General features: G+C 48.4%; 58 protein-coding genes and 1 pseudogene (2 of these 59 cut by a window edge). 1 reads left to right on the top strand and 58 read right to left on the bottom strand.

The window, feature by feature from the left end:
* The 55 genes and pseudogenes from J7E85_RS07460 to sucC all read right to left on the bottom strand — a co-directional run.
* Positions 1-2344, bottom strand: the 5' portion of a protein-coding gene (locus J7E85_RS07460; RefSeq protein WP_215156496.1) for a PolC-type DNA polymerase III. 1973 nt of this gene lie to the left of the window's left edge; only the first 2344 of its 4317 coding nucleotides appear in the window; it begins with the start codon at positions 2342-2344; its stop codon lies off the left edge, out of view.
* Between the two features lie 43 nt (positions 2345-2387).
* The gene (locus J7E85_RS34510) at positions 2388-2510 is read right to left on the bottom strand and encodes a hypothetical protein (RefSeq protein ID WP_285228792.1); all 123 of its coding nucleotides are present in this window, start codon (positions 2508-2510) and stop codon (positions 2388-2390) included.
* Between the two features lie 90 nt (positions 2511-2600).
* Positions 2601-4058: a proline--tRNA ligase gene (gene proS, locus J7E85_RS07455; protein ID WP_213644186.1), complete on the bottom strand. Its 1458-nt coding sequence runs from the start codon at positions 4056-4058 to the stop codon at positions 2601-2603.
* Between the two features lie 219 nt (positions 4059-4277).
* Entirely contained in the window at positions 4278-5546 is a 1269-nt protein-coding gene (gene rseP / locus J7E85_RS07450) for an RIP metalloprotease RseP (protein WP_483311305.1), read from the bottom strand.
* A 137-nt stretch (positions 5547-5683) separates the two neighbouring features.
* Positions 5684-6823 (bottom strand): 1-deoxy-D-xylulose-5-phosphate reductoisomerase, encoded by a 1140-nt coding sequence (locus J7E85_RS07445; protein ID WP_215156493.1) that lies wholly within the window; start codon positions 6821-6823, stop codon positions 5684-5686.
* Positions 6824-6840: 17 nt separating this feature from the next.
* Positions 6841-7641, bottom strand: coding sequence for a phosphatidate cytidylyltransferase (locus tag J7E85_RS07440; RefSeq protein WP_098747006.1), 801 nt, complete (start codon positions 7639-7641; stop codon positions 6841-6843).
* Positions 7642-7661: 20 nt separating this feature from the next.
* Entirely contained in the window at positions 7662-8429 is a 768-nt protein-coding gene (locus tag J7E85_RS07435; protein ID WP_215156491.1) for an undecaprenyl pyrophosphate synthase, read from the bottom strand.
* Positions 8430-8502: 73 nt separating this feature from the next.
* A complete protein-coding gene (gene frr, locus J7E85_RS07430; protein ID WP_071220110.1) occupies positions 8503-9057 on the bottom strand; it encodes a ribosome recycling factor in 555 nt (184 codons plus the stop codon).
* Complete coding sequence (pyrH, locus tag J7E85_RS07425) at positions 9057-9785, bottom strand: UMP kinase (RefSeq protein ID WP_006211297.1); 729 nt, start codon at positions 9783-9785, stop codon at positions 9057-9059. Before pyrH ends, frr begins: the two co-directional genes overlap by 1 nt.
* A gap of 297 nt (positions 9786-10082) precedes the next feature.
* The gene (tsf, locus tag J7E85_RS07420; RefSeq protein WP_076325251.1) at positions 10083-10733 is read right to left on the bottom strand and encodes a translation elongation factor Ts; all 651 of its coding nucleotides are present in this window, start codon (positions 10731-10733) and stop codon (positions 10083-10085) included.
* A gap of 246 nt (positions 10734-10979) precedes the next feature.
* A complete protein-coding gene (gene rpsB, locus J7E85_RS07415; protein ID WP_036642081.1) occupies positions 10980-11678 on the bottom strand; it encodes a 30S ribosomal protein S2 in 699 nt (232 codons plus the stop codon).
* 239 nt (positions 11679-11917) lie between these two features.
* Positions 11918-12514, bottom strand: coding sequence for an endolytic transglycosylase MltG (locus J7E85_RS07410; protein WP_215156489.1), 597 nt, complete (start codon positions 12512-12514; stop codon positions 11918-11920).
* Positions 12511-13056: a DUF6115 domain-containing protein gene (locus J7E85_RS07405; protein WP_215156487.1), complete on the bottom strand. Its 546-nt coding sequence runs from the start codon at positions 13054-13056 to the stop codon at positions 12511-12513. The genes J7E85_RS07410 and J7E85_RS07405 overlap by 4 nt, the downstream gene beginning before the upstream one ends.
* Positions 13057-13081: 25 nt before the next feature.
* The gene (locus J7E85_RS07400; RefSeq protein ID WP_215156485.1) at positions 13082-13393 is read right to left on the bottom strand and encodes a hypothetical protein; all 312 of its coding nucleotides are present in this window, start codon (positions 13391-13393) and stop codon (positions 13082-13084) included.
* 58 nt (positions 13394-13451) lie between these two features.
* Entirely contained in the window at positions 13452-14861 is a 1410-nt protein-coding gene (locus tag J7E85_RS07395) for a flagellar assembly protein A (protein WP_076324972.1), read from the bottom strand.
* Positions 14862-14891: 30 nt separating this feature from the next.
* A complete protein-coding gene (locus tag J7E85_RS07390; protein WP_071220103.1) occupies positions 14892-15680 on the bottom strand; it encodes a FliA/WhiG family RNA polymerase sigma factor in 789 nt (262 codons plus the stop codon).
* A gap of 15 nt (positions 15681-15695) precedes the next feature.
* Positions 15696-16097: a hypothetical protein gene (locus J7E85_RS07385; protein WP_215156483.1), complete on the bottom strand. Its 402-nt coding sequence runs from the start codon at positions 16095-16097 to the stop codon at positions 15696-15698.
* A 3-nt stretch (positions 16098-16100) separates the two neighbouring features.
* Positions 16101-16598 (bottom strand): chemotaxis protein CheD, encoded by a 498-nt coding sequence (locus J7E85_RS07380; protein ID WP_215156481.1) that lies wholly within the window; start codon positions 16596-16598, stop codon positions 16101-16103.
* A complete protein-coding gene (locus J7E85_RS07375) occupies positions 16591-17184 on the bottom strand; it encodes a chemotaxis protein CheC (RefSeq protein WP_251035541.1) in 594 nt (197 codons plus the stop codon). The genes J7E85_RS07380 and J7E85_RS07375 overlap by 8 nt, the downstream gene beginning before the upstream one ends.
* 36 nt (positions 17185-17220) lie before the next feature.
* Positions 17221-17682 carry a chemotaxis protein CheW gene (locus tag J7E85_RS07370; RefSeq protein WP_098747019.1) on the bottom strand — a complete coding sequence of 154 codons (462 nt, stop codon included), beginning with the start codon at positions 17680-17682 and terminating at the stop codon, positions 17221-17223.
* Positions 17683-17734: 52 nt separating this feature from the next.
* Positions 17735-19804: a chemotaxis protein CheW gene (locus J7E85_RS07365; RefSeq protein WP_215156479.1), complete on the bottom strand. Its 2070-nt coding sequence runs from the start codon at positions 19802-19804 to the stop codon at positions 17735-17737.
* A 23-nt stretch (positions 19805-19827) separates the two neighbouring features.
* Positions 19828-21165, bottom strand: coding sequence for a protein-glutamate methylesterase/protein-glutamine glutaminase (locus J7E85_RS07360; RefSeq protein ID WP_215156477.1), 1338 nt, complete (start codon positions 21163-21165; stop codon positions 19828-19830).
* A 38-nt stretch (positions 21166-21203) separates the two neighbouring features.
* Positions 21204-22094 (bottom strand): MinD/ParA family protein, encoded by an 891-nt coding sequence (locus J7E85_RS07355; RefSeq protein WP_215156475.1) that lies wholly within the window; start codon positions 22092-22094, stop codon positions 21204-21206.
* The gene (gene flhF / locus J7E85_RS07350) at positions 22091-23539 is read right to left on the bottom strand and encodes a flagellar biosynthesis GTPase FlhF (RefSeq protein WP_215156473.1); all 1449 of its coding nucleotides are present in this window, start codon (positions 23537-23539) and stop codon (positions 22091-22093) included. The genes J7E85_RS07355 and flhF overlap by 4 nt, the downstream gene beginning before the upstream one ends.
* Positions 23536-25569, bottom strand: a complete 2034-nt coding sequence (gene flhA / locus J7E85_RS07345; RefSeq protein WP_215156471.1) for a flagellar biosynthesis protein FlhA — start codon at positions 25567-25569, stop codon at positions 23536-23538. The genes flhF and flhA overlap by 4 nt, the downstream gene beginning before the upstream one ends.
* A 24-nt stretch (positions 25570-25593) precedes the next feature.
* The gene (flhB, locus tag J7E85_RS07340) at positions 25594-26682 is read right to left on the bottom strand and encodes a flagellar biosynthesis protein FlhB (protein WP_215156569.1); all 1089 of its coding nucleotides are present in this window, start codon (positions 26680-26682) and stop codon (positions 25594-25596) included.
* 20 nt (positions 26683-26702) lie between these two features.
* Complete coding sequence (gene fliR / locus J7E85_RS07335; RefSeq protein WP_215156469.1) at positions 26703-27491, bottom strand: flagellar biosynthetic protein FliR; 789 nt, start codon at positions 27489-27491, stop codon at positions 26703-26705.
* An 11-nt stretch (positions 27492-27502) separates the two neighbouring features.
* A complete protein-coding gene (gene fliQ, locus J7E85_RS07330; protein WP_215156467.1) occupies positions 27503-27772 on the bottom strand; it encodes a flagellar biosynthesis protein FliQ in 270 nt (89 codons plus the stop codon).
* A 39-nt stretch (positions 27773-27811) separates the two neighbouring features.
* Positions 27812-28564, bottom strand: a complete 753-nt coding sequence (gene fliP / locus J7E85_RS07325) for a flagellar type III secretion system pore protein FliP (RefSeq protein WP_215156465.1) — start codon at positions 28562-28564, stop codon at positions 27812-27814.
* Positions 28561-29085, bottom strand: coding sequence for a FliO/MopB family protein (locus J7E85_RS07320; protein WP_215156463.1), 525 nt, complete (start codon positions 29083-29085; stop codon positions 28561-28563). The genes fliP and J7E85_RS07320 overlap by 4 nt, the downstream gene beginning before the upstream one ends.
* 11 nt (positions 29086-29096) lie before the next feature.
* Positions 29097-29462, bottom strand: coding sequence for a response regulator (locus J7E85_RS07315; protein WP_006211317.1), 366 nt, complete (start codon positions 29460-29462; stop codon positions 29097-29099).
* 29 nt (positions 29463-29491) lie between these two features.
* Complete coding sequence (gene fliY, locus J7E85_RS07310; RefSeq protein WP_215156568.1) at positions 29492-30751, bottom strand: flagellar motor switch phosphatase FliY; 1260 nt, start codon at positions 30749-30751, stop codon at positions 29492-29494.
* Positions 30741-31739 (bottom strand): flagellar motor switch protein FliM, encoded by a 999-nt coding sequence (gene fliM, locus J7E85_RS07305; RefSeq protein WP_215156461.1) that lies wholly within the window; start codon positions 31737-31739, stop codon positions 30741-30743. The genes fliY and fliM overlap by 11 nt, the downstream gene beginning before the upstream one ends.
* Before the next feature lie 35 nt (positions 31740-31774).
* The gene (locus tag J7E85_RS07300; RefSeq protein WP_215156459.1) at positions 31775-32239 is read right to left on the bottom strand and encodes a flagellar basal body-associated FliL family protein; all 465 of its coding nucleotides are present in this window, start codon (positions 32237-32239) and stop codon (positions 31775-31777) included.
* Positions 32236-32460 carry a flagellar FlbD family protein gene (locus J7E85_RS07295; protein WP_215156458.1) on the bottom strand — a complete coding sequence of 75 codons (225 nt, stop codon included), beginning with the start codon at positions 32458-32460 and terminating at the stop codon, positions 32236-32238. The genes J7E85_RS07300 and J7E85_RS07295 overlap by 4 nt, the downstream gene beginning before the upstream one ends.
* A 51-nt stretch (positions 32461-32511) precedes the next feature.
* Positions 32512-33336 carry a flagellar basal body rod protein FlgG gene (gene flgG, locus J7E85_RS07290; RefSeq protein ID WP_215156456.1) on the bottom strand — a complete coding sequence of 275 codons (825 nt, stop codon included), beginning with the start codon at positions 33334-33336 and terminating at the stop codon, positions 32512-32514.
* A 74-nt stretch (positions 33337-33410) separates the two neighbouring features.
* Complete coding sequence (locus J7E85_RS07285) at positions 33411-33800, bottom strand: TIGR02530 family flagellar biosynthesis protein (RefSeq protein WP_215156453.1); 390 nt, start codon at positions 33798-33800, stop codon at positions 33411-33413.
* Positions 33797-34450 (bottom strand): flagellar hook capping FlgD N-terminal domain-containing protein, encoded by a 654-nt coding sequence (locus tag J7E85_RS07280; protein ID WP_215156451.1) that lies wholly within the window; start codon positions 34448-34450, stop codon positions 33797-33799. The genes J7E85_RS07285 and J7E85_RS07280 overlap by 4 nt, the downstream gene beginning before the upstream one ends.
* 20 nt (positions 34451-34470) lie before the next feature.
* Positions 34471-35814 (bottom strand): flagellar hook-length control protein FliK, encoded by a 1344-nt coding sequence (locus J7E85_RS07275; RefSeq protein ID WP_215156449.1) that lies wholly within the window; start codon positions 35812-35814, stop codon positions 34471-34473.
* Between the two features lie 47 nt (positions 35815-35861).
* Positions 35862-36794 carry a MotE family protein gene (locus tag J7E85_RS07270; RefSeq protein WP_215156447.1) on the bottom strand — a complete coding sequence of 311 codons (933 nt, stop codon included), beginning with the start codon at positions 36792-36794 and terminating at the stop codon, positions 35862-35864.
* A 39-nt stretch (positions 36795-36833) separates the two neighbouring features.
* A complete protein-coding gene (gene fliJ, locus J7E85_RS07265) occupies positions 36834-37277 on the bottom strand; it encodes a flagellar export protein FliJ (protein WP_098747053.1) in 444 nt (147 codons plus the stop codon).
* 9 nt (positions 37278-37286) lie between these two features.
* The gene (gene fliI / locus J7E85_RS07260) at positions 37287-38606 is read right to left on the bottom strand and encodes a flagellar protein export ATPase FliI (protein ID WP_098747055.1); all 1320 of its coding nucleotides are present in this window, start codon (positions 38604-38606) and stop codon (positions 37287-37289) included.
* Entirely contained in the window at positions 38590-39444 is an 855-nt protein-coding gene (locus J7E85_RS07255) for a FliH/SctL family protein (protein WP_215156445.1), read from the bottom strand. The genes fliI and J7E85_RS07255 overlap by 17 nt, the downstream gene beginning before the upstream one ends.
* On the bottom strand, positions 39437-40453 hold the full coding sequence (fliG, locus tag J7E85_RS07250) for a flagellar motor switch protein FliG (RefSeq protein ID WP_071220479.1): 1017 nt from the start codon (positions 40451-40453) through the stop codon (positions 39437-39439). The genes J7E85_RS07255 and fliG overlap by 8 nt, the downstream gene beginning before the upstream one ends.
* Positions 40454-40464: 11 nt before the next feature.
* Positions 40465-42046: pseudogene (gene fliF, locus J7E85_RS07245) on the bottom strand (flagellar basal-body MS-ring/collar protein FliF).
* 34 nt (positions 42047-42080) lie between these two features.
* Positions 42081-42389 carry a flagellar hook-basal body complex protein FliE gene (gene fliE / locus J7E85_RS07240; RefSeq protein WP_076324995.1) on the bottom strand — a complete coding sequence of 103 codons (309 nt, stop codon included), beginning with the start codon at positions 42387-42389 and terminating at the stop codon, positions 42081-42083.
* Between the two features lie 45 nt (positions 42390-42434).
* Positions 42435-42884 carry a flagellar basal body rod protein FlgC gene (gene flgC, locus J7E85_RS07235; protein WP_076324996.1) on the bottom strand — a complete coding sequence of 150 codons (450 nt, stop codon included), beginning with the start codon at positions 42882-42884 and terminating at the stop codon, positions 42435-42437.
* Between the two features lie 5 nt (positions 42885-42889).
* On the bottom strand, positions 42890-43297 hold the full coding sequence (gene flgB / locus J7E85_RS07230; protein WP_076324997.1) for a flagellar basal body rod protein FlgB: 408 nt from the start codon (positions 43295-43297) through the stop codon (positions 42890-42892).
* Between the two features lie 457 nt (positions 43298-43754).
* Positions 43755-45161 carry an ATP-dependent protease ATPase subunit HslU gene (gene hslU / locus J7E85_RS07225; RefSeq protein ID WP_076324998.1) on the bottom strand — a complete coding sequence of 469 codons (1407 nt, stop codon included), beginning with the start codon at positions 45159-45161 and terminating at the stop codon, positions 43755-43757.
* Positions 45162-45210: 49 nt separating this feature from the next.
* On the bottom strand, positions 45211-45753 hold the full coding sequence (hslV, locus tag J7E85_RS07220; protein ID WP_006211334.1) for an ATP-dependent protease subunit HslV: 543 nt from the start codon (positions 45751-45753) through the stop codon (positions 45211-45213).
* Positions 45754-45782: 29 nt separating this feature from the next.
* Positions 45783-47117, bottom strand: a complete 1335-nt coding sequence (gene trmFO, locus J7E85_RS07215; RefSeq protein ID WP_483311304.1) for an FADH(2)-oxidizing methylenetetrahydrofolate--tRNA-(uracil(54)-C(5))-methyltransferase TrmFO — start codon at positions 47115-47117, stop codon at positions 45783-45785.
* Between the two features lie 15 nt (positions 47118-47132).
* Complete coding sequence (topA, locus tag J7E85_RS07210) at positions 47133-49232, bottom strand: type I DNA topoisomerase (protein WP_215156442.1); 2100 nt, start codon at positions 49230-49232, stop codon at positions 47133-47135.
* A 36-nt stretch (positions 49233-49268) separates the two neighbouring features.
* Complete coding sequence (dprA, locus tag J7E85_RS07205; protein WP_215156440.1) at positions 49269-50444, bottom strand: DNA-processing protein DprA; 1176 nt, start codon at positions 50442-50444, stop codon at positions 49269-49271.
* A gap of 130 nt (positions 50445-50574) precedes the next feature.
* Positions 50575-51504, bottom strand: coding sequence for a succinate--CoA ligase subunit alpha (sucD, locus tag J7E85_RS07200; protein WP_215156438.1), 930 nt, complete (start codon positions 51502-51504; stop codon positions 50575-50577).
* A gap of 97 nt (positions 51505-51601) precedes the next feature.
* Complete coding sequence (gene sucC / locus J7E85_RS07195; RefSeq protein ID WP_006211339.1) at positions 51602-52762, bottom strand: ADP-forming succinate--CoA ligase subunit beta; 1161 nt, start codon at positions 52760-52762, stop codon at positions 51602-51604.
* 487 nt (positions 52763-53249) lie between these two features.
* Between sucC and J7E85_RS07190 the strand changes: the two genes are divergently transcribed.
* Positions 53250-55490, top strand: coding sequence for a helix-turn-helix domain-containing protein (locus tag J7E85_RS07190; RefSeq protein WP_215156436.1), 2241 nt, complete (start codon positions 53250-53252; stop codon positions 55488-55490).
* A 38-nt stretch (positions 55491-55528) separates the two neighbouring features.
* Here J7E85_RS07190 and J7E85_RS07185 read toward each other — a convergent pair whose 3' ends face one another.
* The 3 genes from J7E85_RS07185 to J7E85_RS07175 form a co-directional block, all read right to left on the bottom strand.
* Positions 55529-56392, bottom strand: a complete 864-nt coding sequence (locus J7E85_RS07185; RefSeq protein WP_215156433.1) for a carbohydrate ABC transporter permease — start codon at positions 56390-56392, stop codon at positions 55529-55531.
* Positions 56393-56404: 12 nt separating this feature from the next.
* Positions 56405-57322: an ABC transporter permease gene (locus tag J7E85_RS07180; RefSeq protein WP_215156431.1), complete on the bottom strand. Its 918-nt coding sequence runs from the start codon at positions 57320-57322 to the stop codon at positions 56405-56407.
* A gap of 147 nt (positions 57323-57469) precedes the next feature.
* Positions 57470-57671 carry the 3' end of an ABC transporter substrate-binding protein gene (locus tag J7E85_RS07175; RefSeq protein ID WP_215156429.1) on the bottom strand. 1334 nt of this gene lie beyond the right edge of the window, so 202 of the gene's 1536 nt are visible here — the last part of the coding sequence; the start codon falls outside the window, past its right edge; its stop codon occupies positions 57470-57472.

The raw sequence follows: 57671 nt of genomic DNA, 5'->3' as shown, positions 1-57671 counted from the left end.
AAAACTCGAACTCTTCGAGCATTTCTTCCGTAGTCCGAAAATGCGCGTCAGGCTTGCGCATATCCTTGAGCGGGCTGAAACCGGTAATCCCATGGATGGTAATGTCTCGGAACAGCTTATCCCGCGGTTCAAGATAGTGCACGTTTCCTGTGGCGATGACTGGCTTGTTCAGCTTTTCCCCAATGCGCACGACTTTGGAAATTGCGGTTTTTATCTCTTCGGGACTGCCTACCAAGCCTTTGTCCACCAGATGCATATACATCGTCAACGGCTGAATCTCCAAAACATCGTAGAAGTCCGCAATCTCTTCGGCTTCCTCCTCCGTTTTGTTCAGCACCGTTTCGAAGAACTCCCCTTTTTCGCAGCCGGATAGCACCAGTAACCCATCTCGCATCTCTTGAAGCTTGGATTTAGGAATACACGGCACTCGCTTGAAATATTCGGTATGTGACATGGAGATCAGCTTGTACAAGTTTTTCTTGCCCGTCATATTCAAAGCATAAATACCGCAGTGGAAAGGACGGGTATTGGACAGATCCTTACCGACGTAATCATTGAGGCGGTCCAGCATCTTGACGCCTTTGGTTTTGTCCACATCGCTAAGGAGCCCGTTCAGGATTCCAGCCAACGCAATCGTATCGTCAATCGCGCGGTGATGGCTTTCGAGCAGTACCTTATACTTATCTGCTAATGTGTTAAGACGATGATTCTTAAGTCCCGGATGCACCAGACGTGCAAGCTCCAGCGTATCCAGGTAGGGATTGTCGAGCGTATCCATCCCGGCATTCTTGAGTGCTGCCTGAATGAACCCCATGTCAAATCGAGCGTTGTGAGCCACAAGTACGGCATCCCCAACGAATTCAACAAACTCTTTCAATACCGGCTCCAATTCAGGAGCATCCTTAACCATATCGTCATTGATATTGGTCAATTGCTGGATATGATATGGAATTCGCTCATGCGGGTTAACGAAGGTTGCGTATCGATCAATCTCCTTGCCATCGTTCATCTTCACGGCAGCAAGCTCGATGATTTTGTTCGCGGTAATGGACAAACCTGTTGTCTCAATATCAAATACAACATAAGTCGCACTGCTGAGCTCGATCGGCTGTGCTTGCTCCACAATATTAACGGCATCATTCACGACGTTGGCCTCAACGCCGTACATCATTTTAATGCCATGCTTCTTGGCGTTCTTGGCTGCATCAGGGTAACACTGTACGCCACCATGATCACTTACGGCGATGGCTTTATGTCCCCAGCTCGCCGCTGTTTTGACATAACGGTCAATCGGTGTGACCGCGTCCATCGTGCTCATGGTCGTGTGCAGATGGAATTCCACCCGCTTCTCGGCCGCGTTATCCTTGCGCGAAGGAGGCGACGGTACTTCGTTGAGATCAGACGGGATCATCACCAGCTCAGGCACCTGCATAAACCGGTCGTATTCAACCCGTCCGCGGGCCTTCACCCACTTGCCGTTTTCAAGCAGGCTCAATACCTTAAGATCGTCCTTCGTCTTGCCAAACATTTTCATTTGCAAGGAATCGCTGAAATCCGTCAGATAGAATGTGAATAACGTACTGCCGTTACGAAGCTCCTTACGATCCAATCCGAAGATGGTCCCCTGAATCGTAATTTTCTTCTCTTCGTCTTGGATCTCCTGGAGCGGAACCGGTTGATCCTTGATATCATACCCAACCTGCAGCCGAACCGCGCCCTCTTCCTCATCCTCCGCGTCCAGCTCAGCTTCCATGCTGCTCATGATCTGCTCGATCACTTCGCGCTCTTCTTCTCGCTTCCTCTGCTCGAACTCCTCATAAGCTGCCTGACCATTATCACCAACCTGCATCTTCACACGCAGCGTCAGATCAAAATATTGTCCGAAAAAACGGGTAATGGCGGCATCGATCTGTTTCTTTCGGGCAAGCTCAAGCGACATGCCATCCGACATGGAGAGAAGGACTTGCCCCTCTTCCACCTCGTATTTGGCCCTGGCCATCCATCCATTAACTGAAGGGATCTCCCGATGTGCCCACTCTAGAAACAAGCCCCAGTATTCTTGCACGATATCTGCTTCGAGAACGCCGCTTCCATATCGGAACACAAATTTGATCTTCGCGATATGCCCCATCTTCTCCTGAATTCTTAGACAAAATGTGCGATAGACCTCAGCTGGAACCAAGGTCTCCTTCAGGACGGTTATTCTCCAGTCCTTGCTGGCCCTGCTTGTCTCTACTTGCTCGATCACACCATCCAAAAAATAGGGTTCCACCAGATTGGCCGGAACATCTCCCTGCTTGACCAGCAGTTCAAATCGCTTCCTTTTATCTTCTGTTGTGCCCATGGTTCCCTCCCCCTGCATTGCACAAAGCTATAAGAAAAAAATTCTATCGACGTACATCCACAGAAGACAGACTGCGTTCAGTCGATGTGAAAAAATAGAATAAAGCCTCCGCTGGCAGCACCCATTCGTCCTGCCCCAAAAAGAAGAGCGTCCGCCATACTGCCATCCGGAAGCTTACTCCAGATGATGAATCCCGGTTTTGGACGAAGGTCTCCTCCCTCGTCCAAACTTGCCGGGAACTCATAATATCGATTTACTAGTACGCTCTCGCGAACAGCACCGTATGTTTCGCATCATCACCGCATACGAGACACTTGGTTTTCTTCTCAGACGGTTCAAACGGAATGTTTCTGCTCGTAGCACCGGTTTCTTGCTTGACAGTATCTTCACAAGCTTCCGAACCGCACCATCCTGCCAAGGTAAACCCGCGTTTTTCTTCCATGCTTTCCTTCATTTCATCCAGCGTTTCCACGGAATAGAAATGATCCTCACGGAACTGCTTCGCGCGCTCGAACATTTCCTGGTGCACCTGCTCCAGCATATTCTGTACTTCCTGTGTCAGATTAGCCTGTTCTACGATTTTCTTCTCACCTGTTATGCGGGAGACAAGCACGCACACGCCATTCTCCATGTCACGTGGCCCGATCTCCAGACGCACCGGAACTCCGCGCATTTCATACTCATTAAATTTCCAGCCTGGACGCACATCCGGATTATCGTCAACGCGTACGCGGATGCCTGCGGATTTCAGTTCACGGAACAGCTCGTCCGTACGACCCACAACCGCATCTCTCGTCTTCGGTGGACCGATTGGAATCATGATCACTTGCGTTGGCGCGACTTTAGGAGGAAGCACCAATCCGCGGTCATCCCCGTGAACCATAATCAAGGAACCAATGAGACGCGTGCTGACGCCCCAGGATGTTGTATGAGCGTATTCCAGCGTATTTTCACGGTTCAAATATTGAATGTCAAAAGCTTGTGAGAAGTTGGTACCCATATAATGCGAAGTACCTGCCTGTACAGCTCGTCCGTCTTTCATCATCGCTTCGATCGAGAATGTATCCACGGCGCCCGCGAATTTCTCCGAAGGTGTCTTCTGTCCTTTGATTACCGGAATCGCGAGATAGTCCTCTACGAATTGCTGATAGATATCCAGCATTTGCATGGTTTCCCCTCTTGCCTCAACTTCCGTTTCATGAGCAGTATGGCCTTCTTGCCATAGAAACTCGCTCGTGCGAAGGAATGGCAGCGTGCGTTTTTCCCAGCGTACCACGTTGGCCCACTGGTTGATCAGCACAGGGAGATCACGATAGGATTGAATCCATTTGGAATACATATGCCCGAACATCGTTTCAGAAGTCGGACGGATTGCCAGACGCTCTTCCAGCTTCTCTCCTGCCGCTTCCGTTACCCATGGCAGCTCCGGATTAAATCCTTCGACATGCTCCTTCTCCTTCTGGAAAAAGCTCTCGGGAATGAACAGCGGGAAATACGCATTCCGATGGCCCGTCGCCTTAAAGCGCCGATCCAACTCTTCCTGGATATGCTCCCAAATTTCATAACCGTCCGGTTTGAAGACGATGCAGCCTCTGACTGGAGAATAATCCATCAGGTCCGCTTTTTTGATGACATCGATATACCAGCGCGAGAAATCTTCCGCTTGCGGCGTAATCTCCGTCACGAATTGTTTATCCTTCGATTCCTTAGACATATAAATCGTGTGCCTCCCATTAATAAAACGCATGGTCAAAACCCCTGATTCAGGCGGCTCGACTGGCGTTATTGGCGATATGTGTGAACGAGCTTCGGCTTATATAGCCCGCCCTTTATTATAGCAACTCCATTAGCTATCGTTATGCGTGAAAATCTGCTAACAATAGAAAAGGTACGGCTTTCGTTGCGGCTGGCGCACCGAGCCGTACCTTAGGGTTTATCCGTTGATCAAACGTAAAATATCGTTATAGGTTACGGCAATCATTAACAGGAACAGCATCGCAAACCCGATAAAATGAACCATGCCTTCTCGGTTCGGGTCAACTGGCTTGCCCCTTAAAGCTTCGATCCCTAAGAATACGAGCCGGCTTCCATCGAGTGCCGGTATCGGCAGCAGATTGAATATGCCCAGATACAAGCTTAGAATGGCTGCCCAATAGGTTAGCTGTTCGATACCCTGTTTGGCGATTTGTCCCGTCACTTCGAACGTCCGTACAGGACCGCCAAGATCATCCATGGAGAACTTCTGAATCAACTGTCTGAAGCCCTGGAAGATAATATTCGTTGTATCTACCATCGCGGTTCCGGAACTGGTAATTGTCTCCCCAATCCCTGCGGATCGGGTAGGAAGCTTGGGAACAATTCCGACCTTTCCGCCTTCCTGACCCTCCATGGTCCGCGGAGTTAAGGTCAGATCAAATGACTCCTCACCCCGGCGTACCGTCCATTCCATCGGCTTGTCCTTGGAAGCCGCAATCAATTCGATCATCTTCTGATAATCGGCACCAATGGCGGTTCCGTTAATGCTCTCGATGACGTCTCCCTCTTTCAGATTGGCTTCATCTGCAGGCATGCCTTTGGTAATCTCGCCAATCTGCACATAGGTTGGATTCTCAACCGGTATACCGGCCATTTGGATGTGAAGGGCAAACAGCACGAAGGCCAAGATGAAGTTCATGACAGGACCGGCAAAAATCGCAAGCGCTCTCTGACCCACGGTTTTGCTGCCGAATTGGCGGTCTCTCGGTGCGATCTGCGTCTCGACACCTTTGGCTACCGTTAAGGCTTGCGGATGGATTTCAAATTGCTGGAATTCACCATCCACATCAAGCCTAACCGACAAACGATCCACCATATCCATAAACTGGACTTCGCCGCGAATGACATTTTTACGGTTGTCGAGTTGATCCAGATAAATCTTTTTCACTTGATTCTCTGCATTCAATCGAACCGCAATCGTCTGACCTGGCTGAATCTCGACAAGCTCCGGATCTTCTCCGGCCATGCGGGCATATCCGCCGAATGGAAGAAGACGAAGCGTAAACTGTGTTTCATTGCGTTTATATGAGAACAGCTTTGGACCAAATCCAATCGCGAACTCGCGCACCAATATTCCGGCACGACGGGCAAAATAATAGTGACCCCATTCGTGCACGGTAACGATCACAAAAAACATGAGCACCGTTAAAAAAACGACCCGAACCATTTCCAATTCTTTACATCCCCCTTTTCCTCTGAGAACGCAGTATGTCCCTATAGATTATCATTATTCTCCTGTCGTCCACAAGAGAATCACAAGCTGTCCGCTTTTTTTCAAGGGAGATTTCAAAATCACTTCAAATCTTATAGTCGGGAAGCTAATTCACGTGCGATTCGATCATTCTCTTCAATCGTCTCCAGTGCCGGTTCCGGCACAGCATGATGGCTTTGCAGCACTTCCTCAATGATCTCTTCAATTCGCAGAAAAGAGATTTCGCCGCGGAGAAACCGGGCGACCGCAATTTCATTGGCAGCATTGAATACCGTTGGCGCTGTCCCACCCATTTTACCACATTCATAAGCAAGCCTTAAACAAGGAAAACGTTCAAGGTCCATCTCCCGGAAATGCAGCTTGCCCGCTTCTGCCAAAGATAGCCTTGGCGCAGGCGAAGACCACCGTTCCGGATAAGTCAGCGCATATTGAATCGGAACCCGCATATCCGGGTTGCCGAGCTGGGCAATGATACTCGAATCACGGAATTCCACAAAAGAGTGAATGATGCTTTCCGGATGAAGAAGCACGGAAATATTATCATAAGGAATACCATACAACCAGTGGGCTTCCATCACCTCAAGCCCTTTATTGACCATGGTGGCCGAATCAATCGTGATTTTGGCACCCATGGACCAGTTTGGATGTTTAAGCGCATCCTCCACCGTAACGTTAACCAGTTGTTCACGGGTATAATCCCGGAATGAGCCTCCGGAAGCCGTCAGCGTGATCCGTTCAATATCTTCATGCCGCTCTCCGTTGAGGCATTGGAATATGGCGGAATGCTCACTATCAATCGGCAAGAGTTTTACCCCTTTTGCAGCCGCTCGAGCCGTAACCAGATGACCTGCAGTTACCAACGTTTCCTTATTGGCAAGCCCGATTGTCTTCCCCTCATCGATCGCTGCAAGCGTAGAGGACAGCCCCATGCTTCCAACGACCGCTGTAATCACCATTTCCGCATCGGTCGCTGCCGCAATCTCGATCAAGCCTTCATGACCATGGAACACTTCGGTTCCGGCAGGAAGATCATGCCTGATGCTGTCAGCAAGCTCTTTTGTGGCAACGGACACTTTACGCGGAGAAAACTCCTTGACCTGCTGAAGCAGCACTTCCTTATTGCTCCCTGCTGCAAGGCCCTCAATCTGAAAATGTTCCCGGTGTTTCCTCACGACATCCAAGGTCTGGGTACCTATGGAGCCCGTGGAGCCGAGTACGCTGATCTTCTTCATGCACATCTTTCCTTTCTTCAGTAAGGCAAGAGACTCAATATATGTACAAACGGAAATACGACGATCCAACTGTCACATCGATCCAGTATCCCTCCATGGCCAGGCAGCAGTTTGCCCGAATCCTTGATGTCATACACCCGTTTATAAGCGGATTGCACCAAATCTCCGAGTTGACCGATAACAGCGCAGGAAAGTCCGATCAGAATCGCTTGTCCAGCCGTCAGGAATCCATCTGAGAAGAATGAAAAGAGCAGTGATGTGAACACGGCAATGACCACACCGCCGAGCGCACCCTCAACCGTTTTGTTCGGGCTTATGGAAGGCCATAATTTATGGCGCCCCATGGCGCGTCCAACAAAATACGCTCCCGCATCACTTGCCCAGATCGAGGCCAGAAGCAGAAAAGTCCAGAATACGCCATGGCCATCAGGAGCATGTCGTGATTCGGCGATAAAGGAAAATCCGATTCCGATATACGCTGATGCCAAAAACAATAATGAAACCCGTTTGATATCAATTACATTCTTCGTCGTTACGGTCGCCAGCAAAAATAAAAGCAGCAGGAGCCAAAGTACATGTTCCCACGGGATCTGAATATTCAAATTAAGCGGCCCCCATGGAAATACAAGCAGCAGCACCCCCGCGTACCCAATCCATGCCGTTCCCCCGAACGGTGCCGTATTGGTCATGCGCACAAACTCATAATAACCGATTAGCGCCATCGCCAGAATAAGAAGATGGTACCATAGACCGCCTATGAAACATAATCCTAAAAAGACCGCTCCCGCTATAATTCCGGTAATCAATCGCTGTTTCAAAACGTTCCATCCTCCATCGGCTACGAAAGTCCACCGTAGCGCCTTGTTCTTTGTTGATAATCGGCTATGGCCTCCACCAAATGATCTTTGGTAAACTCCGGCCAATAGGCATCCGTAAACCATAGCTCACTATACGCTAACTGCCACAGCATGAAATTACTTAGCCGCAGCTCGCCGCTTGTGCGGATCAGCAAATCCGGATCCGGCAATTCGCCTGTGAGGAGCCGCTGGCCAATCAGTTCCTCTGTAATATCCTCAGGACGAAGAATTCCGTCTCGCACATCTCGTCCGAGCGCCTTGACACTTTCGGTGATCTCTTTCCGGCTGCCGTAATTGAGCGCAAAGTTAAGCACAAGCCCGTCATTGCCGGCTGTCTTCGCAACTGCTTCTTCCATCGCAGACACGGTATGGGACGGAAGTTCTTCCGGATGCCCCATCATGCGGACCTGGACATTTTTCTCGATCAGCTCCTCCAGCTCAATAGCCAGGAACTCCTGCGGAAGCTTCATCAGAAAATCGACCTCATCCTTCGGACGCGTCCAATTTTCTGTCGAAAAAGCATACATCGTCAATATTTTGATTCCCAAATCATCGGCAGCAATGGCCGCTCTTTTGACAGCCTTCATGCCATTCTGATGGCCAACGATTCGCGGCATACCGCGCCGTTTCGCCCAGCGTCCATTACCATCCATAATGATGGCAACATGATGTGGGATGTTGTCCGGAGAGAGCTGATGCGTCTGCTGACTGTCCTCCTGATTCAACCACGATCGAACCCGTTTGATCATTCCATTTCCTCCAGGCATCTTTCTGCAAAAAAAGAGACAAACCCCACCATTGACAGGAGGGGCCACAAGTCTCTTATACTTCCATAATCTCTTTTTCTTTAGCAACGAGGACTTTGTCGACTTCTGCGATAAATTTATCCGTCGCTTTTTGGATATCTTCCTGATGTCTCCGAGACTCGTCCTCGGAAATATCTGTTTTCTCCAATTTTTTGATGTCGTCGTTGGCATCACGGCGAATGTTGCGGATGGCCACTTTCGCTTCCTCGCCGAATTTCTTCGTCATTTTCACCAGCTCGGTTCTGCGCTCTTCTGTCAGTGCAGGTACGACGAGGCGAATTTGATTACCATCATTCGCCGGCGTCAATCCGACATCCGATTTCATGATCGCTTTCTCGATATCGGCCAAGGACGACTTGTCCCAAGGCTGGATCATGAGCGTTCTGGAATCCGGCGTGCTAATGTTAGCCAGCTGATTCAGCGGGGTTGGTGCTCCGTAGTATTCCACCGTGATCCGGTCGAGTAGCGCTGGCGCTGCCCGTCCTGCGCGCAGCGTTGCCAGGTCACGCTTCAAAGACAGGATCGCTTTTTCCATGCGTTCTTCTGCATTCTTTTTCACCGATTGCGGCATTAATCTACACTCCCTTTGACGATCGTTCCGATTTTCTCACCCAGAACGACGCGCTTGATATTACCTTGCTCCGTAATAGCGAAGACGATGAGCGGGATGTTGTTGTCCATACATAACGATGAAGCTGTAGAGTCCATTACCCCAAGGTTTTTGTTCAATACGTCTAGATACGTCAGCTGCTCGTACTTCTCGGCAGTTTCATCCTTAAATGGATCAGCGGAGTACACTCCGTCCACCTTGTTCTTCGCCATGAGAATCACTTCTGCTTCGATTTCCGCTGCGCGAAGCGCTGCAGTCGTATCGGTGGAGAAGTAGGGGTTACCTGTTCCTGCCGCGAAAATAACGACACGACCTTTTTCCAAATGCCGAATGGCTCTACGGCGAATATACGGCTCTGCAATTTGCTGCATGGAGATAGAGGTTTGCACTCGAGTCGGCACATCGATCTGCTCCAAAGCATCTTGCAATGCCAAAGAGTTCATCACCGTTGCCAACATCCCCATATAATCTGCTGTTGCACGATCTATTCCGTTCGCGCTGCCAGCGATACCGCGCCAGATGTTTCCGCCGCCGCACACGATCGCGACCTCCACACCAAGCTCGACAACCTCACGAACCTGCTCAGCGATCGATGAGATCGTCTCAGCATCAATACCATATCCATTCTGCCCTGAAAGGGATTCCCCACTGACTTTCAATATCACTCGTTTATATACAGGCTGTTCCAAATGATAACCCTCCACTTTAAGACGGCGCCTAAGTATACGACGCCCGTTTGAAAAACGACAGACAGACACACCGGCACACTGCTTGACGGTTTATAAAAATCGGGTAAACACATCCGTCTCAAGTAGAAACTTCTGGTTGTCTAATCAAGACTTAAATCCATACTTTCTTGTGAGATAAGGGTGCCTTTACTCCGAATTTATAACAATCTTATCTCTCTTATGCCTTTATATCTCTTAAAAAAGAAGGAACACAGGTGTGTTCCACTCTTTTCTATAACTTATATTAGCCTATTCGGCTTATTTATTCACCTGGGACATAACCTCTTCAACGAAGTTGTCTTGTTTTTTCTCCAAGCCTTCGCCCAATTCAAAACGAGCAAAACGACGGATGGAGATGTTCTCACCGATCGTGCTGATTTTTTCGTTAAGCAGCGTGTTGATCGTTTTGTCAGGATCTTTAATGAAGGATTGCTCAAGCAAGCAATATTCTTCATAGTATTTGTTGATGCGGCCTTCAACCATTTTTTCAACGATTTTTTCAGGCTTGCCTTCGTTCAGGGCTTGGTTTTTCAAAATTTCTTTTTCTTTCTCAAGCTCTTCCGTTGGCACTTCTTCGCGACGAACATATTTAGGGTTTGCAGCGGCAATATGCATGGCGATATCGCGAGCAAACTCTTTGAATTGATCTGTTTTACCTACGAAGTCGGTTTCACAGTTGATTTCAACGAGAACGCCGATTCGTCCGCCGCCGTGAATATAAGACTCGACAACGCCTTCAGTTGCAATACGTCCAGCTTTGTTAGCTGCTGCAGACAAACCTTTTTCGCGAAGTACTGCGACCGCTTTGTCGATATCACCATTTGTTTCATCCAGCGCTTTTTTGCAATCCAGCATGCCCGCGCCTGTTCTTTCGCGAAGTTCTTTTACCGCACTAGCTGTTACTGCCATTAGAATTCCCTCCAAATTGGTATGATGAAGTTTGCGTTTGAACCTTAAGAAAACCGTCATACGATTGTTTTCTCCAAGATTCAGACCGCGTTAAGTAGTTGTTCTTCCCCTGCGATGCCAGGCTCCGGATTCCACATGTTATTCGCACGTTACCCGTTCTAACATCTTAAAAAAAGGGCAGTGAGAGGTTATACACCTACCAACCACCCTTTTCATTTAATTCATGATTTATACGTTTAATCCTGATTACGCAGTTGTTTCTTCGCCTTGGTGAGCTTCAACAACAGCATCGGCCATTTTACCAGTCAACAATTTAACAGCGCGAATCGCGTCATCGTTACCTGGGATTACATAGTCGATTTCATCCGGATCACAGTTCGTATCAACGATACCAACGATTGGGATACCCAATTTGCGAGCCTCCGCTACGGCGATACGCTCTTTGCGAGGATCGATAACGAACAATGCGCTTGGAAGACCCTTCATGTTCTTGATACCACCCAAGAATTTCTCAAGACGATCTTTCTCTTTGCGGAGAAGGATAACCTCTTTCTTAGGCAATACTTGGAACGTGCCGTCCTCTTCCCAAGCTTCGAGCTGCTTCAAGCGGTTAATACGCTTTTGGATCGTTTCGAAGTTAGTCAAAGTTCCGCCGAGCCAACGTTGGTTGATGTAGTACATACCGCACCGCTCTGCTTCTTCCTTCACGGAATCTTGAGCTTGTTTTTTCGTGCCGACGAACAGGATTGTACCGTTCTCTCCAGCTACGTTTTTTACGAAGTTGAATGCTTCTTCAACTTTCTTGACCGTTTTTTGCAGGTCGATGATGTAGATACCGTTTCTTTCAGTGAAGATAAATTTATCCATTTTCGGGTTCCAGCGACGAGTCTGGTGACCGAAGTGTACGCCAGCTTCCAAAAGCTGTTTCATGGAAATTACTGCCATCTTCACGCACCTCCTAAGTTTGGTTTTTGTGTGTCCCTCCGCCAAGATCATTTTTCATTAAGACTCCCAATCCTGGAAGCACCCTCAACGAAATCACTCTAGCGTGTGTTTTAACACCGTCAATTACTATAACATAACCATGGGCAGGTTGCAATGTCTTTTGTGTACTTGATCAGGTCCATTCCATCAGCGGCTGCAAGCAGATCCTGTAAAGAAAAAAACCGCTCTCAACCGAAGGGCTAGTTGGAGGGTTTTGCTGTGATTTTGGTTATGATCGAATTGTAGCTCTCACCTGCTGTGAACGAATATGTACCGCTTTGGATCATGGTGTTGATCTTTTTCTCGGTTGCCTTATTAATGAATGCTTGTTTGTTATCAATAACGCCCGCACGCAAAAGACTGTTTGCCACATTACTGAGATTATTTCCAGCTGGAATATTCACTTTAATAGGCGCTTCCGCTTTGGCTGGCGTTTTTGGCTTCGCCGGATCCGTCACTTTGGGAGTAGATTCCTGTTTCTTATCCACGCCCGCTTCAGGCTTCTCCGGCTGCTGTGGTGCTTCCGGCTTGTCCGTTCCCGTCTTCTGTGCAGGATCGTCCCCTTCTTCGGACTCACCAAGCCTCTTCTCTTCCCACTGCTCCGCCGTCATCAGCTCGTCCGAACCTTCGACGACTTGCATATCCAAAGCTTCCGCTGCAGCCATCAGCTGCTCCTTCGTTAACTCCTGCGTCTCCGATGCGGCTGTGCCTTGACCAATCCACATCAGCTGAAGCAGCACCGCGCCGATCACGAGACCGCTCCCCAGGCCCATCATAAATGTACGGTTCTTGATCACACGGATTCCTCCTGTTTGGCCAACTGGATAATAAGTTGAACTTCGCCTCGCTGAAGACCCGTGGTCTTGGCAATCATATCGATGGACTTTCCTTGTTCATATAGATCAAAGAGCTCCGCGTATCTGGATTTGATGGAATGGACAAGTGGTGCAGGCTCAGCTTCGGAAGCCGCTGCAGCCTCTCCAGCAGACAAAAAAGCGGCCGCAGTCGTTTGCGCCAGCTTCTCTTCAGCTGTTCGAAGACGCGTTTGCGATTCGGTCATTTTCTGCTCCATGGCCAACATGCGCTGCCGCAAATCATTGACCTGCTCTTGATGTGCTTGCTGCTTGGCATCAAGCTCTTTCTTCATCTGACTAACCAGTTCCACCAGCTGTTCGTTCTCGTTCTGGATTTCCGCCATATATCCTTCAAGCGTGTTCTCCACTTCTTTTACAACCCGCTCGCTGGACACGGCCTCTTCACGGCGTTTCGGCAGCATAAAAGCATACAGCACGGCGGCAATGCCAAGCAGCACGATATATATCCATGGTTTCAAATCCATTAACTCCTTTGTGCCTATAAATTATCTAGAGCGAAACATCGAAATTTTTGCCTTTATAGGGATGCTCTGCCGGCTGCTCCACTGTCTCGCCCGATTCCGCCGTTTCCCGGCCTTGTTGCTGCCCAGAGGATTGGCGGCTCCCGTCATCGCGCACGGCTGTTTCGGCCGTCTCACTCACTTCTGTGCTTCGCTGGGCTTCCGCACGGCTGTTCTTGGTTAACTCACCCGCAAGCAGCGTCTGATCATTCATCGGGCGCTGCTGGGATTCATTATGCATCTTCCCCGCTTCATTGGTTCTGGGTACCGCAATTTGCATCTCAACCGATTTCAAACTCAATGGAATCACCTCATGATATAGGATCATGTCCACAAGCATTTAAAACGTCTGTTCTGTCCTACAAGAGCGGTACCATAGTGATATCCCCTTCATGATAGTAAAAAGAAACCCGCTGCGTGGGATCCTTAACAAAGCGGGTATACCGCCCTATGACAATTTTGGCACCGCCGTAGATCGTCTTTACCACATTCACTCTTGCTTTGCCGGTATCCTCAAGCATCTTCTCGATTTCCAGCATTCGGTCCTTAATATCGGATTGTTCTGCCATGTTTGATTTTTTGGTGGCATTCAGTTTGATTCGCAGCGCCAGCTTGTCTGGCGACAATTGACCCGAGGAAGCTAACTGATTCAGAAGATAAAGCGCTTTATCGGTTTTATCCATACTTTCCAATGACTGTTTCAATTGGGCTCTAAGATCTGACAGTTCATTCCGCAGCTCGGGTAGAACACCAACTTCAATTACGGTAGCTGTCGACATGCTGTTTCCGATCGTTCGGGCAACCACTTTTTCTCCCGCCTGCAAAATGCCGCCTACCACAAGGCCCTTCATACCGTTGCATTCGATATTCCGGACCGCCCGGATATTGGAATGCATGATGCTCTGCGAGACAAATACGCTAGCGCCAGCTATGACATTTCCATCCTGGATGAACGAGCTTTTGACATCCTGACCCGCCTTGACATAACCCTTGTTATAACCGATGATCCCGCCGGATATATCGATCGAGCCTTCAGCTTCCAGCTCGGCTCCTTCCACAAAGCCAGTGACTCGGATATCCCCTGCTGCCTTGATTCTGAATCCGGTCAGCACATTGCCGCGAATGACCACCGTACCGACAAAGTCGATATTACCTATACTGTAATCAACATCTCCGTTAATCTCATATACCGGAAACACATTGATTTTTCCCTTTTCGGTTTTGGTGAGGAGTCCGTCAATTGCAGCATACATGGCGGTTTTCTCGGCGTTAACCACAACGTTCTTCCCAACCTTGAAATGAGCTTCCTTTCCCGGTTTGCTCGGAATCTCCTCTCCGGTCACCGCCGTTCCGGGGACTCCCTTGGTTGGCGGGATTCGGGTGGCAAGCAGCTGCCCCTTCTTTACATTATTTAAACGAATCACTTCTTTATAATCCACTTTGCCATCTTCGATCTCAAGCGGCTTCAGATTCGTCTCATTCCCAAAATTAACGGTAAATTCGATTCTGCCGTTCTGTCCGTGCATAGGTTCCGTTCCCATTGCAATCGGCGTTCTACTATATTGATATTCCTCCGCATGATCTGCGATTCGCCGCAACGTATCATGTTGAAGTCCATATCGTATCTGGTGACTTCTCAGAAATTGTTCAAGAGCTTCTACAGAGCAAGAGAAATCCTTCTCCCATTTGGTGAACTGTATATAGGCGACGACCTTGTCATCCGATAGCGTAACGCTAAAGTACTGATCCAATGCATAATCTACAGACAATCCAGGAACCCCCTTCATATATGGCAAGCGTCAATCGTTTTGCATCAGCAAATCCCGATCTTTATCGAGCGCGCCCCGAAGTCTCAAAATCGCTTTGGAATGAAGCTGAGATATTCGTGAAGGTGATAGCGACATCACTTCAGCAATTTCGCTGAGTGATAAATCCTCATAATATAATAAGGAAACTACGGTCCGCTCTTTCGGGGTTAATTTACCGATACCCTTCATCAGGGCTTCTCGCAGGTAAAATTCATGGACCTTGTGATCCGGATTTTTCGCTTTCTCATCAACCAGGAGCGACATTCGGGTCTCAGACTCCTCCTCGCGGATCGGATCCTCCAGAGATGTCAATGTCATGACCGCTACTTCCTGCAGCATGTGCCGGAATTCCTTCTCGGTCACGTCAAGGTAATCACTCATCTCGGAATCACTGACGCTGCGTAAATACTTCTGTTCCAACTGCTGATATGCAGTTTCAATCTTCTTCGCCTTCTCGCGGACAGAGCGCGGCACCCAGTCCCCCTGGCGCAGCGAGTCCAGAATAGCCCCACGCACACGCCAAGAAGCATAGGTTTCGAATTGCAGGCCTCGTTTGTAATCAAACTTCTCGATGGCGTCAATCAGACCCATTACCCCATTGCTGGCCAAATCTCCCTTAGAAACGTTCTTCGGAAGACCGATGGCCAAACGGCTTGAAACATAGTCAACGATGTGCAAATGATATTCGATTAGTTTCTTCTTCGCTTCATGGTCTCCATCTTCCTTCCATGCGCTCCATAAATCCGCATGGTTTAGCACAGAAGCTTTACGTTCGTCCAATTGCCTTCACCCTCCTTATTTTTCCGTAAGGTGACGAACGGCCTTGGCCAGTTCTTCGGGTTCTTTCGTTGAAACCAGCTTAGGAGGATTTAGCGGTACAAAGTCTCCATTCTCTTTGCTGCTGGATTCGGAATGGATTAAATCCATCAATTCCCGATCCTCATCAGGCGTGGATAAATCAAGAACAGTCCCTCGGTCTTGCTCCCGCTGCGTGTCGGCGTCCCCTTGAACAGTGGCTCGCGGACCCGTAATGGCACCAAATACCCAATTCAACAGGAACGCCAGAAGAAACCAAATCGCACATGCAAGGAGAGCCCGATACATACTAGTCATCCACAGATTGTTACGTATGGAGAAAATAAATGTGAACACAAACCCGGCAATTCCAGTCATCAGATAAAAACGAAGTTTTCCCATTAGCTACAATTCCTTTATGCCCTTTTGTACGCTTCGTATTGTAAACTTACCCGTTGCACAGTCCAACTCAACGGTTCTTCCGTAATTTCCTCCGGTATCCTCAGCAATTAGCGTTATCCCCATCTGCTCGAGCCCAGCCTTGCAGGACTCCACATTACGAGGACCGATGCGCATGGTGTCACCGGAGCCGGCAAAAGCAAACATTTGGGCTCCCCCCGCCATTTTGGCTACCATACGTGCCGGGGAAGCACCCAAATTCCTCATCTTGTTCAGCAGGATCGGAAGAGCCGTATCGGCATATTTTGCCAGGTTTAGCTGCCCTTCTCTGGCAATCGCTGAAGTTGGAAGCATCACATGCGCCATTCCACCAATCTTCGTCACCGGATCATACAACGTCAGTCCGACGCACGAGCCGAGTCCCGTTGTACGCAAAATACCGTTTGGACCTGCGACGTTCAGATCCGCCATGGCTACTTTCACTATGCTTTGTTCTTCAATCATGCTCTAAAGGCACTCCTAAAGCTTCAAAAATTTGAGCAAATGATTGTGGATCAGGTATGAGGAAGAACTGGCCTTCCACCTCGTTCTGCCCTTCTAGGAACGTCGTGTTGATTAAGAGGGCATCGTCTCCCATTTCTCCGAACTGCAGCAGTCCATAACTTAAGATGGCACCTGCCATATCCATCGCGAGAGCAGGCACCGTAGGTGTCATGGACAGATTGGTCAAATCAGCGAGCGACGATAAGTACGAGCCTGACAATATATTTCCGATCTCGCATAATGCGGACTGCTCCATCTCGGAGAATTGCTCCTCATCCGACACTTCAAAGCCCGCCAGATTCTGCAGCAAATTCTTCCCGGCTTCCGGGCTCATAATAAAGAAGAGATTTCCCGGCGCACTGCCTTCTACCCGTAAAAATACGGCAAGAACGAGTTGTTCGCTCCCTCCTACACTTTCGGCAATCTGTTCAAAAGGCAGGAGTTGAACTTTGGGAACAGCCATATCAATCGGTTTGTTAAGCAAACGGGAAAGGGCGGTTGCCGCATTGCCCGCTCCGATGTTTCCAACTTCCTTCAAAACATCCATTTTGATTTCCTTGCCATGCTTAAACAGCTCCACTGTCTACTCCTCAAGGCCTTCCAGCTGAATAATCTCACTTTTGTTCAGCACTTCGGACAGATTCAGCATGACGAGAAGGCGCTCCTCTCCTACCTTCGCGACACCGCGAAGATATTTTGCTTTAATTCCGCCGACAACCTCAGGTGGAGTGTCAATGCTGTCCGTATTCAGATCGATGACATCACTTGCGGAATCCACGATAAAGCCTACCTGCATATCATTGACCGCCACAATGATAACCCGCGTTTGATCGGTTGCTTCAACCTCGTCCAATCCAAAGCGGCCGCGCAGATTGATTACAGGAATGACGACGCCGCGAAGATTAATAACCCCTTTTACGAAAGCATAGGTCTTGGGAACACGCGTAATGGGCATCATTCGCTCAATGGTCTGAACCTTGTCTACCTCGATGCCGTATTCTTCCTCGCCAAGTCTAAAGACAATAACCTTGATTTCTTCTCCCATGAATAAGTCCTCCTTCAAAATGTGTGGCCTGCCGTTGAGTTATAGCAACCTGTTATTTGATAAATGCATTTGCGTCAATAATGAGAGCGACTTGTCCATCCCCTAGAATGGTTGCTCCGGATACTCCCTGAATGGCAGGCAGATATTTACCCAAATTCTTAATGACGATTTCACTCTGTCCGATAAAATCATCGATGGTGAGTGCCGCCAGACGATCCCCCTTGCGGATTACAACGATCTCTGTTTCTTCTTCCAGCTCCTCATCGAAATCCGAAATTTCAAACAAGCGGCTGAGCGAGATGACCGGAATCAGCGATTCCCGGAACTGGATCATGCGGCTGCCGTGAACATGTTTGATTTGGCCACGCTTGATGATGCCCGTTTCAACAATGGAGGAAAGTGGAATTGCATATTTTTCAGATCCCATTCGAATCAGCATAGCTGCAATGATAGACAGCGTTAATGGGAGCTGAACGGAAAAGTTCGTGCCTTTTCCCGGTGTCGAGTAGATGGTGACGTTACCGCCCAGGGCAACTATTTTGGATTTAACAACGTCGAGCCCAACACCTCGGCCGGATACATCCGAAATTTTCTCTGCGGTGCTGAATCCAGGTGCGAATAGCAGTTGATTGACCTCGTCATCGGTCATGGTCGCTGCTTCGGCCTCTGTCACAACGCCTTTTGCCAGCGCGTTCTTCAGAATTTTGTCACGGTAAATGCCGCGTCCATCATCTTCAATCTCAATGAAAACATTGTTGCCGCTATGAAACGCACGCAGATGCACGGTACCGGTCTCCGGTTTACCGGCAGCGATGCGGTCGGCAACAGGTTCGACACCATGGTCAGCCGAGTTGCGAAGCAAGTGGACCAGCGGGTCACCAATCTCATCAATAACCGTACGATCCAGCTCCGTCTCAGCTCCCGTAATAATCAAATCAATCTTCTTGTCCAGTGTTTTGGCAAGGTCACGTACCATCCTTGGAAAACGATTAAACACCGTATCCACAGGAACCATGCGCAGCTTCAGGACGATATTCTGCAAATCGCTGCTCACGCGGCTCATATGCTCAACAGTGTCCGTCAGCTCCTGATTCTTGGATTCGCTGGCCAACTGCTCTAGCCGTACCCGGTCAATCAGCAGCTCACTGAACAGATTCATTAATACATCCAGCCGCTCAATATCAACCCGGATCGTTCTCGAAGGATTACCTCCCCCTGCATTTCGGGCAGGTGCCTTGGACTCTTTGGCAGGCGCTGAAGGACTCTTGGCTTCCGGTGAAGCCGCAGCCGCTGGAGCTGCCTCTGAAACTTGCGGTTTGACAGCTTCTGCTGTAGCCGCACTCTCCTGAACCATTTGCTGCAAAGATTCATGATCGAGCGCCACAACCGTAGTAGTCTCGATCTCCGAAACGCCCAGAATCTGGCTTTCAATGTCTTGCGTTTCCCTTTGCGTTATGTAATACAACGAAAATACGCGATCGAATTCACCTTGTTCAATCTCTTGAACGTCCGGATACGTTTTGACGATTTCCCCGGATCTTTCCAGCGTTTCGAATACCATGTAGGCACGAACCGCCTTGAGTTGGCAATCCTCTCGCAATGTCACTTGTATATATAAAACCTTATGTCCTTCCGAAATCGATTGATCAAGCACGGAAAATTGAAACTCATCCAATTCAATTCCTTGTACGGCCACAGCGGAGTTATCTCCTTCAGCGGCTGCCCCGCCAGGGGAAGCTCCTTCACCACGTACAATCGACTGCAAGGAAGCCACGATCGAGGAAACATCCGCTTTCCCGTCTCCGCCTTCGGTAATATCCTGCACCATCGATTCAAGAGCGTCCAAGCTTTTGAAGAGCGTGTCAAAGATAAAATCCTGCATCTTTAGCTTTTCGTTCCGGACAAGATCCAGCACGTTTTCCATCTGGTGGGTAAGTGAAGCCAGATCTTCGTATCCCATCGTTGCTGCCATGCCCTTCAACGTATGAGCCGATCGGAAAATAATCTGTACGATCCCGATATCGTCCGGGTTGCTTTCTAATTGAAGCATGTTTTCATTTAATGATTGCAGATGATCATTTGACTCATCAATAAACATTGTTAAATATTGATTCATGTCCATTGAGAGACACCTCCTCTTCAAGTTCACTTTCCGTTATTTACAGCTTGAACCATTCTAGGTGCAATATCATGAAGTGGCAGAACGTGGCTAACGCATCCGAGCTCAACAGCTGATCTTGGCATCCCGTATACGACGCAGGTTTGCTCGCTCTCCGCATAGGTGGATGTCACTCCTGAATCGTAAAGCTTCTTCATCATTCTCGCTCCATCGCTTCCCATTCCGGTCATCAGCACCGCATGGCGTTTGATCATGGTCAACGGCAGTAGGGATTCGAACAGCACATCTACAGACGGACGGTGACCATTGCGAGTCTCATCCTGACTGATCCTGATTTGGTAAGCGCCGCTGTCCGAGCGGTAAACCCTCATATGGCTGCCCCCCGGTGCAATGTAGGCTTTCCCCGGTTCCAATACCATCCCTTGTTCTGCTTCCATGACCTCCAGCTGACTGAATGAATTCAAGCGCTGTGCAAGCGATTTGGTAAAACTGGGCGGCATATGTTGAACGATGACAATCGGGGCACAGAAGTCGCCGGGAATGGGCTCGAGAAAAGCTTTCAATGCTCTTGGCCCGCCTGTGGAGCAGCCCACCGCAACCAAATCCGTCAATTCCGTTGACTGCGGTATCTTGGCTTCACGGAGCTGACGACCCTCGTTCTCTGGAAGCACGACTGGAGCTAAGTCTGCAACAGGCTTACGATCTGCCCGTTTTCTCTTTGAACCAGAGGGCTCGGCGCCGTCCGTAACAGTAGGCATCTTCTTCTCAACAGTCCGAGATGACGGCAAACGAGGCGAATCCATTCGCTTGCTCCGTTGGTCAGTCTCGCGGACCGTCGTTCGCGTCTCATTCAGCTGCGGCTTCTTGTTCAGCGTTTTGTCAGAAGGCTTTGGCGAAAGAGGAACCGTTATGTCCGCACTCCGTCGTCTCTGCTCTTCTTCTTCCCACAATGCCCTCCGCTGTTTAGCCTGCATCGCCGCATTCAGTTGCTTCATTAGTTCTGAACGCACCTGCTCAATATCAAGCGCATTAGAAATGGAAGGCTTTCGTATAAAATCAAATGCTCCTGCCTCAAGGGCAAGAATGGTCTCTTTCATGCCTTGCTCATTAATGCCGGACAACATAATGACCGGACGGGGGCCCGATTCCATAATGAACTTCAGAGCATCCAGGCCGTTCATTTCCGGCATTTCTACATCCAGTGTAATGACATCCGGATTCAATTCCTTTACTTTCCGAACGGCGTCAAGCCCGTTATCAGCTGTTCCGACAACCTGAAAAGATGGGTCACGCTCGATGAAATCGGAAAAGATTTTCCTCATAAATGCGGAATCGTCAACGACAAGCACACGAAAAGGCTTCATAGATGTCCACCTCAGTTTCCATTAATCCAAGCAAAGAATCATTTCGTACGTTTGAGCCACCGATGCATAAATCCTTTGATTCCCTTCGGAGCTTTCGGCTCTGTGGCAGCAGGAACGGTCATGTAGCGAAGCGCGATCCGTCTGATATCACTAGAGGCGTTACATCGCGGATAAGCTGCTGTAAATGGGACCTGCCGCTTAACCGCCTGAACAACATGCGTATCATCGGCAATCGAGCCGAGCAGCTTGATGTCGATATCAAGGAAACGCTGGGCCGTCAAAATAATTTTGTTTGCTGCCTCCCGAGCCTCCTGTTCATCACCCGCACGATTGACAATCAGGCTGAACGGAACCTGGTTTTCCGTGCCGTGCACCACCTTGATTAAGGCATAAGCATCCGTAATGGATGTCGGTTCCGGCGTCGTGACGACAAGGCATTGATCAGCGGACGTAATAAACCTCATATTTTCCTTGGACAAGCCAGCTCCCGTGTCAAAAATGATATAGTCCATTTCCGAGGAAATAATTTCAATCTGTGAAATAAAATAATTCATTTCCTCTTCAGACAGGGACATCATGTCAGCCAAACCGGAACCTCCGGCAATGTAAGGAAGCTTGTCCGGTCCATATTGAATTACTTCTTCAATGCTCTTCTCCCGGCGAATGAGATGATACAAGCTGTACCGAGAGCTCACGCCCATAAGAACGTCAATGTTTGCCATCCCAATGTCGGCATCAAACACCAATACCTTTTTGCCCATCGACTGTAAAGTCAGCGCAAAATTCAGTGTGAAATTGGATTTCCCAACCCCGCCTTTACCGCTGCTGACCGTAATAATCTTGGCCGTTCTTGGAGATGCTGCCTTACCGCTGTTCCCTGATTGCTGAGAAGAAACAAGCTGGCGGAGCGATTGAGCTTGATCCGTCATGTACGAATCTCTCCCAGCAGTAGATGGCATAACCGCTCGCTGTCGGCCATCAACAGATCATCCGGCACATTTTGACCATTGGTCATATAGGACAAGCGAAGGTTATGGGCATCTATCAGATTAAACAAGGAGCCGTAACTGCCGGTCTCATCCATCTTCGTGAAGATGACCTTATCGAGTTCGTATTTGCTGAAATGATCCGCGATTTCGATCATATCGCTGCTCTTGGAGGTCAGGCTGAGCACAAGATAGGTTTCGCTTTGATCGGAATGGGAGAACAGGCTTTGAAGCTCGGAAACGAGCAGCTCGTTCCGATAGTTCCGGCCTGCTGTATCCATCAACACCAAATCACAATCCTGCAGCTTCTGAAGGGCTCGCTGCATATCACCAGGCGATTGCACGACTTCCATCGGCACATTGAGAATGGATGCATAAGTACGCAGCTGTTCAACGGCAGATATCCGATACGTATCGGAAGTAATAAAACCTACCTTGCGTTGGTTACGGAACAGCTGCTCTGCAGCGATCTTCGCGATCGTGGTAGTCTTACCGACCCCTGTCGGTCCAGCGATATATACAATCCGCGTCTCGGGTTGAACGCCGCCGCCAATACGCCCCTCAAGGAACGCCTCAGCTTGCTTGTAAATCACGTTCTGCAGTTCGGCCTCACTCATCTGCATATGATTAGCTTTCCAGGCTTCCTCCGCAGCTGTAAGCCACTCTTCCGTCAGTTTGACCGAAAGATCCTGCTTGAGCAGTTGATCCCGAATGAAATGCAGCGGCTCAGGAAGATGCTGCGCTTCAAGATTTTGCCTGGATAATCGCGCAATCCATTCCTTCATTTCCTTAAGTTCTTCAAGGACTCTTTGTTCGGATTCGCTAATTCCCAGACGGGAACTTAGAGACTCCTCTTGTCCCCCACGGGATGATTGAACCGATTGAACAGATTCAACGGAAGCTGCTGTTTCCGTTTGATCGTTTCGCATCGCTGCTTGTGCAGCTGCTGCGGGCTGTTGCACATGACCCGCTTCGTTCTTTTGCCTGTTAACTTCCTCCTCGGAAGCTGCAACCTGGCTCAGAATCTCGGCAAAACGACTATAGTCATCCTCATGCTGTACGCCGGAAGCTGTATCCGTGTTACTCGCAGAATTCGTGGAGGTCTGTGTACCGGGCTTCGAGATTTCAGCCGTTCGTTGATAAGCCTTGGGTACAGTACCAGAAGGTACAGCAGGCAGAACTTTGGACTTCATCGGAGCAGAACCTTTGGATTTCTCCGCTTGCTCTACTGCCGCGATCACCTCGATCTTCTTACGGGTAAACATCCCCAGGAATCCGCCTACCTTGGTTTCCTTCGTACTCAGTATGACGGCATCCGCACCCAAATCCGTACGAATGTGCTGCATCGCCTCAGGCATCGTGTCGACGATATACCTCTTCACTCTCATAAGTTCACCACTCCGACACTTTGAATTTCGACGTTCGGCTCCAGCTCACTATAGGACAACACCGGAATATCCTGCATGCTTCGTTCAATGACCTGCCTTAAATACATTCTTATGGCCGGTGAGGTAAGCAGAACAGGCTGCTGTCCCATCTGAATGATCCGGTTAACCTGTTCACTGAGCTTCTGAAACACACTCTGTGTCGAAGCCGGGTCCATGGCGAGATAGCTTCCTTGGTCACTCTGCTGGACGCTTTCGGCGATCTTCTTCTCCAGCTGCGGTCCAACCGTGATAACCCGCATGGCCTCGCCCTCTTGAGCATATTGCTGTGTAATTTGGCGAGAGAGGGCTTGTCTAACATATTCGGTAAGGACATCGGGATCTTTCGAATAATGTCCGTAATCCGCAAGGGTCTCGAGAATTGTGACCATGTCCCGGATTGAGATTTTTTCGCGGAGCAGCTTAGCCAATACCTTCTGTACTTCTCCAATGGTCAGCACAGAAGGAATGAGCTCGTCCACAAGGACCGGATAGCTTTCTCTAATATTGTCAACCAATGCCTTGGTCTCCTGGCGCCCAATCAGCTCATGGGCATGTCTCTTAATTAACTCAGTCAAATGGGTAGCCACAACAGATGGTGGATCGACAACAGTATAGCCGGCAAGATCCGCTCGCTCTTTTATGGCTTCATCTATCCACAGAGCAGGGAGCCCGAATGCCGGTTCGGTTGTTTCGATCCCCGTTACGGAATCATCCTCGTACCCAGGGCTCATGGCGAGATAGTGATTTAATAATAATTCACCACCGCCGACAGCATTCCCTTTTATTTTTATGACATATTCATTCGGTTTTAGTTGAATATTGTCGCGAATTCGGATAACCGGGACGACGAGTCCCAGCTCAAGTGCGCATTGTCTCCGAATCATGATGATCCGGTCCAATAAATCTCCGCCTTGCTGCGCGTCTGCGAGCGGAATCAACCCATACCCGAATTCGAATTCGATCGGGTCCACCTGAAGCAGGTTGATCACACTTTCCGGACTTCGAACCTCTTCGATTTGCTGTTCCTCTTCCAGTTGCTCCACTTCGACCTGCTTGCGATCCAGATTGTTCTGCATCCTCCGTGCGGCAATGAATAAGATGAGGGCAATCGGTGCGGTCGTAATCAGATGAATGGGTGTGAAAATCCCTAGCAACAGAACGGTACCTGAAACAATGTACAATAGATGAGGGTAGGAGAAGAGCTGCCCTGTTAGATCCTCTGCCAGGTTCCCTTCCGAAGAGGCTCTTGTAACAATCAAGCCCGCCGCAGTGGAAATCAGGAGCGCCGGAATCTGACTGACCAATCCGTCCCCGATCGTCAGGATGGAGTATGTGCTCATCGCGTCTCCGAATGACATTCCATGAATCGAGATCCCGATGATAAACCCGCCGATCAGGTTGATCAGCATGATGACAATCGTGGCGATGGCATCACCCTTAACGAATTTACTTGCACCATCCATAGCCCCGTAAAAATCGGCTTCCCGCTCGATTTTTCTTCTGCGCTCCCTGGCTTGCTGCTCATTGATCAAACCTGCGTTCAAATCCGCATCGATACTCATCTGTTTACCAGGCATCGCATCGAGCGTAAATCTTGCCGCAACCTCGGCTACCCGCTCCGAGCCTTTGGTAATGACGATGAACTGTACGACAACGAGGATCAAAAAGACGATGAAGCCAACCGCAATTTCGCCATTCGCTATCCACTTACCGAACGTGGCTACAACCTCACCCGCGTTAGCTTCCGACAGGATCAGCTTCGTTGTCGAAATGTTAAGCGCTACACGAAACAGTGTCGTGATGAGCAATAAGGAAGGGAAAATGGAGAAGTCCAAGGCTTCCTTCGTATTCATGGCCACCAGCAAAATAATAAGCGCCAGTGAGACATTAATAATCAGGAGTACATCGAGCAGCCATACCGGGATCGGAAGAATCATCATGAGTACGATGCCAATGACACCCGCAAGGACAGATAGATCTTTTATTTTCACTGCACTGACGCCTCCGGTCCCTAATTATTTCACTTTACCTTTTAGTTTATATACATAGGCCAGCACTTCCGCTACGGCCTGGAACAGGTCTCCCGGAATCGAATCCCCGATTTCCGACCGTTGGTACAAAGCGCGTGCCAGCGGCTTGTTTTCCATCGTTATAATTCCGTGTTCCTTCGCTATTTCTTTAATCCGCAAGGCCATGAAATCCTGGCCCTTCGCAATGATCTGCGGAGCTTCCATCATGGACCCGTCATATTTGATCGCCACTGCAAAGTGGGTCGGGTTTGTGATGATAACGTCGGCATTCGGGACTTCCTGCATCATCCGCTGAAGTGCCATCCGACGCTGGCGTTCCCTGATCTTTCCTTTAATCAGCGGATCGCCCTCCATCTTCTTGTACTCGTCTTTGATGTCCTGTTTGGACATTCGAATGTTTTTTTCGTAATCATATTTCTGATACATATAATCCAGAATGGCTAGAATAATCAGCCCGATGGCAATCTTGAAACCAAGTGACATGGTGATATCGGCCACGAAATGAAAAATGGTGTCGGGTCCCATCGTTGACAAGGAAGATAACCCTTCCCTCGCAGCCCACAAGGTGGTGTACACGAGGTAACCGATGATGGTCAATTTAATGACCGATTTCAAAAATTCGACCAAGGAACGCATCGAGAATATGTTCTTGAACCCTTTGATGGGATCGATTTTACTGAACTTCATTTTCAAAGGTTCGCCCGTCAGCATAAAACCGACCTGCAAATAATTAGCCACCAGCGCAATAACGAACACCGAGATAAACAACGGAGCCAGCAGAAGCAAGATTTGGACACCGTACTCCCCAAATAACTGCATCACATTGTCTTTCGTAACGTCCATGGAGAGCCGATTAATATAAATGTCGGTGAATAATCGAACGATGCGGTCTCTCATATACCCGCCGAAAATTAACAAGCTAAAGAATGCGGCCAGCAAAACCGATGCACCCGATACCTCCATACTTTTGGCAACTTGGCCTTTCTTACGGCTATCCTGGCGTTTCTTCGGTGTGGCTTTCTCCGTCTTTTCGCCAGAGAACAGCTGTAAGTCGACCGGATACCGGTATGACATCTGCTTCACCTCCATCCTCCTTAAGTCGGCCCGTCTCCAATAACGCCGAGCAACTGCCGGAGTGCTTCAAACATTTTGGCAAACAGATGATCAAATAGTGACACCAGCATCGGCATGAGCAGCATCAGCAGCACGAGTCCAACGATGATTTTGAGGATAATCCCGATCACAAACACATTGAACTGCGGTGCCGTCCTTGCCAGAAAGCCAAGCCCCACATCAGTCAGGAACAAGGCTGCTACCAGCGGAGCCGCCATTTGAAGTGCCAATACAAAAGAGTGCGAGAATGTCCGTACGAGAAAATCTGTCACATTGCCGTCATGAATCTTCCCAAACACATCACCCGATATCGGAATCCAATCATAGCTGTACATAATCGCGTCGAGCAGATAATGGTGACCATTCATGCTCAGGAATACCAGTAGAGCCAGATAATACTTGAAGTTTCCTATTAATGGGGTGGAAGCCCCTGTAAAAGGATCGATGATATTTGCCATGCTAAATCCGATCTGAATGTCAATTAACGCTCCTGCTGTTTGGACAACGGTCATAATAAGATAAGCTGTGAAACCAAGCAGTAATCCCACCAATACTTCCTGGACAATCAATATGACATAAGACAGATCTTGCGGAACCACTTCTCCGAGCCCGAACGAAAAATATACAATCAGGGCCATGATGGCCGAAAGGCCTATTTTGTAAGAAGGAGGTATACCGCGTGAAGTAAACACTGGCGATATTACAAAAAAAGCTGTTATTCGACAAAAAATAAGCATAAAAACAGGTAAACTTTGCTGCAACCATTCCATGGACACTCAGCCTATCCGATATATTTGTAGAGATTGTCCAAAATCCCGTGGGTAAAATCCACTAACGTCGTTAATATCCAAGGACCAAACAGCAGTAATGCTACAAGAACGATAATAATTTTTGGTACGAAAGCCAGCGTCTGTTCCTGGATTTGTGTTGTCGCTTGAAAAATACTGATGATAAGTCCGACAACCAGTGCGACAACAAGCATCGGTGCGCTCACCTTGAGCACAATATAGACCGCTTGCCCTGCCAGACCGATAATAAATTCAGCGCTCACGGCGAGTCCCCCTGTATTCGAATTACTTGCCGCTTATTGCTACGTGTTAAAGCTCATCAGCATGGATTTCACGACCAGATACCAGCCGTCTACCAAAACGAAGAGCAAAATCTTGAATGGCAGCGAGATCATGACCGGCGGCAGCATCATCATACCCATCGCCATCAGCACGCTGGCAACCACGATATCGATGACCAGAAACGGAATGAAGATCATAAAGCCCATTTGAAAGCCCGTCTTCAGCTCACTAATGGCAAATGCCGGTACCAAAACCGTTAATGGAATATCCTCGTAAGATTCGGGTTTCTCAGCGCCTGTATAATTCATGAACAACAATAGATCCTTTTCCCGTGTGTGCGCGAACATGAATTTCTTCATTGGATCTTGAGCCTTATCCAGCGCTTCCGCTTGGGTAATCTCACCTTTAAGATAGGGCTGGAGCGCTACATCATTCATCGACGACAACGTTGGAGCCATTACGAATAAGGTAAGAAACAGAGCCAGGCCGATCAACACTTGGTTTGGCGGTGTTTGCTGTGTGCCGAGCGAAGTACGGACAAAGCCAAGAACGATAACAATCCTTGTAAAACTGGTCATCAGCACCAGTATCGCCGGTGCAATGCTAAGAATGGTGATCAGGAGTATCAAGGACAAGGAGCTTGTCCCGGGTGTGTCTCCCTTATTGCCGATTTGAATATCGATGTTTGGAATCGGATCCGCAAATGCCGTATGGGAAAACAGAAATCCAAACAATATGAAAATCGCGATAGCGTACGAGATCTTTTTATTCATGAATCTTTATGATCCTCCCGCAGCAATTCTTCGACCTTTTCTTTCCGGTTCGGTACGCTGCGCAGCTTGGATTCGAACACTTCATGGAAAGAAGATGTATCGTCCAATTCCATTTCTTCCGGTGGTTTGCCTTTACGGAGTTTTGCCGCCAATTTCGTTATAAAAGGCGGCAGTGCCCCATTATGTATTCCAGAATCCTGTTCAAATGCAGCTTGGATAAGCGCAACTTCAGCTGGATCAGAAATTTTGTCCACCAACCGGACGTCTTCGCCAACTCCGATCACATAGATGATGCCCCCAATTTCGACGAGCTGAAGGGACTTGTTAGGGCCCATACCAACCGCACCCAAAGTACGAATGGAGCGGCCCTGCATCCAGCTCTGATTCTTTCTGCTGAGAAAGCGAATCAGGAACACGATCAACGCAACGATGATGGCAAGTACGATAAAGACATAAAATAACTGTAAATAATACCCGGTAGTACTACTTGAGCTTAATCCATCAGAAGCTGCCATCATCATAAGAATAATCCTTATACGCCAAGCGTCTTATTGATGGCTTCAATAACTCTGTCCGATTGGAACGGTTTGACGATAAAGTCCTTGGCTCCAGCTTGGATCGCATCAATAACCATCGCTTGTTGGCCCATGGCAGAGCACATAATCACTTTTGCGTTCGCATCGACTTTTTTAATCTCTTTCAGCGCTGCGATACCATCCATTTCCGGCATCGTAATATCCATCGTAATCAGATCTGGACGAAGTTCTTTAAATTTCTCGATTGCTTGCGCACCGTCCTGTGCTTCTCCCACAACCTCGAATCCGTTCTTGACCAATATGTCACGGATCATCATTCTCATAAATGCAGCATCGTCCACAATCAGAATTCGGTTAGCCATTGATAAAAATCCTCCCTAAAATGTTTGTGCTATTGTAATTTTTGAATCCGGTCCCATTGGCTTACGATATCCGTCACGCGTACACCAAAGTTTTCATCGATGACAACGACCTCGCCTTTGGCAATCAGTTTATGATTGACAAGGATGTCTACAGGCTCACCGGCAAGCTTGTCCAGCTCGATGATCGAACCTTGTGACATTTCCAGGATATCCTTAATTTGCTTTTGAGTCCTCCCTAATTCTACGGTGACTTTAAGGGGAATGTCCATCAGTAAGTTCAGATTGTTTTCATCCACCTGGGTGTATGGCGCAGATTGCAGATTAGCGAACTGTACGGGCTGTACATTCACATTGCGATTCGGCATGCCGCCATACTGTTGCGGTTGCCCTTGGTAAGGCATCTGCGGCTGTTCATATGGCATGGATTGCGGGATCTGTCCTCCCTGTCCTTGCACTGGCTGGCCGTAACCTTGTCCGTAGTCGAATCCTTGGCCCATGTCATTGCCATTAACAGGGTTAGCCGGTGCTTGAGCCGGTTCCTGTGTACTGACAGGTGCTTCCACCGTCGGCGCGGCTTCCTGCTTCGCAGGCTGCGGCTCTTCCGTCCCGTTGATAAGCATGTGAACCATATCCTTGGAGAAATGAACGGGAAGCAGCTGCATAATGGTTGAATCAATAAGGTCACCGATAATTAATCGGAATGAAATCTTAATCAATGTTTCATCCGGCGGAAGGTTGTTGACCCCTTCACCATTCGCCATGTCCAGAATGTCAATGCCTGGCGGCGATATATTGACAAACCGGTTAAAAATCGTTGACATGCTCGTTGCGGAAGAGCCCATCATCTGGTTCATCGCTTCCTGAACGGCACTGATATGAATCTCGTTGAGTTCCTCTTCCACGGGGTTGCCTTCCCCGCCTAACATCAGATCAGCAATGACCTGAGCATCACGTGTTTTAATGACTAAAGAGTTAATTCCTTCAAATCCATCTACATAAGTAACATGTACCGCTACATGCGGCTTCGGAAATTCTTCCTCAAACTCGCTTCGCTTAATGATCGACACTTTGGGTGTCGTGATATCCACTTTTTTGCCCAGCAAGGTAGACAGAGCGGTTGCAGCACTTCCAAAGGTAATGTTCCCAATCTCACCAAGCGCGTCCTGCTCTAGAGGTGTTAATACATCATCGACAGTCGCCGCCGAAGGAATTGATGCTGGTGATGCCATTTCCGACTGTTTCAACAAAGCGTCGATTTCTTCCTGGGATAAATAGTCTTTACTCGTCAAATTCTTCAGCTCCTTCGATGACAATTTCATCGATTTGTACAGCAACCCGGTCTTTTATCGTTCCGGGACTGCCAATAAACTTCAATCTGTCCCCAACCTTTATGGACAGTCCATCATGCATTGGTTGGTTTAATGAGATGACGTCGCCGACACTCAGTCCTAAAAATTCGGACACGGTAAGCTGTGAAACGCCCAGCTCGGCAACAATCGGAAGCTTGGCTTTACTTACACGCTGCTTAAGAGCGTCTACTTCCTCTGGAACACTCGCTTTTTTCTCCGAGATAAACCACTGATGCGCCGATAGCTTGGACATGATCGGTTCAAGCACCACATGCGGGATACACAGATTAATCATCCCCGTGGTATCACCGATTTTGGTGCTAAGGGAAATTAGCGCAATGGTTTCGTTGGGAGAAACGATCTGCATAAATTGCGGATTCGTTTCCAATGCTTCAAGGCGCGGTGAGATGTCCAGCACCGTTTTCCACGCTTCTTGCAGACTATCGAATGCCCGGCTGAAAATGCGCTCCATGATGATTGTCTCGATTTCGGTCATCGAGCTGACGGAAGAAGGAGCAATGCCCGTTCCACCCAGCAAACGGTCCAGCATCGCGTAAGCAATGTTCGGATGGACCTCAAGCACCATGCGCCCGACAAGCGGTTCCGCCTCGAATATATTAAGAACTGTCATTTTGGGTATGGAGCGAATAAATTCATCATATGGAAGCTGTTCAACCTGCACCACATTGATTTGCACAAAAGTACGTAATTGCGCTGAGAAATAAGTGGTCAGATATCGTGCAAAGTTCTCGTGAATGCGGGTCAAGCTCCGAATATGATCCTTGGAAAACCGGAGTGCCCTCTTAAAATCATAAGAACGAATTTTCTTTTGCGTTTCCTCTTTTTTCAGTTCTTCAGCATCCATTTCCCCTGAAGAGAGAGCGGCCAATAAGGCATCGATCTCATTCTGCGATAAAACATCAACCATCTACTCACCCCCTTACAGGTCGTCCGACGAACAGTCTAGATACCTACGATCATTACTTCTGTCATTTCGATTTGAATCAACTGCCCGGACGTTAACGACTTATTGATCAGGTTCTGCAGCTTGCCAATAAACTGTTCGCGCCCTTTGGAGTCATTAAGCAACTCGGGTTTCGTGTCGGCCAACGTTTTGATAATAATCGGTTTGATTTTAATCTCCTTGATTTTGTCGAATTCTTCCTTTGCTTTTTTGTCATTAAGCTGAAAAGCAAAGGCCATCTGGGCAATATATTCAGGATCTGCGAGATTCGTCTTGATCCCGGTTATTTCCGAGGTCATCTTGACGATCTCATCGGCTGACAACTTGGATAAAGCCGCTGCATTAGCCGAAGCCTGGCTTTTGCCGTTATCGCCAAGCAGTTTGTCCGACAACAAGAAGATCGCCACAACAATCAGCGTAATGGATAACAGGATCGTAATTAACCAGGGGAGCATCTTTTTCATGAAGGTTCCTCCAATTGCTGCACTTTAATGGTAGCTTGATGAATGCCTACCTCGTGATGATACGACTTAACGGAAGCGATGATTTCATTTGCACTTTCAAGCACAATCATGCGTTTTCCATTAATCAATGTAATGTAGGTGTCAGGAGTCTCCTCAACCATTTCTATCAACAGCGCGTTAAGCCACAACTGCGAACCATTTAACCTCGTTACCGATATCATGGACAGCCTCCTTGTTTAATCAGGGAGGGGATTGCCCCTCCCTATCCATCCTTATCGTTTCAGATTGACAACTTCTTGAAGAACTTCATCTGAAGTCGTGATAATCCGGGAATTGGCTTGGAAGCCGCGCTGAGCGACGATCATTTCCGAAAATTCACCTGTCAGGTCAACGTTGGACATTTCGAGCTGGCCAGCAATAATGGCACCAGTCCCTTCCTCAGCGTTGTTCCCTTCAAACATTACGGCATCCAAGTCGCCCTCCGGGATTGCATTCAGAGTTACGCGATACAAATTGCCGCCGATTTTCTCCAGGCCTTCCGGATTCGGAATTTTCGCAACGCCGATGATGGCTCCCTCGCTCGTTGTTCCGTCACTCATCTTCTGAATGATGGTGCCGTTTTGCGCAATCGTGAATGCCGTAACATCATCGCCCAACTGAATAGGTTCACCCGCCGAATCGAGAACGAGCATACCGTCTGAAGTTACCAGGTTACGCTCTACGTCAACATGGAAGTCGCCTGCACGGGTCAAGAAAGCCATATCTTGATCCTCGCTAAGCTTCACCATGAAAAATCCGTCTCCGTCAATTCTCAGATCCGTTGGATTGTTGGTCATCATTGCGCTGCCCGGTGTATGCAATGTATCAATCGAACCGATCGATACACCAAGACCGACCTGCTTCGCGTTTACACCACCGGTTGGATCGTCGGTTCCCGGTGTAACCCCGGACATCGTTTGGCTAAGAATATCTTTAAACATCACACGTCCCGCTTTAAACCCAACTGTGTTTACGTTAGCAATGTTATTACCAATGACATCAAGCTTGGTTTGGAAACCTCTCATTCCGGAAATACCGGAATACATGGATCTTAACATCGATTTTCCTCCTTTTGTTATGGACCGCTTCAGTCGATCAGCGGCCGCCTGGCTTCCTCACGGGCCAACCAGATTTATGAAATAATAACTGCACTATCAATTTGCGTAAATACGTTGTCCTTCATCGCTTTGCCATCCATCGCAGTGACCACGGTCCGATTCGGAATATTTACAATGAGAGCCATATCCTTCATCAGAATGAGTGATTCCTTGCTCCCCTTCGCTGCAGCTTTGTCCACAGCGCTCTGAATCTGCGCAAGCTGATCACCCTTTAATTCAATGCCGCGTTGCTGAAGTCTCTTCGCCGCATGATTGCTGATTTTTAGAAGATTCTCATTTAAAAGTTCCTGGAACGTCCCGGCGGGTGGATTAGTCTGAGCTTGTGCTGTTTTTCGTTCATTATGAAGTCCTGCGGGATGTATTTTCCCAGGGTATAAATGCCCTATCATCATGCGGTCACTCATGGCGCTGTTCCCCCAGGCTCTTCTCCCTCTTGTCCGGGATCTCCGGCTTCAGGATCTGTCGGACCGGGATTGCCTGTTTCAGGTACGGAAGGATCCGGATTATTTGTTGCAGGATCTGTCGGACCTGAATTATTTATGTCAGGAACGGTAGGATCCGGATTGTTTATTTGAGGATCTATCGGACCTGAATTCAATGCTTCTGGATCATTCTCGGTTACGGCGTTCTCGATCTTCACGATCTGGTCAAGCGATACTTCACTGTCACCGACTTTGGCATAATGGACGCCTTCACGAACAATGATAGAATCTACGATACCGCTCTTCATGACGGACTCCGAACCATCCTCCGGCTTAAACATCCAGCTGATCTGTTTACCGATCAAACTTGAAGCAGCACCCAGAGACTGACTCATCGCCGTTAATTGAGTATTGATATTCATCAGCTGCTCCAGGGAAGTAAACTGGGCCATTTGGGCAATAAACTCCCGGTCCTGCATCGGCTGAAGCGGATCCTGATGCCTTAATTGTGTAATCAGGATGCTCAAGAACTGATCTTTTCCAAGCTCCTGGCCGTTTCCGTTTTTACTGCTGACATTCCCTTTACTATAATTGGGCCACATATTCTTAGTAGATACCGGATTTGTTGCCATCCAAGCTCACCTCCTCACTGTTAGGCTTTAGCGGTAAATGTCCCTGCTTGCACAAGTTCATCGTCGGCTTGATGCTCAGCAATCCAATCGTTTAATTCTTCTGTCAGATTTGCTGCAAGCACGGCATCATCGGATGGTCTATCCTTCTCCTTCGAGCGATGCTGTGACTGCTGCTGACCTGATCCAGGCTGACGGCCGTCTTGATAAAGATTCGCATTGGAAGACTGGCTGCTCTGTGTAACTTCAATTTTCTCGATCTGCAGCCCTTGTGCAATCAATGCGCTGCGAAGCTGTGCCATTTGCTGGTCAATCAGCTCTTTGGCATCTGTCGACCTTGTCATGAACTGGGCGATTAATTGGCCATTTTGCATCGTAAGTTTGATATCTACTTGACCCAGATGTTCCGGATTCAAGGAGATTCTCGCTTCCGTAAAACCGGTTTGTTTCACGATTTCGAGCTTATTAATAATGAAGGAAGTCATTTCGCTTGCGAAGTTCTCAACAGGCACCGGCGGAGCTGCAGGCTTTACTGCAACTTGCGTTCCTGAACGCAGGGCTAGCTGACCGGCAGTGACCGTTCCTTGCTCCAACAGCGAATCTCCTTCGTTAATCACGAACTCAGTTGCTGTACCATCAACGTCGGTACTTGGCGCCAGCGATGACCACTTGGCATTCGCTTGGCCCGTTGTTGGAGATGAAGCTGACTGTCCTGAAGTATTCGTGGATACGTTAGACTGGACGGCATCCGGTTGCTTTTGGGCCAGAATGTTATCAAAACTGCCGCTTGCCTTACTCTCTCCGGTCCCTGTACCTTGACCAAGCAGACTATGGAAAGATTGGACAAGCTGTTTTACAGCAGCTTCGGTATTCAGATCCACCTGACCAGATTTGGAAAGCATGGATGCCAGCTGGCTGATCGTATCCTGTACCGCGAATCGAATGGTCTCCGGTCTGGAAGCCAATGGAGATATCTCATTCCCATCCGAATTTTCTTGTGCTTGAGGAGAAGCTCCGCTCAGCATAAGATTCGCTTGCGTTAGCCAGTTCTGCAGCTCTTGCAATAAGGATGGATCCTCCATTAATGCCTGATCCATGGTGTCCAGCTCCTGCAGCAAACCTTGAAGCAATTCCATCAAGCCCTCAAGCGATGCATCGTTTTCCGAAGAATACTGCGTTAGCAAGGATTCCAGCTTGGCAGCGACTTCTGTCGAAGTTGTTGAAGCACTGTTACCGCTGCTGTTCATCTGGTAAGCCAGTGTCGCATCAAAGGAAACACCCGCTGTCGTTTGACCCGCCGCGCTTGTCTTTCCGCTTCCCGAGGGACTGCTCACGGATGGAGACATGTTTTGTACCGTTATTGTCATCGTCTTATTTCACCTCCTTTCCTGGGGATGGAGATTCATTTCAGAGCTTATTTAGAGCCCATCAGGCGATTCAATATCTTTGCTGCCAGCTCCGCATCTTTCGAGGACATCGCATTTAAAATCCGTGAACGAGTAGCATCATCCACTGTATTTAGAATGGTCATGGTCTTAGCGGGGCTAATCTTATACGTTTGCATCAGCAGTTCGGCAGCGTTGGCGGGTGTCATTCCGGCAAAGGTCTGATTCAACTGGTTTTTATCCAGATTGTCGGATGACTTCTTCTGCGCTGCCTCCGTTTCGTTCTTCTTGAGCCTGGATTGCAAAGCCGCGATGGCCAGATCTTCAGAAGTCTCAGCATCTTTAAGCATCATGGTTGCATCTGCGGCCGTTTTCGGATCCATTTTCTGCAGAATGGCAACCCGATTGCTGCTCTTCATCTGACTAAGCATAAGCACCATTTCTTCCAGCGTAAGGTTTTGCATAATCGGTGCGGCTTTGCTTGGACTCATGTCGGCGTAGAGCTTGGACAGTTCACGAATCTGCTTGGTATACGCGTCTTCCTCTTCTGTCTCACCGCTTGTCGATGTGCTCTGCATCGAATCAATTTGGGTTTCCAGCTCTTTCACCTTGTTTTCCTGCGCTGCTTTTTGCTCTGATACTTCATTTAATGTTTCTTCGCGTTCGGCAAGCTGCTTCTTGAGTTCAACAATCGTAGCTTCCGCGCTTTCTTCCTGCTGCTTCGCTTCTTTGAGTTTCTGCTCTTCCGGGGTCAGCACCGGATCCGGGACCCAGTTCTTCACGATCGGAATTTTATTAGCTACATCAATTAGTCCATCACGCACATCGGCTCTAAAAAATACGGCAAGCGCCCCGAGCAGAACAATCGTGAATATAGCAGGTACCAAAATCAACAGTATCCGTTCAAATCCTCCGCCTGATTCTTCCTTATCAAGCGGTATGTCTTTTCGTGCCACTCTCATTCCTCCTTCGCGGTCATAACCCTTCGGTGTTTGCAAACCTTATCGGGCTTTGATCGCAAAACGTACCGTCGCCATTTCGTCCAGCTCGTTTTGTTCCCGAAGGAGACTTTCATGCCGGAACTTTTCTTGGGATTTGTCTCTTGCCTTCAGCCACACTTTTTCATCAAGCATCTTATCAGACAATACCTTTTGTTTCTTCGTTACATTGACATGAGCGATCCGTATGTCATCCCGTTTCCGCTCAATGCATTCTTCCAAGTACTCTGCATATACCTGAATGTTTCGGATCTCAGCAACCGGCACGCACCTCGATGCCACCTCTTGCTGAGCGCGATACATTTGATCCCGCATCTCATACAGCTCATTCAGACTTTTCTCTTCTGCCTGCAGCTTCCCGATGGCACTTGACAGCATCCATTCGGCTTGCGTTTTCTCGTTGCTTTTCAGGTCTACGATTTTCTGGAATGCATAATGAAATTTCATTCTTCAAAGTCATCTCCTTGAAAACTCGGAAATCAAACGTTCCTGAACCTCATTCAATGTTGTCTTCTCATTCACTTTTTGCTTCGTGAAATCCCATATTTGGCCGATATATTCAATCGATTCATCGATATCAGCATTCGAGCCCTGTTGATATGCCCCAATATTGATCAAATCCTCCGAGTCCTTGTATATCGCCATCAGTCGCTTTACGTTCTCGGAAGCATCGATTTGTTCCTCCGGAGAAATATCTTTCATTACACGGCTAATGCTAGCCAGCACATCGATAGCCGGGAAATGCCCTTTGTTCGCTATATTCCGGTTTAGAACGATATGACCATCGAGGATCCCCCTGACCGCATCCGCGATCGGTTCGTTCATGTCATCACCGTCTACCAGCACCGTGTAAAAAGCGGTAATCGAGCCCGTTGGCCCTGTGCCTGCGCGTTCCAGAAGCTTCGGCAGACTTGCAAAAACAGACGGAGTATAACCACGCATGGCCGGCGGTTCTCCTACGGCAAGCCCTACTTCACGCTGCGCCATCGCATAGCGGGTAACGGAATCCATCATCAACATCACATTCAGGCCGCGATCCCTGAAATATTCAGCGATCGTTGTAGCGATCAAGGCTCCCTTAATACGGATGAGTGCCGGTTGATCCGAGGTCGCTACAATCACGACGGACCGCTTTAACCCTTCGGGACCCAAGTCCCGTTCAATGAAGTCCAGCACCTCTCGTCCACGTTCCCCGATCAAGGCAATGACATTGACATCGGCAGAAGTATTTCGGGCGATCATTCCCATCAAGGTACTCTTCCCGACCCCGGATCCGGCGAATATGCCGACCCGCTGGCCTTTGCCGATAGATAGCAATCCGTCAATCGCGCGGACGCCGATGCTGATCGGTTCCTGAACCCTCGGCCTATTCAGCGGGTTCTGGGGGACATTATGTGTTGAATAATGCGGCATACGAGCCGGAATGATAGATCCGTCCAGCGGTTGTCCCAATCCGTCGAGCACTTTGCCAAGCAGTTCCGAACCTACCTGCACACTCAGCGGTTTACCGGTACCGACTACATCACAGCCGGGACCAATAGAGTGAAGCTCGCCGAGAGGCATCAGCAACACTTTGTTGTCTCTAAAACCCACGACCTCCGCCTTGAGCGGCTTGGATTGCTTCGTGGGATAGATGTAACAAACATCACCGATGCTTGCATCCGGACCTTCGGACTCCACCATCAGCCCGATAACCTGCGTAACTTTACCGTTGATGCGAACGGGGTCCAGATGTTTCAGATGATCCATATACCGCGCGCTATTCAGCTTCTTCATCTTGATTTCTCCGTTCCTCATCATCAAGAGCGAACCGCACGAGTTCTTTTTTGATCTCAGCTAGCTGTGTATCAATGCGGGCGTCCACGCTTCCGAAGGAAGACCTGATCACGCAGCCACGATCTTTAACCGTGGAATCCGGCAAAATTTGAAGTTCTGCCTGAGAATCGATCGATAATCCGAGCTCTTCCCGTGCCGCGTATACAAATTCGAATTGCTCAGGAGCTATGCAGAGGGAGATGACTCCTTTTTCCCGCTTGCGTGCCAGATTCTTTCGAATCAGCTCCAGTGTGAAATCAGGTTCAATCGTAAGCTGACGATCCAGGACTTTCTCCGCTATGCTGCAGCTGAGCTCCACCAAAAACGGCTCCGCTTCCTGAATTAAATCATCCTTAGCTTGATGGGCGAGCTGAAGCAATTCACTCGCTTGTAATGTCGCTTGCTCCATCAGTTCCTTCATCTCAAGTTCTGCCTTGGCAGAGCCCTCGGCGTATCCTTGGTTAAATCCTTCCATCTTCAGCGTTTCAGACAAATCCTCGTCCTGAAGCCTTCTTTCGGTCCACCACGTTTCAATCTGCTGCTGCGCTTCACTCAACAGCCGCTCCGCCTCTTCCGATGCCTCACGGATTTGCCTTTCGGCAAACTCTTGAGCATCCTTCAGCATCTCATGCTTTAAGCGTTCCGCTTCAGCCAGTGTTTGTACGACAGCCGGCTCGGCAGTCGGCGGAGTATATTCCTCTACCGTTTCCTCGGTTGGTGAAGCGTAACGACGAGCAAGATCCAACTCTTTCAACACATCCATCGGTTTATAGTGGGACGATTTGATCAAGTTAGACAATGATGTCATCTCCTCCGCCGCGAGCAATAATGACCTCGCCCGCTTCTTCGAGTCTTCGGATCGTGCTTACAATCCGCGTCTGAGCTTCCTCTACATCACGCAGCCGTACCGGTCCCATGTATTCCATTTCTTCGCGGAAGGTTTCAGCCATACGCTTGGACATATTGCGGAAAATGACATCCCGTACCTCTTCGCTTGCCACCTTGAGAGCAAGCTGTAAATCGGCGTTCTCGACATCGCGGATAATACGCTGTATCGAACGATTGTCCACGTTGACGATATCTTCGAATACAAACATCCGCTTCTTGATTTCTTCTGCGAGCTCGGGATCCTGGATTTCCAGGGAGTCGAGGATCGTTCGCTCCGTTCCGCGGTCCACGCCGTTCAGAATTTGAACGATGGATTCAATGCCACCCGCACTGGTGTAATCCTGGGTAACCGTCGCCGACAGCTTCTGTTCCAGCACACGTTCCACCTGGGCGATGACTTCTGGTGAAGTACTGTCCATAACTGCAACCCTACGCGCTACTTCGGCCTGCTTCTCTTGCGGAAGCGAAGATAGGATCGCGGATGCCTGCTCGTATTGAAGATACGACAAGACGAGAGCAATGGTCTGTGCATTTTCGTTCTGGATAAAGTTCAGAATTTGGCTTGGGTCCGCTTTGCGGGCAAAGTCAAACGGTCTTACTTGAAGCGTTGCAGTCAGTCTGTTGATCACTTCCATCGCTTTTTGCTGTCCAAGCGCCTTCTCCAAAATTTCTTTAGCGTAATTAATACCGCCTTGCGAGATGTATTCCTGGGCTAGACAAATTTGATGGAATTCCTGAATAATGCTATCTTTCTCATCACTGTCGACTTTGCGAACATTCGCAATCTCCAGCGTTAATTGTTCAATTTCTTCATCTCGAAGATGCTTAAATATTTGAGCGGACACTTCCGGGCCAAGTGTAATGAGCAGTATAGCCGCTTTTTGACGTCCGCTTAACATTTGGTTATTTCCCTTAGCCAATGCTTCCACCTCTATTCCTCAGCTAGCCATGTGCGAAGTAAATTCACGAATTCATCTGGCTTCTTCTTCGCCAAGGTTTCGAGCTGCTTACGAACCTGGCTTTCATTGGTTATACTTTCGAGATTAATCGATGGGAATTCCGTAACTGGCGGAAGCTGAATGTCATCTTCAAATTCTTCCTGCTGTTGTCTGCGTCTGCGGATTATGAAATAGGCTCCTCCAGCAATTAACGCCAACGCAGCGATACCAATCCCCCATAATACAGGCTTTGAAAGAACGGTTTTCGGATTATCATCCGCATTTACATTAAATACCTGTGAAATAACCGAAACTTTTTTTGGATAAATCAGCGTCTGTATAAGTAGAGTCTGTATCCGAGAGCGATGCTCGTACGATATTAACCAGGATGTTCTGTATTGCCGTTCTTGTAGCGTCATCCAAAGTTTGTTGTCCGGCAGGTGGTTCAACCGAGACATTAATGGTTAAATCTTTAACAGTATATGGACTTGCTATGATATCCTTCGTAATCCGGTTAACTTCATAGTTAACGGTTTTGGAGAGCTCTTCCGAGTTCGTTTCCCCGCTTCCAGAATCGCTCGGATATCCCGGAACAGCTTCTTCGCCTACACCGGCCACTCCGCCGGTTGGACTACTGGTTCCCGAATAGTTCTTCTGGATCTCCTGAACACTGAGCTCAATCCCCTTCATTTCTTCTTCATCAACAGGGGTTACGATGTTTTCCTTGCTTTGCACCTGATCAAAGTTCAGTTTGGAGGCAACCAGAACATTAACTTTATTCGATCCCATATATTGCGAGAGAAACTGCTGAACATTTTGCCTAACGTCGCTTTCGAATTTTTTCTGAAGCGCGAAGTTTTCTTCCACCTTACCCATCAATCCACCTTGACCGCCTTTAGCTGTTGCGAGCAGCTCGACTTCGTCATTGGTGATTGTAATGTTCTCGACCGGTAAGTTCGGAATGGCCGTCTTCACCAGGTTATAATACCCGTCAATGACTTCTTGATTAGGACGATAGCCCGGTTTGAATTGCACAACTACGGAAGCACTGGCTTGATCTTCGTTTCCGTTCTTGGCAAATACACTTTCTTTCGGCAGATTTAATAATACCGTTGCATCTTGGACGCCCTGCATTTTCTCAAGCAGTCGTTCTACTTCGCCATTCAGTGCATTTACATATTTCACTTCGAATTCGTTATCTGTCATCCCGATGGCCGATGCGTTCTTCTCGAAGGTTTCGAATCCGATCGTACCATTCTGTACAAGTCCTTGAGACCCTACATCAATCTGGACTTTAGCTGCGCTCGTACTCGGAACCAGGATGCTTCTGCCATCCTCGCTCAGCTTGTAGGAAATCCCTTGTGTCTCCAGGTGGCTGATGATTCCTGCGGCATCGCTGGAATTTAGATCCCGGAATGCTACTTCGTACTTCGTCTTAGAGAACTGCATCGTTAGTACGATTAGAGCAATCAAAACAAATGCTATTGTAGCGATTAACATTATTTTTTGTTTGTTGCTGAATTGGTTCCAATACTGGGTCATTCTCTCCCTATATTGGGTAATTCTCTCGTTCACATTGTCACCCCATCCGAAACTTTGCTAGAAACATTTAGATTTGCGTGCGCATGATCTCTTGATAGGCTTCTACCACTTTGTTTCGGACCTGTGTTGTGAGCTGAATGCTCAACAGAGCCTGTTGGGCGGATATCATCGCCTGATCTACGTTTACTTGTCCAATCATTAATTTATCGCTCATGACATGTGCATTTTGTTCCTGTGCTGCCACAGAGTTCAGTGCTTCATTCAGATAAGAGCCAAAATCGCGAATCGATTCGGAAGGAGTCGCTCCATTTTTCACTTGCTCCTGCAGTTGAAGCGGCTGTACGCCCTGAACACTGAACATTGCATTTTGAATCATCTCTTTCTCTCCTCCTACAATAATGGGCTTATGTATTTTCACTTGTTATCTACCGATCTCCAATGCCTTCATAATCATCGCTTTCGAAGCATTTATCGCAGTAACGTTAGCTTCGTAAGAACGGGTAGCTGCTAGCATATCCACCATTTCCTTCGTAATGTCCACGTTAGGCATAAAGACATAGCCTGCCGCATTCGCATCAGGATGTGTAGGGTTATATACCTGTTTCAGCGGGGTTTGATCTTCCCGTACCTGCGCAACCTTTACCCCTTGTCCCACATTCTGTCCATTCATCTGTGCTCTAAGAAGCCCTTCAAACGATTCCTGCTGCGGCTGTAACACAACCGTTTTTCGGCGATACGGAACGGCTTGGCCATTCTCGATTCGTGCGCGTGTAGTTTCCGCATTGGCTATGTTGGAGGAGATGACATCCATTCGAAGCCGTTGTGCTGTTAGAGCTGATGCATTAATACCGAAGCTATTGCTAATATTCATGAACCCTATCTCCCTTCAATAGCTGTACGCATCATTCGAATCTGCTCATTTACAGCTTGTATGTATGAATTATAACGGAGCTGATTCTCTGCAAGCAGCGACATTTCTCTGTCTGCATCGACATTATTCTGGTTGTTATTCATGGAGCTGCTGCCATCCTTCATGACGGAAGCATCAGGAATCCCCCCGGTTGGACCAATGACAAAATGCCTGGGATCTGTTCTTCTGCCCTGAAGTGACAATTGGGCCCCATCCATTTCTTTTTTCAGAAGACTCTCAAAGGATACCTCGGATCTCTTAAAATGAGGAGTATCCACGTTGGCGATGTTGTTTGCAATCACATTGTTTCTGAGATTTGCTGCATCCAAACCGCTTTGAAGCCGTTGAAAAGAACTATTATTCAACAGGTTCACTAGCTCATTCCTCCTGACTGGACTTTGCAGAAAGGTATTCCACTCTTCCTAGCTAAATCCTCTTTTTTCGACAAATCATATAATCCGTATGAACTAACCTAGGTCTTAAGTAGAAAAAGACAACATGATGTCACATAAACTAAGTTTCTTAAAGATTGGGACTTTTTACAATAAGAAAAAAGCCCTATCTTTTACCAAAAAGAAGGGCTTTGTGTTCATTTTTATTCGGTTTTTTTCTATATTATTGCAAATCGTACCACTAAATCTGTAAAATTTGAGCGATTTTTCCCGAAGGGTAGGTCCTGCTACGACCCATAAAATTCACAAAAAATTACGAAATCCGTCCCGATCCCTTCCAACATGCGAAAGCACTTCGACAACTTGCTGGTAGTGGCATGATGAATATCGACAATTATTTCCTTTCGCATACCCGGAAGATAGACCTATATGCATGCAACTATAGAATATACTGGCTCAGATCCCGGTCCTGGGCGATGCCGGCAAGTTTCTCCCGGACATACTGCGGCGTGATCACCATGCGGTCCAGCGTCAGCTCAGGCGCTTCAAATGACAGGTCTTCGAGGAGTTTCTCCAATATCGTATGAAGTCTCCGCGCGCCTATATTCTCCGTGTTCTGGTTAACCGAAGCCGCGATTTGGGCAATCTCCCGTATAGCTTCTGGGGAAAACTCAACCTCAAGATCTTCAGTACGCAGCAGATTGACGTATTGCTTGGTTAGTGCATTTTTCGGCTCGGTCAAAATGGATACAAAATCGTCGAGTGACAAGCTGCTGAGCTCCACCCGAATCGGAAAACGCCCCTGAAGCTCGGGTATCAAATCCGATGGCTTCGCAATATGAAAAGCACCGGCAGCGATAAAGAGGACAAAGTCCGTTTTTACCGGCCCGTATTTCGTCATAATCGTGGAGCCTTCAACGATAGGCAAAATATCGCGCTGCACACCCTCTCTGGACACATCTGGACCTGATTGACGGCCCTGGCTGGCAACCTTGTCGATCTCGTCGATAAAGATAATACCGGATTGCTCTGCCCGACGAATAGACTCCTGAATGACATCATCCATATCGATAAGCTTGCCAGCTTCCTCTTGCGTCAGCACTTTCCTGGCTTCCTTGACGGACAGCTTGCGGCGCTTTGTGCGTTTTGGCATCAGATTACCGAACATTTCCTGCATGTTCATCCCCATCTGATCATTGCCCTGCCCCGCAAACATATCAAACATGTTCGGAGCAGCATCCTCGACATCAATCTCAATCGTTTCATCTTCAAGCTTACCGGACAGCAGGTTAAAACGAACTTGTCTCCGTTTCTCTTTGAGACTAACGTCCTTATCGTCCGCATCCTCATCTTCGGCCTGGGTATCGTTATTGGCACCGCCAAACAGCATCTCAAAGGGATTGCGCTGACTTTTCTGTCCTTTGGTTGAAGGTGCCAACAGCTGAACGATCCGCTCGTTCGCCATTTCCTCGGCTTTGTCCTTTACCTTCTCGGTACGTTCCAGCTTCACCATCCGGATCGCGGTTTCCACAAGATCACGTACCATGGATTCCACATCACGGCCAACATAACCAACCTCGGTAAACTTTGTCGCCTCGACCTTGACGAACGGTGCATGGACCAGCTTGGCAAGCCTTCTTGCAATCTCCGTTTTGCCGACGCCGGTAGGACCGATCATCAGAATGTTCTTCGGTACGATTTCATCCCGCTCGTCATCTGTAAGCAAACTCCGGCGATAGCGGTTCCGAAGGGCTACAGCGACCGATTTTTTAGCGTCCTTCTGCCCTACGATGTATTTATCCAGCTCGGATACAATCTGTCTTGGCGTCATCGATTCTTTACTCATCGCGAATACCTCCACCCCTGATATGGCTATATGTTACTGTATGGCATCCTTACAGCTCTTCGACAATAATGTTGCTGTTGGTATAGACACACACCTCAGAAGCGATCTGAAGCGCCTCTCTGGCTATATCCTTTGCTTCCATATGTCCGGCATGTCGCTTAAGCGCCCGACCTGCCGACAAGGCAAAATTGCCGCCTGACCCTATGGCCAGCACATCATCATCGGGCTCGATGATTTCGCCGCCGCCTGAAATCAGGAGCATTCCTGTTTTATCCATAACAATCATCAAAGCCTCAAGTTTGCGAAGCACACGGTCTTGACGCCAGTCCTTCGCGAGCTCAACAGCGGCACGCTGCAGGTTTCCATGGTGCTCTTCCAGCTTGCCTTCGAATTTCTCAAATAACGTAATTGCATCCGCCACAGAACCGGCAAAACCGGCGACAACTTGTCCCCGGTAAAGACGGCGCACTTTCTTGGCGGTCTGCTTCATGACTACACTTTCACCAAATGTAACTTGGCCATCGCCGGCAATAGCTGCTGTGCCATTATGCCGTACTGCGCAAATCGTCGTAGCGTGAAAAGTCATTTCCATGATGGCAAGACCTCCCTAAGAAAATAAGATTAGATTGTATTTGGTTCGTTAGCATTAATAAATATTCGTACTCCGTCAAGAGCTCGGCTCGCAAGCGCTTCGTTCTTTTCCTTTTTGTTTCGAATGCGCTTCTCGAGACTCGGAAGAAGACCGAAGTTCGCATTCATTGGCTGGAAGTTATCGGGATCTGCATGGGTAATGTAATAGGCCATACTCCCGATAGTTGATTCCTGAGGGAACACGATCCCCTCCTGCCCCTGAGCTGCTCTTGCTGCATTGATTCCAGCAATCAATCCGGATGCCGCCGATTCAACATATCCTTCAACACCCGTCATTTGGCCCGCCAGATACAGATTAGGCCGTGTTTTCACCTGATAGGTTTGTTCCAGCAGTCTAGGCGAATTGACAAACGTATTGCGGTGCATGACGCCGTAACGCACAATCTCGGCGTTCTCGAGTCCCGGAATCATGGAAATGATCCGCTTCTGTTCGCCCCACTTCAAATGAGTTTGAAAACCGACAAGGTTGTAGAGGGTACCTGCCGCATTATCCTGACGGAGCTGCACCACAGCGTGCGGCAGCTTGCCTGTATGCGGGTTCACCAATCCAACAGGTTTCATCGGGCCAAACAAGGCGGTTTGTTTACCACGCTTCATCATGATCTCGATCGGCATGCAGCCTTCAAAATAAATCTCCTTCTCAAACTCTTTCAATTGAGCGACTTCGGCAGTGATAAGAGCGTCATAGAAAGCGTCAAACTCTTCTTCCGTCATGGGACAATTCAGATATGCCGCTTCGCCTTTATCGTAACGGGATGCCAGATAGACCTTGCTCATATCAATGGAATCCTTTTCCACGATCGGCGCAGCCGCATCGTAAAAATAGAAATAGTCCTCACCCATCAGCTCACGAATCTGTGATGACAATGCGGGCGAAGTCAGAGGCCCTGTGGCAATAACAACGATGCCTTCTTCAGGTATATGCTGAATTTCTTCATTTACAACCTCAATTAAAGGATGCTGATGCAGGGTTTCCGTAATTTCTCCCGAAAAACCGTCACGGTCAACGGCCAATGCGCCGCCAGCCGGGACGGAATTGCGGTCTGCCGAACCGATGACAAGCGAGTTCAGCATCCGCATTTCTTCCTTCAATACCCCGACTGCGTTGGTTAAACCGTTAGCGCGTAGCGAATTACTGCATACAAGCTCAGCGAACTTGTCCGTATGATGAGCCGGCGTCTTCACGACCGGCCGCATCTCATATAATGTAACGGGTATGCCGCGGCTAGCGATCTGCCAAGCAGCTTCACTGCCTGCAAGCCCTGCACCGATAACCGTAACCCTCTGTGAATCTGTCAAAGTCATTACCCCCTGTATGCCTTACAAATCTGCTGCATCGTCCTGTTCCTCGACCATTTCGGAATAATCACAAGAAGTACATTGAAGCTTGATGCCTTGCTTGCTTTTCTTCTCTACCATCAAACTGCTGCAATTCGGACACGGCTTCGTTGACGGTTTATCCCATGATACAAAGTCACATTCGGGATAACGGTCACACCCAAAGAAGACGCGCCCCTTCTTGCTCCGGCGTTCCACGACATGGCCTTCCTTGCATTTCGGGCAGGCTACGCCGATATCTTTCACGATCGGCTTGGTATTCCGGCAATCCGGGAAGCCAGAGCATGCAAGAAACTTGCCAAACCTGCCCAGCTTATACACCAATGGCTTACCGCATTTTTCGCAGATTTCATCGGAAACCTCATCTTCGATTTCGATTTCCTTCATTTCTTCCTCTGCTACTTCAAGGCGCTTTTCAAAGGATTCATAGAACTCTGCCAATACCTTGACCCAATCTTCGGAGCCCTCCTCCACATGGTCGAGGTCCTCTTCCATGTTCGCCGTAAACTCCACATTGAGAATTTCCGGGAAGAACTGCTCCATCTGTTCGATGACAAGTTCACCGAGCTCGGTTGGCATGAATTTTTTCTCTTCGATGGCAACGTAGCCTCTCTTCTGGATCGTCTCCAGCGTCGGTGCATACGTACTAGGACGCCCTATACCGAGCTCCTCCAGCGTTCGGACAAGACGCGCTTCCGTATAACGCGGAGGCGGCTGGGTGAAGTGCTGCTTCGGCTCAATATCCTGCTTCTCCAGAATGTCGCCACTATGAAGCTCTGGCAGGTATTTATCTTCCTCTGTCGTCCCGTCGTCGTTGCCTTCAACGTAGACCTTCATAAATCCAGGGAAACGAACCTTCGAACCCGTTGCGCGGAAAACGGTCTTGCCCGCGGTAATATCCACAGAAAGCGTATCCAGCACAGCAGAAGACATCTGACTCGCTACAAAACGCTCCCAAACCAGTTTATACAGGCGAAGCTGATCACGACTCATGAACGGCTTCACGGATTCAGGATCCCGCAGCACCGATGTAGGTCGAATCGCTTCATGCGCGTCCTGAGCGTTGGCCGCTTTTTTCGAGTATTGTCTCGGGCTCTCCGGAACGAACGGATCACCATACCTCTCGGTGATGTATTCTTTCGCTTCTTCTTGAGCCGTGCCTGAAATGCGCGTGGAATCCGTACGCATATAGGTAATCAAACCGACGGTGCCTTCCTTGCCAAGCTCGACGCCCTCGTACAACTGCTGGGCAACGGACATGGTCTTGGCAGCCCGGAAACCAAGTTTACGTGCTGCTTCCTGCTGCAAGGAACTCGTCGTAAACGGTGGAGACGGGTGGCGCTGACGTTCGCGCTCTTTTACTTCGCCGACTTGGAAGGAAGCATCCCGAATCGCTTCGAGAATTTCATTGACCTCCTGTTCATTGGTCAGCTCCTTCTTCGCGCCGTCAAGCTGCGTGAATTTGGCTTCGAATGCGGAACCTTTAATGGCCAGCTTGGCCGTAATGGTCCAATATTCTTCCGGAACGAAAGCGCTTATCTCATTCTCGCGGTCGAGAATGATTTTGACGGCTACCGATTGAACGCGGCCGGCAGAGAGTCCCTTTTTCACTTTCTTCCATAGAATAGGGCTGATCTTATAACCAACCAAACGGTCGAGGATACGTCTTGCCTGCTGCGCGTTAACCAAATCCATGTTAATTTTGCGCGGCGTCTTGAAGGCGTCCTTTACGGCCGTTTTCGTTATTTCATTAAATACAACCCGCAGGCTTTGAGTATCATCCAGCTCCAACGCATGCGCAAGATGCCATGCAATGGCTTCCCCTTCGCGATCGGGGTCAGCTGCGAGGTACACTTTTTTCACCTTTTTGCTAGCATCCTTAAGTTCCTTTAAGACAGAACCTTTTCCGCGGATCGTAATGTATTTCGGATTGAAGTCGTTTTCCACTTCAACCCCGATCTGGCTCTTCGGCAAATCGCGAACATGACCCATCGAAGCCTTCACGATATACTTGCTGCCGAGATATTTGCCAATCGTTTTCGCCTTAGCAGGCGACTCTACGATGACGAGTGAATCCGCCACAGGTTCATCCTCCTCTCCAACATTCAAACTTTCCCATTAAATGATCTTATATATAGCACCGGGTAATTGGGTAATCTGCTTTTTTATGATTAAAGATAACAGAACTGAATGCAAATGTCCAAAATCCCACCGGGTTCGCTCGATCATCTCATCCAGCGACCCGGGACCCTGTTCGAGCATATGGTATATTTGTCGTTCGTCATTTGTCAACCCGGCTTGTTCATCCGGATGCTCCTGACGAGGGGCCCGCCGCTCCTTATTGTATGTATCCGAAGCTACTTTTGGCAACCAGGAATCATATTCTTCTATTATATCACTAGCTTGCGTGACCATCTTGGCCCCTTGCTTGATCAAATCCAAGGTCCCTCTGCTCTTCGGTGAAGTGAGAGGTCCCGGAACGGAGAACACGTCCCTTCCCGCCTCCAGGGCTAAATCCGCCGTAATCAACGATCCGCTGCGGGCATCCGCCTCCACCACCACGGTACCTAACGTGAGCCCCGCAATAATCCGGTTTCGCTGCGGGAAGAATCCCGGGAGCGCCTTGGTGCCAGGCGGGTATTCGGAAATGATAAGCCCCTTAGCCGCGATCTCTTCATAGAGCGATCGATTCTCCGGTGGATATATAACGTCAATGCCGGCTCCGAGAACCGCCATTGTCGGTCCCCCGCTTCGCAAAGCCGAATCGTGGACAACGCTATCAATGCCTCTGGCCATGCCGCTGACAACCATGAACCCTGCCCGTGCCAACTCCTCGGATAGCATCGTTGCAATTTTGCGCCCATATGCAGTAGGCATTCTTGTACCTACCATCGCAATCCCCGGCTTCGTCAGCAGATGAGGATCGCCTATGCAATACAATACCCACGGTGCCTGTGGCGAAGATTTTAACGTGTCCGGGTAGATATCATCGAGGGCTGTTATAATACGTATTTTTGAACGGTTTGTCAAATTCCATACCCCGGCTTCATGTTGTCCAAACCCGACATCATCCGCACTCGACAGATCGACCTGCTTTCTTTCGACAACGAAAGAAAAATCTTTGGCCAGTTTATTCGCTTTTTCGACAGATAGACCAGAGGCTCTCCAATCATTCGCATCATATGACAGCAGCCCCTGATGAAGTTCACCATTCAATATGATTCGGTTAATGGTCTTCCATCCGATACCTTCGCTTTCATGCAATGCGATCAGCAGTAAGCTATCCATCTTCATAATGGGACCTCCTTAAAATATAAAATCAAAAGCAAAAAAGCAACCCTTCATTTCCTGTTTAGGAAATAAAAGGTTGCCTACCTTAAATTATAACCATGGGCTTAGCCTAGGATTGCATAAGAATCTAGTTCTAGTGAGTCGTGCAAGACTCCAAAAGACCTTTCTCCTCAAGCACGCTAACCAGGGTTGAGCCCATTTCAGCAGGTGTAGGAGCTACCTTGATACCGCAAGCCTCAAGTACAGAGATTTTCTCCTTGGCTGTTCCTTTACCGCCAGAAATAATCGCACCTGCGTGGCCCATACGTTTTCCTGGAGGCGCCGTTGCGCCGCCAATGAAACCTACCACTGGTTTAGTCATGTTCGCTTTGATCCATTCAGCCGCTTCTTCCTCTGCTGTACCGCCGATCTCACCGATCATAATAACCGCTTTGGTGTTAGGATCTTCATTAAAGAGTCTCAATACATCGATAAACTCCGTCCCTTTAACCGGGTCGCCGCCAATCCCTACGGCGGAGGATTGTCCGATGCCGCGAGCTGTCAGCTGGTGAACGGCTTCATATGTCAGGGTACCACTGCGCGATACAACGCCGACATGTCCTGGCGTATGGATGTAACCAGGCATGATGCCGATTTTGCATTCACCCGGTGTAATGACACCAGGACAGTTAGGACCGATCAGACGAGTTTTCTTGCCTTCCATATAGCGGGATACTTTTACCATATCTAGCACCGGAATGCCTTCCGTAATACAGATAACCAGATCCATCTCGGCATCAACTGCTTCCAGAATGGAATCGGCTGCAAAAGCCGGAGGCACATAAATTACGCTAGCGGTTGCGCCTGTTTTGGCTTTGGCTTCCTCAACGGTGTTGTAAACCGGCAATTTGACGGTTTCGCCGTTCTCAAGCGTAACTTCGACTTCGGTTCCACCTTTGCCGGGTGAAGTTCCCCCGACCATCTGTGTACCGTAATCCAGGGCGCCTTTTGCATGGAAAAGGGCTGTTTTACCTGTAATCCCTTGCGTGATAACTTTTGTATTTTTATCGATCAAGATACTCACGATTGATTCACATCCCCTATTGTTATTTGAAAATGAAAGCAACCGCACGGCAGGGCTTTCGAAGCCCATCGTGCCATGCCCCTTCAGGAATGAAATATTACTGAACGAGGGAGACGATCTTCTGTGCTCCGTCGGCCATGGAATCAGCAGGTACGATATTAAGACCGGACTCAGCCAGAATCTGCTTGCCGAGGTCTACGTTCGTTCCTTCCAAGCGTACAACAAGCGGACGAGTTAAGCCCAGCTGTTTTGCAGCTTCGACAACACCGGTAGCGATAACGTCGCAGCGCATAATACCACCAAAAATGTTGACAAAGATTCCTTTTACTTGAGGATCGGACAAAATAATCTTGAAGGCTTCCGTTACCTTCTCCGTTGTTGCACCGCCCCCAACATCAAGGAAGTTAGCAGGGTCGCCGCCATAATACTTGATGATGTCCATCGTAGCCATGGCAAGACCTGCGCCGTTAACCATACAGCCGATATTGCCATCAAGAGCTATGTAACTCAAATCGTATTTGGATGCTTCGATTTCCTTCTCGTCTTCTTCGTCCAAGTCACGCAGTTCAAGGATGTCTTTATGACGGAACAACGCGTTGGAATCGAAATTGAGTTTGGCATCGAGAGCCATGACGTTTCCGTCACCAGTTACGACCAGCGGATTGATTTCAGCGATAGAGCAATCCTTCTCTACAAATGCCTTATACAAGGCCAGCATGAACTGAACGGCTTTCCCTACAAGTTCATTCGGAATATTAATGGAATACGCTAATTTCCGCGCTTGGAATGTTTGAAGTCCGATCGCTGGATCTACAACCTCTTTAAAAATTTTCTCAGGAGTTGCTGCTGCAACCTCTTCGATCTCGGTACCGCCTTCTTCGGACGCCATCAAAACGACACGACCGGTAGCACGGTCAACGACCACACCGATATAATACTCTTTGCGAATATCGCAGCCCTCTTCAATGAGGAGACGCTTGACTTCCTTGCCTTCCGGACCCGTTTGGTGAGTCACCAACACCTTGCCCAGAATTTCTTCAGCATAAGCACGAACCTCATCAAGATTCTTCGCCACTTTAACACCGCCGGCTTTACCCCGACCGCCTGCGTGGATCTGTGCTTTGACAACGGTTACGGGACTGCCCAAAGATTGTGCAGCTTCAACTGCTTCTTCTACCGTAAACGCTACCTTGCCGTTCGGAACAGCTACTCCATATTGCTTCAGTACTTGTTTTCCTTGATATTCATGGATATTCATTCTCGAATCCTCCTATCAACATGACTGGAACAAGGCTGGCTAACACGGAACTAATCTATGAAAGATTACCCTGTCAACCTTTATATATTAAACCCAAGCTATTGTAACATGTTTTTAAAACGCTTACCTTAAAAAGTTCACAGTTTATCCACTCGATTTGGCATGGGTATGATTCCTTCCAGATATAAATTGGAGAAATATGTAAAAATCATTTGTTTTTCCGTGCAAAGTGTATCAATCCAATGATCCCCAATGCGACAACGGCAATACCTAACAATCCTGCTAGCATAATCATAATATTTCCCCATAATATGGTCATCCCGCTTCCCTCTCCTATCCGAATAATTAGTATATCGATTACTATTATACCATTAAATCCCTTTTCATTTAAGTTAAACTGTGACGCAAAATAAAACTCTTTATCCTTTTTCTGCTATCCGTTAGAATGATTGAAAGATTAGTGAACGCATTCATAAGGAGATTCAGCATGAGTTGGTTGAAGTCATTTTTTCCACTGCATTCATTATTTGTTAAAATGCTGGTGTATTTTCTCATCGTGATTTTCCTGCTCTCCTCCTACAATTTATGGTCGATGACATTCTACTCCCGTAATGTAAACAATGAAATTGTCAAATATAATCTGACCCTGATTCGAAATACCGTAGATCAATTTGAGAAACAATACTCTACTTGGAAGAATCTCCTCCTCAACCTTCAGCACGATGAATTTGTCGGCAATATCAGCAGGCAGGCCGATTCCGGCGGAAAGAAGGGCATCAATTATCTGCAGGTGGATATGGTGATGGATCAGATCCGGTCCTTGGTAAGCCAGCCCTACTATCACTTGAACAATGTCATGATCTACTACCAGAATCATTCCTTCCTGCTTGAACGGGATGGCATCGTTGACGATGACCGCATGTTTAAGCATTACTACATAAGCGACTCCTATCCATACGAGTTCTGGAAACAGAGAGATCACACAACCGGTTTTCTACATATGCTCCCCAGCAGCATTTTCTCCATCGGGACAGAGAAGAGCGAGTTACAGCTGATGCCTCTAATTACAAACGTACAGAGCAGTCCCTGGAAGATCATAGCTCTCGTAAATATGAAAAGCTGGTATGAATCCTATAAAGGAATGACCGGTTCCCGTTTTCTGCTGATGGACTCGGAGGGAGAAATTCTGTTCGAATCAGCCCCGGATGTGAAAACCCAGCCACTGCCGGAATGGGACGGCCAATCGGAATGGATGATGGAGAAGGGATCTTATTACTTTTTCGAAAAGGGCACCCGCTCCGGCCTCACCTACGTCTCCATTATTCCGCATAACGAACTCAACCAAAGCATCAGCCGCATGAACTGGATTGCCGTGCTGTTATTTGCAGCTACCCTGCTCATCGGGATTCTGGCATCTTGGGTATTTTCCCGCAAAATCAACCGGCCGCTCAAGAGAATGGTTACAGGACTGGGCCAGGCGGAGATGGAGCTATATCAAGGGAGCATTGCCGAATTCAGCGCCATTTCCAACCACCTGAAGGGTTTGCAGCATGAACGAAAGAGCATCAAGGAATGGATGGACCATACCAAACCGCTCTTAACCAGCTACCATTATTTGGCCCAGTTCAAAAACTTTGCCCTTGATACCGCCGCTGCCAAAGAGCTTTGGGTCGGCGAGGGTGCATTCATGGTTATCGTTTATCAGTTGAGGTACCGGCATGCTCCTTCGCGTCAGCTTGATGCCTTAATGACAAGGGCAACCGGCAAAATCAAAGATATGATCACGCTGCAGATCCAAGAAACGTTTCCCTTATCCCACACCCTTCAGATGGAGGGCAAGCAAATCTTGTCCATTGTGTATACTCAAGAAAAATCTGATACGCTGCAGCAGTGTCTGAGTCGGCTCAAACAGATTTTTGATCAAGATCAAAGCACTTATCTCGTGAATATTTCGGTTTCGTCCGTGTTCCAGCTAACCTCTGATTTTGACCGGGCTTATGCAGAAGCCATGTCGCTCCTGCAACAAGCCATGCCGATTGAGGAAACCCAGATCATCTGGGAGAAGGAACGCCGTGAAGATGTAACAGGATTCACTGCCGAGCAAGAGCACGAGTTTTACGTGAATTTACAGGCCGGCAACGAGAGCAGCTGCCAATCGCTTATCGAGCGCGCCCTGGATCGATTGCAGCGGCAAGAGGCCACGGCCGATCAACTAAGCCACTTTGCCAAATCGGTCTCGGTCCGCATGAGAAGGACAGTAGAACTGCTGAAAATCAATATCGACGCACTTCCGGACTACGCAGAAAAGCTTGCATACAGCGTGACCCCTGAGCAATACCGAGACATCCTTCTCGACGAGCTCGCCCATGCAGCCCATGCAATCCGTCTGAAACGAGAGGAACATTACGATATCATTCAATATGTCTTTCATTATCTGGAGTCGCATTACGCTGAAGAAATATCGCTCGAACAGCTTGCCTCTAAACTCAACATGTCGCCTACTTATCTGTCAGGGTATATTAAAGAGAAAACGGGGAGCAACTTCAGCGACCAATTGAATGCGATTCGAATAACAAAAGCGAAAGAACTACTGCAGACAACAAATATGCCGATTCAGGAAGTAGGCAACCGGATCGGCTACCGCAATGTCACTTCCTTTATCCGCATGTTCAAAAAAGTAACCGGCCAAACACCAGGTGATTACCGGAAAACCAACTGGATCCGATAACACACAGGTGAGCGGCCGGCCGCTTTAACCTGTAACCTTTAACCTTTAACCGAGCCAATCAAAGCCCCTTTTACAAAATACTTCTGTATAAACGGATAGACAAGCAGGATCGGCAAGGTGGACACCATAATGGTAGCGAATTTCAAGCCATCCTCCACCACCACGATATCGCCTACAACCGGACCATCCGTTCCCGTCAATTGCCCCGACAGCACGATGTTTCTTAAAATCACCTGGAGCGGCTGCATATCGGCATCCCGCAGATACAGCAGCGGCCCCATGAAATTATTCCACATCCCGACGGAATAATACAATCCGATGGTAGCCAGCACCGGCTTGGAGAGCGGGAGCACAATCCGGAAGAAGATCCCGATTTCGGACAACCCGTCTATTTTTCCGGATTCCTCTAGCTCTTGAGGCATACCCATGAAGAAAGTTCGCATGATGAGCAGATTCCAGGTGCCTACCGCTCCGGGCAGCACCATACCCCATATCGTATTGACAAAGCCAAGCTCCTTCACGACCAGAAACGTCGGAATCATCCCACCGTTAAAAAACATAGTAAAGACGATTAGCATCAAGATCGGTTTGCCCATGACCATCTTGGTCTTGGACAGCGCATAAGCCCCAAGTGCCGTTACAATCAAAGAAATGGCAGTTCCTGAAATCACATAAATCAGCGTGTTCTTATATCCTTTCAGCACCCGTCCGTCTTCGAACACATACTGATACATATCCAGGTTGAAGCCCCTCGGCCATAGCCATACTTCCCCGGAGGCGATGGATGCGGAATCACTGAGGGACACGGCCAGCATATAAACAAACGGGTATAGACACGCCATCACAATCCCGGACAAAATCAAGGCATTGAGCGCGTCAAACCAGTTCCATTTCGGTTTCATCACGTTCCTCCTTTACCAGATGCTGCTTCCGCTGACTCGCCGGCTGAACGCATTCGCCGCGATAATGAAGATAAAGCTGATGATGCCGGTAAACAGATCAATTGCCGTGGCGTAACTGTAGTTGCCTTGCGTTAAGCCGACCCTGTACACATAGGTGGATATAATATCGGCTGTCTCATAAGTGGCCGGACTCGAGAGCAGGTATACTTTCTCAAAGCCGATCTCCAGTATTTTTCCGATATCAAGTATCAAGATGATCACGATCGCCGGCGCGATGCCGGGAAGTGTGATGTTCAGCGTCTGCCTCCACCGATTAGCCCCATCCATCCGTGCCGCCTCATATAATTGCGGATCGATTGCCGTCAATGCAGCCAAATAAATGATGGTGCCCCATCCAATATGCTGCCATACGTCAGTCGTTATATAAATCGATCTGAACCATGAGGCCTCAACCAAAAAGTTGATTCGTTCGAGTCCGATGGCACTCAGCAGCTGGTTGACCATCCCGCCTGTAGGTGACAGAAACATGACCGCGATCCCCGCTACAACCACGTTGGATATGAAATGCGGAAGATAACTGACCGTCTGGACAAACCGCTTCAAAAAGGATTTGCTCACTTCATTAATGAGTAACGCAAGTATGATGGGGGCCGGAAAGCCGAAGATCAGCTTATATAACCCCAGCAGGAATGTATTTCGGAGAACAGGCCAGAAGTCAGGCGTATTAAAAAACATGCTGAAATATTTGAACCCCACCCAGTCGCTCTCCGTGATCCCCTTAAATAAGTTGTAGTCCATAAAAGCGATCGAAATGCCGAATATGGGAACATACTTAAAAATGATGTAATACAGAGCACAGGGAAGAAGCAGCAGCAGCAGGTATTTGTCCCGCTTCACTTTCGTCAAGAAACTCGAATTCTGTGCTTGCAAAAAACGTATCCTCCTTTAGCAGCGAAATCCATGCTGTATCTGCAAGCCGCTCCCCTTGCGGACCGGACCAGGCTTGATATGCACTATAGAGCGGTCCGTAAAAGAGAGCCACTGCGTTCATCTGGCTGCATGGCTTACAGCTTTAAATTACTTGGCTTCGTTCAGGAATTTTTGCGTCCGCTCATAAGCGCTCTTATGAACATTCAGCACCTGCTGCACGCCAAGCTTGTTCACTTCGTTCACGTAAGCATCCCAATCATCCATCGGTTTCTGCCCCAGAATGAACTTGGCAATCTGCTCCTCATGAAACTTTTTCACGGTTTCGCCGACCATGCCCAGCACTTCATTT

It is taken from the genome of Paenibacillus sp. ISL-20, assembly GCF_018613005.1.
Lineage (GTDB): Bacteria > Bacillota > Bacilli > Paenibacillales > Paenibacillaceae > Paenibacillus_AQ.
The sequence above is the reverse complement of the archived record's forward strand: the minus strand, read 5'-3'. Positions and strand labels throughout refer to the sequence as shown.

Bases quoted from the DNA above. Each gene is read 5' to 3' on its own strand.
- J7E85_RS34510 (WP_285228792.1), bottom strand. From the start codon at position 2,510: ATGGCAGTATGGCGGACGCTCTTCTTTTTGGGGCAGGACGAATGGGTG.
- proS (WP_213644186.1), bottom strand. From the start codon at position 4,058: ATGTCTAAGGAATCGAAGGATAAACAATTCGTGACGGAGATTACGCCG.
- rseP (WP_483311305.1), bottom strand. From the start codon at position 5,546: ATGGTTCGGGTCGTTTTTTTAACGGTGCTCATGTTTTTTGTGATCGTT.
- J7E85_RS07445 (WP_215156493.1), bottom strand. From the start codon at position 6,823: ATGAAGAAGATCAGCGTACTCGGCTCCACGGGCTCCATAGGTACCCAG.
- J7E85_RS07435 (WP_215156491.1), bottom strand. From the start codon at position 8,429: ATGATCAAACGGGTTCGATCGTGGTTGAATCAGGAGGACAGTCAGCAG.
- frr (WP_071220110.1), bottom strand. From the start codon at position 9,057: ATGCCGCAATCGGTGAAAAAGAATGCAGAAGAACGCATGGAAAAAGCG.
- tsf (WP_076325251.1), bottom strand. From the start codon at position 10,733: ATGGCAGTAACAGCTAGTGCGGTAAAAGAACTTCGCGAAAGAACAGGC.
- rpsB (WP_036642081.1), bottom strand. From the start codon at position 11,678: ATGGCAGTAATTTCCATGAAACAGCTTTTGGAAGCTGGCGTACACTTC.
- J7E85_RS07405 (WP_215156487.1), bottom strand. From the start codon at position 13,056: ATGGATTTGAAACCATGGATATATATCGTGCTGCTTGGCATTGCCGCC.
- J7E85_RS07385 (WP_215156483.1), bottom strand. From the start codon at position 16,097: ATGGGAAAACTTCGTTTTTATCTGATGACTGGAATTGCCGGGTTTGTG.
- J7E85_RS07380 (WP_215156481.1), bottom strand. From the start codon at position 16,598: ATGATTGAAGAACAAAGCATAGTGAAAGTAGCCATGGCGGATCTGAAC.
- J7E85_RS07375 (WP_251035541.1), bottom strand. From the start codon at position 17,184: ATGGATGTTTTGAAGGAAGTTGGAAACATCGGAGCGGGCAATGCGGCA.
- J7E85_RS07370 (WP_098747019.1), bottom strand. From the start codon at position 17,682: ATGGGAGAAGAAATCAAGGTTATTGTCTTTAGACTTGGCGAGGAAGAA.
- J7E85_RS07365 (WP_215156479.1), bottom strand. From the start codon at position 19,804: ATGGACATGAATCAATATTTAACAATGTTTATTGATGAGTCAAATGAT.
- J7E85_RS07360 (WP_215156477.1), bottom strand. From the start codon at position 21,165: ATGAAGCCTTTTCGTGTGCTTGTCGTTGACGATTCCGCATTTATGAGG.
- J7E85_RS07355 (WP_215156475.1), bottom strand. From the start codon at position 22,094: ATGACGGATCAAGCTCAATCGCTCCGCCAGCTTGTTTCTTCTCAGCAA.
- flhF (WP_215156473.1), bottom strand. From the start codon at position 23,539: ATGAGAGTGAAGAGGTATATCGTCGACACGATGCCTGAGGCGATGCAG.
- flhB (WP_215156569.1), bottom strand. From the start codon at position 26,682: ATGTCATACCGGTATCCGGTCGACTTACAGCTGTTCTCTGGCGAAAAG.
- fliR (WP_215156469.1), bottom strand. From the start codon at position 27,491: ATGGAATGGTTGCAGCAAAGTTTACCTGTTTTTATGCTTATTTTTTGT.
- fliP (WP_215156465.1), bottom strand. From the start codon at position 28,564: ATGAATAAAAAGATCTCGTACGCTATCGCGATTTTCATATTGTTTGGA.
- J7E85_RS07320 (WP_215156463.1), bottom strand. From the start codon at position 29,085: ATGATGATGGCAGCTTCTGATGGATTAAGCTCAAGTAGTACTACCGGG.
- J7E85_RS07315 (WP_006211317.1), bottom strand. From the start codon at position 29,462: ATGGCTAACCGAATTCTGATTGTGGACGATGCTGCATTTATGAGAATG.
- fliM (WP_215156461.1), bottom strand. From the start codon at position 31,739: ATGGTTGATGTTTTATCGCAGAATGAGATCGATGCCTTATTGGCCGCT.
- J7E85_RS07300 (WP_215156459.1), bottom strand. From the start codon at position 32,239: ATGAAAAAGATGCTCCCCTGGTTAATTACGATCCTGTTATCCATTACG.
- J7E85_RS07295 (WP_215156458.1), bottom strand. From the start codon at position 32,460: ATGATATCGGTAACGAGGTTAAATGGTTCGCAGTTGTGGCTTAACGCG.
- flgG (WP_215156456.1), bottom strand. From the start codon at position 33,336: ATGTTAAGATCCATGTATTCCGGTATTTCCGGAATGAGAGGTTTCCAA.
- J7E85_RS07285 (WP_215156453.1), bottom strand. From the start codon at position 33,800: ATGAGTGACCGCATGATGATAGGGCATTTATACCCTGGGAAAATACAT.
- J7E85_RS07280 (WP_215156451.1), bottom strand. From the start codon at position 34,450: ATGGCAACAAATCCGGTATCTACTAAGAATATGTGGCCCAATTATAGT.
- J7E85_RS07275 (WP_215156449.1), bottom strand. From the start codon at position 35,814: ATGACAATAACGGTACAAAACATGTCTCCATCCGTGAGCAGTCCCTCG.
- J7E85_RS07270 (WP_215156447.1), bottom strand. From the start codon at position 36,794: ATGAGAGTGGCACGAAAAGACATACCGCTTGATAAGGAAGAATCAGGC.
- fliJ (WP_098747053.1), bottom strand. From the start codon at position 37,277: ATGAAATTTCATTATGCATTCCAGAAAATCGTAGACCTGAAAAGCAAC.
- fliI (WP_098747055.1), bottom strand. From the start codon at position 38,606: ATGAAGAAGCTGAATAGCGCGCGGTATATGGATCATCTGAAACATCTG.
- fliE (WP_076324995.1), bottom strand. From the start codon at position 42,389: ATGATTCAAAATGCAATGTTCAGTGTTCAGGGCGTACAGCCGCTTCAA.
- flgC (WP_076324996.1), bottom strand. From the start codon at position 42,884: ATGAATATTAGCAATAGCTTCGGTATTAATGCATCAGCTCTAACAGCA.
- hslU (WP_076324998.1), bottom strand. From the start codon at position 45,161: ATGAGTAAAGAATCGATGACGCCAAGACAGATTGTATCCGAGCTGGAT.
- hslV (WP_006211334.1), bottom strand. From the start codon at position 45,753: ATGGAAATGACTTTTCACGCTACGACGATTTGCGCAGTACGGCATAAT.
- trmFO (WP_483311304.1), bottom strand. From the start codon at position 47,117: ATGACTTTGACAGATTCACAGAGGGTTACGGTTATCGGTGCAGGGCTT.
- dprA (WP_215156440.1), bottom strand. From the start codon at position 50,444: ATGAAGATGGATAGCTTACTGCTGATCGCATTGCATGAAAGCGAAGGT.
- sucC (WP_006211339.1), bottom strand. From the start codon at position 52,762: ATGAATATCCATGAATATCAAGGAAAACAAGTACTGAAGCAATATGGA.
- J7E85_RS07190 (WP_215156436.1), top strand. From the start codon at position 53,250: ATGAGTTGGTTGAAGTCATTTTTTCCACTGCATTCATTATTTGTTAAA.
- J7E85_RS07185 (WP_215156433.1), bottom strand. From the start codon at position 56,392: ATGAAACCGAAATGGAACTGGTTTGACGCGCTCAATGCCTTGATTTTG.